Below are 57,671 nucleotides of genomic sequence, written 5' to 3'. Positions count from 1 at the left end.
GGCCGCGCTGCCCTGGTAGCGCTCGAACGCCTGCACGCTGGAGACCAGCATGCCCGAGGCGCCGTCGGGGCGCAGGGCGATGTCGATGTCGAACAGGATGCCAGCCGACGTGTGCGAAGTCATCCAGGTAATGAAGCGCTGCGCCAGCTTGGCGTACAGGCCGGGCGCTTCCTGGTCGTCATCGTCGAACAGGAAAATGACGTCGAGGTCGGAGACATAACCGAGTTCCTTGCCGCCCAGCTTGCCGTACGCGATGACGGCGAATTTCGGCACCTCGCGGTGGCGCGTCGGTAACGTTTGCCAGACGGCTTGCACGGTGGCGGCGACGATGATGTCGGCCAGCTGCGACAGGTAGTCGGCCAGCTTTTCCACGCTGAGGTCGCCCGCCAGGTCTTGCGCCAGGCACTGGAACAGCTGCGCGTGGTGCATTTCGCGCAGGATATCCATCTGCCGCTCCGTGTCGCCGGGCGCGTCGTCGAGCTGGCGCTGCAGGTCGAGCGCCAGCGCGGCCGGGTCCGGCACCGTGTTGCGGATGCGCTCGTCCAGCAGTTCGTCGAGCAGGATCGGGTGCTGCGTGAGGAAGGTGGCGGCCCAGCCGCTGGCGCACACCATGCGCACGACGCGCTCGAGCGTATGCGGGTATTCCGTCAGCAGCGACAGATAAGCCGAGCGGCGCGCGATGGCTTCGAGGAAATCGAGCAGCCGGCCCAGGGTGGCCAGCTGGCTGGCGTTACCATTGGAAACGGAGCAATCGGTGATCAGGGGCAGGGCGGAATTGACGAGGGCGACGAGGCGCGTGCGGCTCGCCTCGGGCAACGATTGCAAACGGGGTGCCTGCCACGTGGCCAGCAGGCGGCGCGCGCAGGCGGCCGGCTCATGGAAGCCGAGGGCGGCGAAGCGCGCTTCGATGGCTTCCTGCTGGTCCGAGGCGGCGCAGTCGTTCGACGTTTGCGGGTCGATGCCCGTGTCGGCCGGCGGCGTGCCGCTGCTCTTGTCGCTGAACATCTCGTCGAACTGGCCGGCAACAAACACGCGGTGCGCTTCCAGCTGGGCCAGCAGGGTGAGCGTGTCGGGTAAACCCATCATCTGCGCCACGGTGAGGCGGTCGGCGTCGTTGGCGGGCAGGGTGTGGGTTTGCGCATCGTCAAGATACTGCAGCCGGTGTTCGAGATTGCGCAGGAAGGTGTAGGAACCGAGCAGCTGTTCCACGATAGCCGGCTCCAATAAGCCCTTGTCCGCGACCGTGCGCAGGGTGGCGCGCGTGGAACGCTCGCGCAGCTCGGCGTCGCGCCCGCCCCGTATCAATTGGAAGACCTGGGCCAGGAATTCGATTTCGCGGATGCCGCCCCGGCCCAGCTTGACGTTGTTGCTGCGGTCCGGATGCAGCCGCTCCTGGCGGTTGACCTCGGCGCGGATCTGGCCGTGCATGGTGCGGATGGCATCGATGACGCCGAAATCGAGGTAGCGGCGGAAGACGAACGGGCGCACGATGGCGTCAAGTGACGCGATATCTTCCGGCTTGCCCGTCACGGCGCGCGCCTTGACCCAGGCATAGCGCTCCCATTCGCGGCCCTGCACGATCAGGTATTGCTCCACCATGCCCAGGCTGGCGGCCAGCGGCCCCGAGTTCCCGTTCGGACGCAGTGCCATATCTACGCGGAAAGTAAAACCGTCTTGCGTGATCTCGGCCAGGGCGGCGATCAGCTTCTTGCCCATGCGAATAAAAAACTCGTGGTTGGACAGGCTGCGCTGGCCCGGTACGGTGACTTGCGTGTCGCCATCTTCCGGATAGACAAAGATCAGGTCGATATCGGACGAGACATTGAGCTCGCCGCCGCCCTGCTTGCCCATCGCCAACACCATCAAGGCCTGTTCCTCGCCCGATTCCTCGCCGACAGGCATGCCGTGCAGGGCCACCATCTCGGCCATGATGGCGTCCACGTGCGTGCGGATGGCGAAATCGGCAAAGCCCGTCATGGCCGTGACGACTTCGTTCAAGTCGGCCTGGCCTTCCAGATCGCGTGCGATCAGGCCGCAAACGAGCAGGTTGCGCAGGCGGCGCATGGCCCGCTCGGGCGGCAGCGGCGGGGTGGCGGCGCTCGCCTGGGCGGCCAGCTCGGCGGCAAAATCGAGCCCGTCCAGCGGCGCGCGCACCAGTTGGGCTACCTGCGCGGCGCGCTCGGGGGCGGCGTCCAGCCAGCGCTGGTAGAAACGGGAGGCGGAAATCAAAGGCTGTGTGCTCATGGTATCGGTAAGTGTCTCGTGGATGCGGCGTGCATGTTCTTGTTTAACTTGGCTGCGAACGGCGGGGGATGCGGTAAAATTATGCCGCTGGCCTCACGGTCGGCATTGCGTGCTCTTCCGGACGATGGTAAGGGAGGCTTTGCTCAGACGCAAGCGCAAGGATGCAGGCGCGCACCACGAATGCAGACGATTTTTGCCATTATTTGACGCCGGGCCAGTTTATTAGCTTATTGATGCAAAAACCGCCAGAAGCAAGCGTGACAGAACATGTGCCATTGGCTCTGCGCTGGCAGCGGCTGCGTGCCGCCTATCGCATGGCCAACCTGGCCACCCACCATGTGTTGGGTTTTACCATCAAATTGGTGCTGCTCGCGTATTTCGCCTTCGCCGTACTGTTTTTATTCCTGCGCTATGCGATTCTGCCGAATATCGACTATTACAAAGGCGATATCGAGCGGGCGGCCAGCCGTGCGCTGGGCAACCCCGTCAGCATTGCGCGTATTTATGCCTCCTGGCATGGCGTTCGCCCCAATCTCTTCCTCGGTGACGTGACCCTGCGTGACCAGGCGGGCCGCCAGGCGCTGAGCTTGCCGAGCATATCGGCCACCGTGTCGTGGTGGAGCGTGCTGGGTTCAGTGCGCTTTACTACCCTGGAAATCACGCGGCCGGACCTGGACGTGCGGCGCAGCAAGGATGGCAAGCTGTACGTGGCCGGGGTGTTGATCGACAGTACGCAAGGCAGCGATGGCAAGGGCGCCGACTGGCTGCTGTCGCAACATGACATCATCATTCGCGATGGCAAGGTGCGCTGGACGGACGAGGCGCGTGGGACACCCGAGCTGGCCTTATCCCAGGTCAATCTGTTGCTGCGCAACCGCTGGCGCAGTCACCGGCTGGGCTTGCAGGCCACGCCACCCGCCAGTCTGGCCGCGCCCATCGATGTGCGCGCTCACTTCACGCATCCGCCTTTCAGCACGCGCATCTCCGATGTGTCGATGTGGAAAGGCGAGCTGTACGCCGACCTGAAAAACGCCGACCTGGCCGCCTGGCGCCGCTACCTCGATTATCCGTTCGAACTGAGCCAGGGCAAGGGCGCCCTGCGCGCCTGGCTGAGCCTGGATCACGCGCGCCTGGCCGGTTTCACGGCGGACGTGGGGTTGACGGATGTGACGGCGCAGCTGGGCGAGCATATCGCGCCGCTCGACCTGCTGTCGGTCAGCGGACGCATTTCGGCAAAAGAAGAGCTCTCGCAGACACCCGACGGCAAACCGACGTTTGGCGCGAATGGGCACCAGGTGGAGTTGACGAATTTCGCGGTGGAAACCCGAGACGGCCTCAGCCTGCCGCCCACGACTTTGTCCGAGCGTTTCATTGCTGCCACCAAGCGCAAGCCGGCGCGCACGGAAATCACGGCCAAATCGCTCGATTTGCAAACCCTGGCCGCATTGGCCGACAAGCTGCCACTGGGCGAACAGCAGCGCCAGCGTCTCGACGCCCTGGCGCCGCGCGGGCGTTTGCAGGATTTTGCCGCGCAATGGGAAGGCGAAATGGCGACACCGGCCAGCTACCGTTTGCGCGGCAAATTCATCGATCTGGGTCTGAATGCGCAGCCGGTGCGCCTGGCCGTGGCGAAGACGGCGACCGGCCCCGCGCAGGCCGCCGCACCGGCTATCCCCGGTTTCGAACATTTGACTGGCAGTATCGATGCCAGCGAAAAGGGCGGCAAGGTCGATATCGATACACGGGGATTGGTATTGCAACTGGCCTCCTATTTGAGTGAGCCGGCCTTGCCGTTCGAACAGTTCGAAATGGAGGCGCGCTGGGCTTTCCAAGCAGACAATATGCTACAAGTCGACCTGGACAGGCTTGATCTTAATCAAGAAGGCATGCGAGTCGCCCTGCATGGTTCGCAGCGTTTGCCTCTCGACGGCAAGAACCTGGGCCAGGTCGACTTGACGGGCACGATCGATAATTTCCAGATCAACACCATCGGCCGCTATCTGCCGCTGCAAACGCCCGAGCACCTGCGCCACTGGCTGACGGGCGCGCTGGAAGGCGGCATGGCGCGCGATGTCAGCCTGCGCCTGCGCGGCGAACTCGAGCATTTCCCGTTCAAGGCCGACACGCCTGCCCAGCGCAACCGCGGCGACTTCCGTATCGCCGGAAAGATCGAGAACGGCACCTTGAATTATGCGCCCGGCGAATTTGCGGAAAGCGGTCCGCTGGCGGGCAAGGCGCCCCTGTGGCCGCAGGCGGAAAAGATCAAGGGCAGTTTTTTGTTCGAGCGCGCGCGCATGGAAATTCGCGGCGACACGGCCACCACGGGCGGCGTGGCATTGACGAATGTCAAAGCCGTGATCCCCGACCTGACGGTGTTCGACACCTTGCTCGATATCGACGGCAACGCGGCCGGCCCGATGCAGGAATTTCTCAAGTACGTGACGGCCAGCCCCGTGCTGGGCTGGATCGAGCATTTCACGGATGAAACGACGGCGACGGGCAACGCTAAGCTGGCCCTCAAATTGCACTTGCCGATCGAACGCATGCTCGAATCGACCGTGCAAGGCAGCTTGCAGCTGGCGGGCAACGACGTGGTGCTGTTCCACGACATGCCGCCCGTGCTGGGCACGCAGGGCAAGATCGAATTCAACGAAAAAGGCGTCAACCTGAATGGTTTGAATGGCAGCCTGCTGGGCGGGCCGCTGGCCATCTCGGGCGGCACGCAGCCGGACAGCTCCATCCAGGTGAAAATAGCCGGCAACATGACCATCGACGGCTTGCGCAAGACCTATCCGGCGCCCGTGCTGCAGCGTCTGGCGAAACATTTGAATGGCGGCGCCCGTTACAGCGGCTTGATCACGGCCCGCGACCACCAGGTGGTGGTCAATGTCGAGTCGCCGCTGACGGGCCTGGGCCTGGATTTCCCCGCTCCCCTGAAAAAACCGGCCGGCGACAGCCTGCCCGTGAAATTCACCCTGACGGGCAATGCTGCCAATGGCGCCGGCTTGCGCACGGACGATATCCGCATCGCGCTGGGCTCCGGCATCGCTGCGCGCTACCAGCGCCAGAAGCAGGGCAAGGATGCCTGGCGCCTGGTGCGCGGCGGCATCGGCGTGAACGTGCCGGCGCCGGAACCGGAGAGCGGCATGATGCTCAACGTCAACATGAAAACCCTGGACGTGGACAGCTGGATTGCCGCCGGCAGCGAGATCGCCGGCAGCGCGACGGCGTCCGCCGACAGCGGCGGCGCCGACGATGCGCCCGATATCGCGCAATACGTCGTGCCGGACATGATGGCGGCCCGCGCCAGTGAACTGATGCTGGGCGAGCGCAAGCTGGAAAACGTGGTGGTGGGCGCCACGCATCAAAAGGATGTGTGGCAAGCCAATATCGATGCGAAACAGGTGTCGGGCTATGTGACGTGGCTGGAAACGCCATCCGGCCTGGGCAAGATGACGGCGCGCCTGTCCTCGCTGATCATTCCGGAGTCGGCCGCCAACGATGTGAAAAATTTACTGGAAGGAAAAAGTGGCGCCCAGTCGATTCCTTCGCTCGATATCGTCGCCGAGCAATTCGAGCTGTTCAACAAGAAGATCGGCCGGCTGGAGTTGCAGGCCTATAACACCATGGCGGCGGGCGGACGCGAGTGGCGCGTGGGCAAGCTGCAACTGTCAAACCCCGATGGCGCCCTGAGCGGCAGTGGCAAATGGGTCATTAAGGATGGGCAGAGCACGACCAGCCTGCGTTTCGGCCTCGATATCGTCGATGCGGGCAAGCTGCTCGACCGCTTCGGCTTTGCCGACACGGTGCGCCGCGGCAAAGGCCGTCTGAGCGGCGACATCGCCTGGAACGGCTTGCCGTATTCGTTCGACATTCCCACCTTGTCGGGGCAGATCGAGATGAACGTGGAGTCGGGCCAGTTCCTCAAGCAGGACCCGGGCGCGGCCAAGCTGTTGGGCGTGCTCAGCTTGCAAGCCTTGCCCCGCTTGCTGAAACTCGATTTCCACGACGTGTTTTCCGAAGGCTTGGCCTTCGACGGCATCACGGCCAACGCCAGCATCAAGCGCGGCGTCGTGACGACGAACAACCTCAAGATGCATGGCGTGGCGGCCACCGTGCTGATGGATGGCACGGCCGATATCGCCAATGAAACGACGAATCTGCACGTGGTGGTGATCCCTGAATTTAACCTGGGAACGGGGCCGCTCGTGTATGCGCTGGCCGTCAATCCCGTCATCGGCCTGGGCAGTTTCCTGGCGCAGCTGTTCCTGCGTGCGCCCGTGATGAAGGCGCTCACTTACCATATGCAGATCGCCGGTCCGTGGAAATCGCCCGTCGTGACCAAACTCGATGGTGGTAAATTGGAACCTGTCGCCGTGCCTGCCGCTGCGGCGGTGGAGGCCGTGGCGAAATAGGCGAGGCGTTCGAATGGATAAGAGGTGGCAATGATGCATACAGTCGCAGCAGTACAAATGATTTCCTCGCCTTCCGTGGAAGACAACCTGGCCACGGCGCGGCGCCTGGTGGCGCAGGCCGCCGCCGGTGGCGCGCAACTGGTGGTGCTGCCTGAATACTGGGCCATCATGGGCAAGCAGGAAACGGACAAGCTGGCCCATGCGGAACAGCCCGGCAGTGGCCCCATCCAGGATGGCATGGCGCAGATGGCGCGCCAGCACGGCATCTGGCTGATCGGCGGCACCTTGCCCCTGATCTCGGGCCAGGAGGGCAAGGTCTTGAATACGACGCTCGTGTACGATCCGCAAGGCGAACCGGCCGGCCGCTATGACAAGATCCACCTGTTCGGTTTTACGCGCGGCATCGAGTCGTACAATGAATCGCGCACCATCGTGCCCGGTGCGCAGGTGCGCGCTATCGAGACGCCGTTCGGCCGCGTCGGCCTGTCAATCTGCTACGACCTGCGCTTCCCCGAACTGTACCGCGCCATGGGCGATTGCGCGCTGATCGTCGTGCCGGCCGCGTTTACCCATACGACGGGCAGCGCCCATTGGGAAGTGCTGCTGCGCGCGCGCGCCATCGAAAACCAGTGCTATGTGCTGGCCTCGGCGCAGGGCGGCCTGCATCCGAACGGCCGGCGCACCTGGGGCCACAGCATGCTGATCGACCCGTGGGGCGAAGTGATCGCCGTGCTGCCTGAGGGCGAGGGCGTGGTCAGCGGCGAGATCGACCTGGTGTTTTTGGCCGGCGTGCGCGAGTCGCTGCCGGCCCTCACGCACCGCACCATGTAAATTGAATTGTGAGAAAAAGCCATGATCCCATTTGAACCCAATCTGTCCAGCCTGGCCGTGGCACGCGATATCCTGCTCACGCCGTTTGGCCTGGACGAAGACAAGCTGCTCAAGGCCCTGGGCACGATGTTTACGCACAAGGTCGACTATGCCGACCTGTATTTCCAGTCGACCAAGAGCGAAGGCTGGAGCCTGGAAGAGGGCATCGTCAAGACGGGCAGCTTTTCCATCGACCAGGGCGTGGGCGTGCGCGCCGTGTCCGGCGACAAGACGGCGTTTGCGTATTCCGACGACATTTCCGAGCGGGCCCTGCTGGAAGCGGCGGCGGCCACGCGCACGATTGCGCGCGCGGGCGCCGGCAAAATCAAGATCGCGGGCCAGATGCAGCCGCAAGGCGGGCGTTCCTTGTACCTGCCCAACGATCCACTGGCCTCGCTCGATGCCACGGCCAAGGTGCAACTGCTCGAGCGCGTGGAAAAGATGGCGCGCGCGAAAGATCCCCGCGTGGTGCAAGTGATGGCGGGCCTGGCTGGCGAATACGACGTGGTGCTGGTGCTGCGCAGCGACGGTGTGCTGGCGGCCGACATCCGCCCGCTGGTGCGCGTGTCGCTGACCGTGATCGCGGAACAGAATGGCCGCCGCGAAACGGGCTCGGCCGGCGGCGGCGGGCGCTTCAGCTATGACTATTTCAGCGATGCCGTGCTGGAACAATACGCGACGGACGCCGTCAATTCGGCGCTGGTGAACCTGGAAGCGCGCCCCGCGCCAGCCGGTCCCATGACCATCGTGCTGGGGCCGGGCTGGCCCGGCATCCTGCTGCACGAAGCGATCGGCCATGGTCTGGAAGGCGATTTCAACCGCAAGGGCTCGTCCGCGTTTTCGGACCGCATCGGCGAGCGCGTGGCCGCCAAGGGCGTCACCGTGGTCGATGACGGCACCCTGGCTGGCCGGCGCGGTTCCCTGAACATCGACGACGAGGGCAACCCGACGCAGTGCACGACCCTGATCGAGGACGGCATCCTCAAGGGTTACATCCAGGACGCGATGAACGCGCGCCTGATGAAGATGCCCGTGACGGGCAATGCGCGCCGCGAATCGTTCGCCCACCTGCCCATGCCGCGCATGACAAATACGTACATGCTGGGCGGCGACAAGGACCCGGGCGAGATCCTCGCATCCGTGAAAAACGGCTTGTATGCCGTCAACTTCGGCGGCGGCCAGGTCGACATCACGAACGGCAAGTTCGTCTTCTCGGCCAGCGAAGCGTACATGATCGAAAACGGCAAGCTCAGCTACCCGGTGAAGGGTGCGACCCTGATCGGCAATGGCCCGGACGTGCTCAACCGTGTCTCCATGATCGGCAACGACATGCGCCTCGATTCGGGCGTGGGCGTGTGCGGCAAGGAAGGGCAGAGCGTGCCCGTGGGCGTGGGGCAGCCGACCTTGCGCCTCGATGGCATCACGGTTGGCGGGACTGCCTGATCTTTTCGGGCACTGCGCGGCCAACAACGGTGTCGGATTACGCGCGGCTGCGCCGCGCAATCCGACCTACATTTCTGGCAAGCTGATCGTGTAGGTCGGGTTAGCCCGAAGGGCGCAACCCGACACCACCGCTATTTCTCAGAATTTATACTTCACCCCCGCACTGACAAAGCGTCCTGCCGCGCCCGCGTAGTCGAGCGGGTTGTAGCCCGTGGCGCCATACGTCAGCGGGTCGAGCGGGGCGATCTTGTCGAACAGGTTTTGTATCGTCGCAAACACTTCCAGCTTGGGCGTGGCCAGCCAGCGGGCCGTCAGGTCCACCGTGGTGAACGAGGCGATGCGGCAGCCGCGCGGCGCGTCGGTGCCGTCGGCGAAATGCGTGGCGCAGCCGTCCGGGTCATTCTTGAACAGTATGTTGTCGAGCGGCGCACGGTAGTTGACGTTGGCCGTGACCCGCCAGTTCTGGCGTTCCCAGGTGGCGCCCAGGTTGATGCGGTCGTCCGGCGTACCCATGCAGTTGGACACGTCGCAATTGCCATGCGTGCCGGCAAAATCGCGCTGCGTGCCATCGCGTTCCGTGCGCAGCCATTTGTACAGATGCGTCCACTTCAGGTCGAAGGTCAGGTTGCCATAGTCGCCGCCCAGGTTGAAGCGCTGGCGGGCGTCGATATCGATGCCGCGCACCGTCGTTTGCGCCGAATTCACATAGTTGGCCAGCACGGCCGTGATGGCGCCCGGATCGCCGGCAATGCCGGTGGCCGTCGATGGGTCGCGCGCTACGTTGCCGGCGGCAATGGCCGCATCCGTTTGCTCCTGGTTGATTTCATTCTTGCGGCGGATTTGCCACAGGTCCACGGAAATGCTGCTGCGCGGCAGCGGGTCCCACACGGCGCCGACGGAAAAGCTGCGCGAACGCTCCGGCGACAGGTTCGGATTGGGCGAGGTGATGACGGCGATCGGCGCGGGATCGCACGCCACTTCCACGCCCAGCGCGCAGCGCAGCGGATCGCTGGCGGTGGAAAACGCGGCCAGGCCGCCGACGCCGTTTTCCGCCGCGCTGGGGGCGCGGAAGCCCTTGGCGAAGGTGCCGCGCAGGGCCAGTTCGCGCATGGGCGTCCATTTCACGCCCACTTTCGGCGTGTAGGAATTGCCCACGTCGGTGAAATGGTCGGCGCGCAGGGCGCCTGACAGCTCGACGGTTTTCAGCACGGGCGCCAGCACTTCGGCGTAGATGGCCGAGGCGTTGCGGCTGCCCTTGTAGGCGGAATAGCCGAGGCCGATGATATTGCCCCGTTCCGTGCCCGTGGTGGGCTTGAGTTCCGTCGATTCATGGCGGAATTCCGCACCCACGGCCACGCCCAGGCCGCCGCCGTCCAGCTTTGCCACCTCGCGGCTGGCCTTGAAGTCGATCTGCGCGATATGCGTCTTGGCATCGTTCGAGATGCGCGGCGACAGGGCCGCGTACAGCTCGGGCGAATTGAGGCCCGCGTTTTCCGCGATACGCCACAGGCTGCCGGCCGGCAGGGCCGCATAGGCGGGGTTCAGGCTGGCCGCCGCCACGTTCGTGGCGGTCGGGTTGAGCAGGGCGAAGGCGACGTCGCGCTGCAGGTAGCCGTTCAAGTCGTTCGACACCTTGTTCTGCGAGTACAGCAAGGCGCTGTCGATATCCCAGCCCGCCACCGTGCCCTTGATGCCGGCCACAAAGCGCGTGAAGGTCGAATTGACTTCCGACAGGCGCGGTCCCACGTCGGCCGCCAGGTAGCGCAGCCGCGCCGCCGTGCCGAAATATGGATTGTCCGGGTGGGCTGCGCCGAGCGACACGCCCGCATTGCTGACGGGCCCGCCCGGGTAGCCGACCGAGCCGCTGACCGTCGATGGCGTGGTGGCCGAGTTTGATTCGCTGTGATACACGTTCAGTTCCGCATACGTCTGCAGTGCTGGCGTCAGTTGCCAGGCGGCGCGGCCGAAGAAATTGATGTTCTTTTGCTTGGGCTGGATCTGCCCGTACTGCTGCGCGGCATCGGTCAGGCAGCCGCCGCCCGGGTCGCCTTGCGGATGCGTGGTGAAGTTGCCGCAGGCGGCGCCGGGGAAGGTGCGTGTAAAACCCGCGCCGGACAGGTTGCCGCGGTTGTAGTAGTCGAGCGTGTCGGGATTGCGCACATTGCCGTTGACGGCACTGCCGGCCGCGTTGTTGGTGGTGATGGCGCCCGCACCGCTGAGCGACTCCTGCGCGCTGAAACCCAGGTCGCGCAAGTCGCTGCGGCCGACGGCGCCCCGTCCGGCCCGGTCGCGGTTCCAGATGGCGGCCTTTTCGCTGTACTCGAGGTTCAGCAGCACGTTGTAGCGGTCGCTGTCGATGTCGCCGAAGCCGTGCGTGATGGCGGCGCGCGCATCGCGCCCGTCCCACTCCTTCGTCTTGCCGTAATTGCCCTTGATGGCCGTGCCCTGGTAGTCGCGCCGCAGGATCACGTTGACAACGCCGGCAATCGCGTCCGAACCGTAGATGGCCGAGGCGCCATCCTTGAGGATTTCCACCCGTTCCACCGCTTCCAGGGGAATAATGTTCAGGTCGGCGAATACCTTCTGGCCATCGTCGGCCAAGCCATACGGCGCGACGCGGCGCCCGTTCAGCAGCACCAGGGTCGAGGCCGTACCCAGGCCTCGCAGCGATACGCCGGAAGCGCCGGCGGCAAAGCCGTTGCCGAAGGTGGTGGGCACCGAGCCCTGGTTGTCGACGGCCAGGGTCTGCAGCAGTTCGGCCACGCTGGACTTGCCCGATTTTTCAATGTCGGCCGCGTTCAGCGTTTGCACGGCCGACGCCGTTTCCGCCTGCGCGCGGCGGATGTTCGAACCGGTGATTTCCACGCGGGCAATCGGGGCAGCATCCTGCGCCAGGACGGGGAGACTCAGCAACGCACTGGCCAGTGCCAGGCCCAGTCTGGGTGGTGAAAAGGCAGCGGATGGTAAGGATAGGGTAGGGATCATGCGGTTCTCCGGAAAGGTCAGGCAGTCAAAGGTCGTTGATGCGTCCTTGAGTTTTGTCCGTGAGCCGATGCCGGGATTAGATCTGGATCAAGGAGTGCCCCGCTTGTCGTCGATAGAATGGCTGGCGTGGCGTGGTTGCCACGACGGACACAGCGGTAGTGGCCTGCGGACGGGTATGGGCAGCGCGCAACTTTTTATGCTTTTTAACGTACTTTGCAGTGTAAAACGGCAGCGGCATGCGGCTTTGCCGACAAATATGCTTGCCAACCCTTGCAATTTAGGTTTATAGTCGTTCATCACTTACGGATGACTCGCATGTTCGCTCGCCACTTTTTTACCGCTTATTTTTACTTTAGCAATTCCAACCCAAAGGCGGTGGAGTAGCGGTCGGTTCACGTAGCAGCAAAACGAGATCCCAGCAAATTCTAAAAAACCGCCACTGATGGCGGTTTTTTTTTACCCAGATGTTTTACCCATCCTTAAATTTTGGAGAAAATGATGCCCCGCACCGATGATTTGCGAATTCGCGAAATGAAGGAATTGACCCCGCCGTCCCACCTGATCCGCGAATTCGCCTGCTCGGAGCAAGCCGAACAGACAGCCGCCAGCGCCCGCATTGCCCTGCACCGTATCCTGCACGGCCAGGACGACCGCCTGATGGTGGTGATCGGGCCTTGCTCCATCCACGACACCAAGGCGGCGATGGAATATGCGCGCCTGCTGGTGAAGGAGCGTGCGCGTTTTGCGGGCGAACTGGAAATCGTCATGCGCGTCTACTTCGAGAAGCCGCGCACCACGGTGGGCTGGAAGGGCCTGATCAACGATCCGTACATGGATAACAGCTTCCGCATCAACGACGGCTTGCGCATGGCGCGCGAACTGTTGCGCGATATCAATGAGCTGGGCTTGCCGGCCGGTACCGAGTTCCTCGACGTGATCAGCCCGCAATATATCGCCGACCTGATCAGCTGGGGCGCCATCGGCGCGCGCACGACGGAATCGCAGGTGCACCGCGAGCTGGCGTCGGGATTATCCTGTCCCGTCGGCTTCAAGAATGGCACGGACGGCAATGTGAAAATCGCCGTGGAAGCCATCAAGGCCGCCTCGCAGCCGCACCATTTCCTTTCCGTCACGAAGGGCGGCCACTCGGCCATCGTCTCGACCAACGGCAACGAGGATTGCCACATCATCCTGCGCGGCGGCAAAACGCCGAACTATGACGCGGCCAGCGTGGACGACGCTTGCAAGGCGATCGCGGCGCAAGGCCTGGCGGCGCGCCTGATGATCGACGCCTCGCATGCGAACAGCTCGAAAAAACCGGAAAACCAGATTCCCGTGTGCGCCGACATCGCCAGCCAGGTGGCGGGCGGCGACGACCGCATCGTCGGCGTGATGGTGGAGTCGCACCTGGTGGCGGGGCGCCAGGATTTGATCCCGGGCAAGGAATTGATCTACGGCCAGTCCGTCACGGACGGTTGCATCGACTGGAGCGCCAGCGTGGCCGTGCTGGAAAACCTGGCGGCAGCCGTCAAGCAGCGCCGCTTGAAGGGCGACGCGGAATAAAGTGACGTGGCGCGCAGCATGAAAAAAAGCCCGGAAAGCTAAGCTTTCCGGGCTTTTCAGTTTTCAGCCGAGAGCAGATGCCGTCAGCTTAGAACTTGTAGGAACCGCTCAGGTAGAACTGGCGGCCCAGGGCGCTCGAGTACGATGGGTTGTAGCCCACTTGATGCGAACCCGTGTTACGCAGGGTGAACGGCGGATTGCGGTCGAACAGGTTCAGGATGCCGCCCGTGATTTCCACGTTCTTCATCGGACGGTAGGCTGTCTGGAAGTCGAAGGTGGTGTAGCTTGGCACTTCCAGCTGGATGCCATAGCATTCGCCAGGGCTGCCGGCCACGATCACGGCGCAGTCTTTCGCCGTCTGTTCCTTGTCCGTGTAGCCATTGCGGTAGCTGGCGCTCAGCGTATGCGTGAACTTGGCCGTCTCATACGTGGTGGTGGCACGGATGATGTTGCGGAAGCTGACCTTGTCGTTCGAACCGTAGCGATTCAGGCTGGTTTCCCATTGATCATCGGTGCCCGGCGTCGTGTAGCGCGAACGCAGCAGGTAGGTACCCATCAGGCGGCTCGTCAGGCGGCCGTCCAGCAGCTTCATCTTGTGGGTGAAGTCGTAGTCGATACCGCGGTTTTCCACCTTGCCGATGTTAATCGGCAGCAGCTTGATGGCCAGCACGTCCTTGCCCGTCGAGCTGATGTGCTTGGTGGTGAACAGATTGGCGTACTTGGCAGGATCGTTGAAGATCAGGCCTTCGGACACGGCGGTCACCTGGTCGCGGATTTCCACGTTCCACAGGTCGAACGACATCGACAGGCTGTCGATTGGTTCGAACACGGTACCGATGCTCCATTGCTTCGACGTTTCCGGCTTCAGGTCCGGGTTGCCGCCCTGGAAGGCTTCGAATTGCTGGCGTCCCACGCCGCTGCAGTAGCTGGCCAGCGGATGGCCGCCCATGCCGTTTGCTGCCGTCAATGGGCATTGATAGTTACCGCCCGTGACGCCCCAGTCTTCCAGTGGACCGGCGATTTCCTGCATGCTGGCGGCGCGGAAGCCGGTGCCGGCAGCGGCGCGGAACATCAGGCTCTTGGTGGCGGAATACTTGCCGCTGACTTTCCAGGTGGTGGCGTTTTCTTTCTTGCCTACCGTCTTGCCCGTCAGCTTGTCGTCGATGGATCCGATCTGGTCGTAACGCAGCGAGCCGGTCATTTCCAGTTTTTTCGAGATCGGCATCATCAGCTCGGCGTAGGCGCCGGCATTGTCGCGTGCGTATTCGCTGTCGACTTGTGCATTGTCAAACAGGATCTGCGCCTGTTTGGCAACATTCGCCTGCTGCACCTTGTACGAGGTGTTGCGGTAGTCGGCGCCCACGCCCAGCATGGCCGTGCCGCCTGGCAGCGAGAACACAGGACGCGAAGCGCGGCCGTCGATGCCCTTCATTTCCACGGTTTGCGTGTTGTAGGTGCCGCTGAAGCCCGTGCCCAGCAGTGCCTGGCGCATGGCGTCCGGCATGGAACCGACCGGGTAGGCGAACGGGTCGATATTGCCGGCGGCTACTTGCGCGTCGAATTTGTCGGCCAGCGGGAAACCGCTGACGTATTCTTGCGTCTGTTTGTTTTTCGAGTACGTTACGGCGGAGTTGATGTCCCAGCCGAATGCATTGCCATCGATGCCGGCGACGATGTGGGTGGCTTTGGTGCCATAATCGTAGACGCGGTTGCCCATTTCCGACAGGCGGTATTTGGCGACGGCGCCCGTGGCGTTGGCCAGTTGCGCTGGCGTCAGGTTCGGCGCCAGATATTTGTTGAACAGCGGCGAGCCGACATCGACGGAGAAATCGGCCGGGTACGGCGCAATGCTGGCGACGACGCGCGCTTCCGTGTAGGCGAGGTCATAGAAACCCTGGAAGCCGGTTTTGCCCAGTTTGACGGTACCCGAGCTGAAGATGGCGTCGCGCTTCGATTCGGGATTGATTTCGATGGTCGATGGCGAATCGAAATAGCAGTTGCCGTCACCATAGAAATCCATGTTGCTGGCAGCACATTTGCCGCCATGGGCCAGTGCGTACGGGTTCAGGTTGACGGACTTGCTGACTGTCTTGCCGGTGGCAGGATCGATGGCATCGTAATCGACAGTTGCGTTGCCTGGCGCCGAGCGCGAAGAACCGTTGATGAATTGCAGTGCCTTGCCGTTCTTCGGATCGTTGAAATTGATGATGCCGCTTTTCGCGAAGCTGCGCTGCGATGCTTTCAGCGATTTTTGTTCGTCATGGCTGGCCGACACGAAGATGCTGTAGCCGTCTTCGTCGATGTCGCCGAAGCCCTTGCTGATGGAAATCGAGTTGCTGGCGCCGCCTTTTTCTTCAGGACGCGAGTACTTGGCATTGATTTCCAGCGGCGATGCGCCTTTTTTCAGGATGAAGTTGACCACGCCGGCGATGGCGTCGGCGCCATACAGCGCCGAGGCGCCGTCCGTCAGCACTTCCACGCGCTCGATGGCCGACAGGGGGATCGAGTTCAGGTCGATGGTGGTGCCGGAATTGGATGGCGCAATACGGCGGCCGTTCAGCAGCACCAGCGTGTAGGCTGCGCCGATATCGTGGATCGAAGCCGTGGTGACGCCGCCGCCGCCGCCGCCCACCGAATCGGCGGCCACGGAGAAGCCCTGCATCGCAGGAATTTGCTGGATGAAATCGGTCACCGTGGTGACGCCGGTTTTCTTGATGTCTTTCTGGTTGAACGACTGCACCGGCAGCGACGCTTCGGAAGCGATGCGCTTGATGCTCGAACCGGTGACTTCCACGCGTTGCATGGTGCCATCTGTTGTTTCTTGCGCATACGCGGCGTGCATGCTCAGGGCCATGCCGCCTGCAAACATCAGGCGCAGCGACCGCGATATTACATTTTCTATCATCATCTGAAATTCCTTGTTATTGTGATAAAGGCGGCAATTATTTTGAAATAACTTGTTGCTTACTAACAATTTATTTGCCTTTTTACAAATCCACCAATGAAAATTCTGTAAATTTTCAGGGCCCTCATCAAAACATTCACGATTCAGATTGTCAATTTCGTGCGGACTTTTTGGACGAAATGCAACATTTCCCTGTTTTTTTTGTAATCCTTCAGCAATAAAGTATCGCGGACCCTTGTCAGTCCTGCTCAGATGCGTAAAATAAAACGGCGCACATCATCGCTGATGGCGCCGTCTTTGGCATGGCTGGCACACGCTGGCCAGCGCCGTCTGGTCTGTCTTTCGTCCGTCACTCCCTCAAAACGTATAGCTGCCGCGCAAGTAGTAGGCGCGCCCGATCGGGTCCGTATAGCGCGGGTCATAGCCTTTCTGGAACAGGGTGCCCTGGTTCGAGAATGGCGGTTCCCTGCCCAGCAGGTTTTTCACGCCGGCCGTCAGCAACAAGCCTTTCCACACGTAACTGCCCGACACGTTGAGCAGGCTGTATGACGGCACATCGTGGCGGTATGGCGGCTCGACCAGATTCTGGTCCGTGTAGCCGGACTTGAACGATTGCGACACGGTGGCGCCCCAGTTGCCCAGGCGCCAGTTCAGCGCCGCCGTATGTTTCCAGCGGAACACGGGATTGTTGTCCGCGTAGCGGCCCACGTTGGCAATGAATTCGCCGCCGCGCTCGTTCTGATAGTCATACTTGTGGGTCCACGTGCCATCGACCGACACGCTGACATCGCCATACGCGCCTCGGGCCAGGCGCGCATTCAGGCTGACGTCGATACCGTCGGTTTTTACTTCGCCGAGGTTGTCGTTCAAGTCCAGGATGGCGTAGGGCGAACCATCGGGATTGCGCAGGAACAAAGCCTTGTATTTTTCGTAGTTGCCGAAGATCGATTGCTCGGGCAAGGACGAAATCTTGTCCTTCAAATGGATGTTCCAGTAATCGATGGCGAGCGTGACTTCCTTGATCGGTTCGAGCACGAGGCCGACGGCGAAGGTGGTGGATTTTTCCGGTTTCAGGTTTTCATTGCCGCCCTGCAGCTTGAATTGCTGCAAGTCGCAATCGCGCAGGGGATTGGCGCCGGGCTGCGGCACGCCGCCCGGGCACAGGATGGGGTCGTCGTAGGTATCGTTGGTATCGTTCTTCGATGGCGGCGCATTCTTTTCAAACAAGGTGGGAGCGCGGAAACCCGTGCTGGCCGAGCCGCGCAGCACCAGCGCGCTGCTGGCCTGGTAGCGCAGGGCCAGCTTCGGATTGGTGGTGCTGCCCACGTCGCTGTAGTGGTCGAAGCGGGCGGCCAGCTGCACTTCCAGATCCTTGATCAAGGGCAGGTTGACTTCGCCGAAGACGGCCTGGATCGTGCGCGAGCCGCTCTTCGACAGCGAGCCGGACAAGCCGGAACTGGCGGCCTGGCCGGCGATATCGCGGTTGACATTGAAGTCGGCCTTTTCGTGCCGTACTTCGCCACCCAAAGCGATGGCCAGCGGGCCGCCGGCCAGCTGCATCAGTTCGCGGCTGCCCTTGATGTCGAAGCCCGTGGTGGCGACCTTGGCGTTCTGCACCTCGCCGCGCAGGGCGGTGCTGTCCAGGTAAGCCTTGCCGGCCGCGTCCTGCACGCCGAACGGGTTCAGGATGCCGTTCAACACACCAGCGGCAAAGCCCGCATCCTGCACATAGCCACCCGTGAACTTTTCCGACGACTTGCTGATCGCGTGGCTCAGGCCCGTCTTGTAGTCCCAGCCGGACAGCTCGCCTTCGAGCGCCAGCACCAGGCGGTCCGCCTTGCCATCCGAATCGATCTGCCGCTGGCCTGCTTCCACGGGGCGCCAGTTGACGCTCAGCGGCTGGCCCGACAGGCCCGGCTGGGCCGGCACTCCGCCCGCATTGCCCGGATAGTATGGACTGGTGCTGGGCAGGATCAAGCCCGTTTGCGGCGGCGGCGCCGTGCGTGCCTTCACCTTGTTTTCCGAATGCAGGTATTCCACCGTGGCCAAATGGCCGCCACCGAGCTTGAAGGCGCCCTTGCCGAAGAAGGCCAGCTGTTCCTGTGCGGGCAGGTTGTCGATCTGGCGCGTGTAATCCTGGCGGCAGGTGCCGTTGGCGGCTGCCACCGACAAGGGCGGCAGGCAACCGCTGGCCGCGTAGGGATTGCCGGCCAAGCCGTCGCCGCCAGTGGCCGCCGCATCGAAGTAGTTGCCGGGGAAAGTCGTGCCGCTGGTAATGGACAGCCCGCGCGAGGGGATGATGCCGGTCTTGGAAAAGTCACGGTCCTGCGACGTCAGCACTTTTTGCTTGTGGTAGTCGAGCACGCCGAAAATATTGTAGCCCTCCGTGTCGAGCTTGCCGAAACCCGTCGACAGGTTGACGCGGTGCTCGCCGCCGCCCTTGTGTTCGGGCGAGACGACCTCGGCGGTGATATTCGTGACGTTGACGGAGCGCTTCGTGATGAAGTTGATGACGCCGCCGATGGCGTCCGTGCCATAGATGGCCGAGGCGCCGTCGCGCAGCACTTCGACACGTTCCAGGGCGGCAATCGGGATGATGTTCAGGTCGACGCTGGCGCCGTCATACGGATGGTTGGCGATGCGCCGGCCGTTGAGCAGGACCAGGGTCTTGTCGCCGCCCAGGCCGCGCAAGTCGGCGCTGGCCTGACCGCCCGTGGGCAAGCCGCTGGTATTGCCACCGACTGCATTGCCGCTGCCCATGCTCGACGCGTTCGAGGGTATCTTGCTCAGCACTTCCTGGGCCGTCGTCAAGCCCTGCTTGGCGAAATCCTCGGCCTTGAAGATGGACAAGGGCGTCGCCGTTTCCGAGACGAGGCGCTTGATGGAGGAACCGGTGACTTCGACTCTCTGCATGGCGGCGGGCTCGCCGGCGGTGCCGGTGTCCTGCGCCATGGCCGCATGGCCATACGCGCCGAGCAAGGCTGCGCACAGCAGGCGCAAGGTGGGGGAGGGAATGCGGGTTTGCGTCATCTGACACTCCTGTGGCGTGGGTTTGGCCAAGTGGCCTGCAAGGGAGTTTTACAGGCGCGCAGCAGCTAAGGTTTGTGCTGGCACAAGAGCTGTGCGGATGAGCGACCTGGCGCCACAGTCCGGACGAAAAAAAAGCGGTGATTGCTCACCGCCTTGCGTCAGGATACGGATGTCGGCTTAGAAGAACTTGTAGCTGGCGCCCAGTTTGAAGTAGCGGCCGATGGCGCCGCTGGCATCCATCGGGTTGTAGCTCATGCCGCCGTAGGTCAGCGGGTCGAGCGGCGCGATCTTGTCGGTCACGTTGTTGATCGAGGCAAACAATTGCAACTGCTTGTTGACGTTCCAGCGGCTCGACAGGTCGAGCGTGGTGAACGAGGCGAGCTTGCAACCGTTCGGCGCCGCGGTGCCGTCGGCCAGCTTGGAAGCGCACGGCTTGCCTTCAAACAGAATGTTCTTCATGTCCGAACGGTAGTTCAGCACGCCGCTGACGTTCCAGTTGCCCAGGTCCCACGAGCCGGTCAGATTGATCTTGTCCTTCGGCGTGCCGGCGCAGTTGGACGTGTCGCAATTGCCATGCGTGCCGGCGAACTGGTAGCGCACGGTGGACGACTCGGCCCGTACCCACGAAGCGATATGGGTCCAGGTCAGGCCGAACGTGGCGCGGCCGTAGTCGCCCAGGCGCACGCGCTGCTTGACATCCAGGTCGATACCCTTGATCTCCGTGAAGCTGGAGTTGCGGTACGGCGCCTTGGTGATCAGCAAGGTGCCCGTGTTCGGCGTGACGACGCCATTGATGGTCAGGTTGTTGTCGGCGCGGATGGCTGTCGGCAGGGCGGCCGCTTCGTTGTACGGCAGCGGGTTGATCTCGTTTTCACGCTTGATCTTCCAGGCATCGAGCGACAGGCTGGTATCGTTGAACGGATCCCACACGAGGCCCAGGGTGTAGCCCTTGGATTTTTCCGGCTTGAGGCTGGGGTCGCCGACCTTGACGGCCGCCACTTGCAGTTCGCAGTCGCTGGCATTGGCGCCCGGCAGGCGGGTGCCGCCCGGGCAGCGCACGGGATCGCTCACGGTCGAGGTGCCCGTCGATTGCGAATCGGCGTTGCTTTCGGCCGGGCCCGGTGCGCGGAAACCTTCCGAATACGTGCCGCGCACGGCGAAGGTTTTCAGCGGCGTCCACTTGGCGCCCAGTTTCGGCGTGGTCGACGAGAAACGGTCGTATTTGTCGTAACGCAAGGCGCCCGACAGTTCCACCGTCTTGATGACGGGCGCCAGCACTTCGAGGAACACGGCCGAGACCTTGCTGTCGCCCTTGGCGGCCACGTAGCTGGCGTTGATGGAACCGTCTTCCGTGCCCGTCAGCGATGGATTGTCGAGCTTGTCGCGGCGGTGTTCCGCGCCGATCGCCAGGCCCATGGCGCCACCGGGCAACTGCATCAGTTCGCGCGTGGCCTTGAAGTCGATGATGTCGAGCTTGGTCGTGGAATCGGAGGTGGCGTTCGTCACCATGGCCGCGTACAGCGATGCGGGATTCTTGCCCGCTTGCGCGCCGATGTAGTACGGGAAATATTGGCTGTTCGGATTGCCCAACGCATCCCTGACGACGGCCATGTTCAGCATGTTGCTGTAATCGAGGTGCAGTTTCGATTCCGAATGCGTGTAGCCGGCATCGTAGTCCCAGCCCATGGCATTGCCCTTGACGCCGAGCACGATGCGGTTGAACTCGTTGTTGGCCGTGCGCGTGCTGGCACCCACGTCGAACGCCTGGTAGCGCACGCGCACCGGCACGCCATACGGATTTTGCGGGTGGTTGGCGGCCAGCACGATGCTGGTGCCGGTGCCGGTGGCGTAGTTGATGACGCCCGCCTTGTTGCCGGCGTTCGGCGGGAAGGCGACGGTGGGCGTGACCGACGGCGGTATCATGGCGAACGCCGTATCGCGCTTCGAGTAGCCCGCTTCCGCATACACCTGGGTGTCGGCATTGACTTGCCAGGTGCCGCGCGTGTACAGGTTGATCGATTCGATCTTCGGCTGCATCGCGCGGAACTGGTCGTGGTGCCACAAACAGCCGCCCTTCGGATCTTGCGGTGAAGACACGGACAAGCTCGAGCAGCCGGGCAGCGCCACATAGTTGTTGGTGACGGGGTCGCGGATCAGGCCTGTCGGTGCCGCATTCGCATCGTTGTTGCCATTGATGTAGCCGCCGGCGAACTGGGTGTTGATCGCATAGCCATACGGGCGCAGGTCGGCCTTGCCTATCCATTTGCGGCCGGCGCGGTCGCTGTTCATCAGCATGTCCGATTTGCTGTATTCGGCATTGACGACGAAGTTGAATTTATCCGTATCGAGGTTGCCCTTGCCGAAGGTCAGCGAGGCGCGGTGCTGCTTGGCGTCGCTGTCGCCCGAGATGCCCGTGTCGCCTTTCAGGGTCAGGCCCTCGAAGTCCTTGCGCAGGATGATGTTGACGACGCCGGCGATGGCGTCCGCGCCATAGGTCGACGAGGCGCCGTCTTTCAGGATCTCGATGCGCTCGACGATCTGCATCGGCACTGTGGACAGGTCGGTAAAGCTCTTCTGGCCGTCATCGGCGCGCGCGAACGGCGCCATGCGGCGGCCGTTGAGCAAGACCAGGGTCGAGGTGGCGCCCAGGCCGCGCAGCGAGATGGCCGTGGAACCGGCGGCAAAGCCGTTGCCGAAGCCCGTCGGCAGGGAGCCGGCGCCATCGGCGGTCAGGGTTTGCAGGTATTCGGCGACGGTGGCCTTGCCCGATTTCATCAAGTCGTCGCGGCTGATGACCTGGACCGGCGATGCGGTCTCGGCCGTGGCCCGTTTGATGCTCGAGCCTGTAATTTCCACACGTTGTACATTGGCGTCTTGCGCCATTGCCGGCGCCGCCATCATGCCCAGGCTGAGCGCTGCTACGCTACCCGAAAAAATCAGGCGTACGGAGCGGGACATCACTGTTTCCATCATCATTCTCAGAACTCCGAAAGTGTGCTCGGCCGGCCCTTGTGCGGCACAGCTTTGCCAGGGTGATAAAGATTGCTGCGTCGGCAATCGCCATGGATCAAACGGCATATCTTGTGAGCCGTCGTGATTGATAAGACCACTTGGCGAGAAACCTTGTCAACGCGCACACATCTGCTTTCAGCATGGAAACAACAGTGTTTTTTATCATGTTGATGCGTTTCAATAATTGCAATTATTTTAATGTTGCAGTGCGATGCGTATTTTCCGTACTGCCATAAAAACAGCTGTCATTGACAACCATAAGGGGTACTGGCAGGCCGATTTTTCGTGGGCGCCGCTTGCCTATGCTGCGCTGCGGAAGATTCTCCCCGCGAGGCTGGCGGCCGTGGCTGCGCGGCACGCCAGTGCTGCGGCTTTTCGCCCGGCGAACAGAATATGCGTTATCGTTACGCCTTTTTCCGGCTTGCCTGCATGTGGTCGGGGCTGGCGATGAGCAAGGCATAGATCTTGCGAGGATGGACTGGTTTTGGCGGTGGAATCCTGTATCCCAGGGGGAAGCCAGTACAAGCGCACCAATACGGTGCGACAGATAATCGAGATGAAGGGTATTACATGAAGTCACCATGGATGCGGCGCGTGGCGCTGCTCGCCTGCCTGGCCACCCTGCCGCTGGCGGCCATTGCCGCCGATGCCGTGCCTGCTGCTGCGGCCGCGCCGGTGAAAACCTTGCGCTATATCCTGCCGGCCGCCGAGACGGGCTTCGATCCCGCTACCGCGCGCGACCTGTATTCGAACCACATCACGCAGGCCGTCTTCGACACCCTGTACACCTATGACTACCTGGCGCGCCCCGTCAAGGTGGTGCCCGGTGCCGCGGCTGCCATGCCGGAAGTGTCCGCCGACGGCAAGACCTACACCATCCGCCTGAAAAAAGGCATGTATTACACGCCGGACCCGGCGTTCGGCGGCAAGCGCCGCGAACTGACGATGGCCGACTACGTGTATTCGTGGAAGCGCCTGTTCGACCCGCGCCTGGCCTCGCCGCACAGCTGGCTGTTCGAAGGCAAGGTAGTGGGACTGGACGACCTGGCCAAGGATGCGGCCAAGTCGAACAAGCTCGACTACAGCAAGAAGGTGGCCGGCCTGGAAATCCTCGACCCGTACACCCTGCGCGTGACCCTCACCAAGACCGATTTCAATTTCCCCATGATCCTCGCCTACGTGCCCACGTCCGCCGTGGCGCGCGAAGTGGTGGAAAAGTATGGCGACGTGAAGGGCGAAGTGGGTTCGAATCCCGTCGGTACCGGCTACTACACCTTGGGCGAATGGACGCGCGGCAACCGCATCGTGTTGAACCGCAACCCGCAGCACTTGCCGGAAACGTGGAATTTCCTGGCTGGCGACGACCCGGACGACCAGCGCATCGTGCGCCAGATGCAGGGCAAGCGCATTCCCGCCATCGACCGCATTGAAATTTCCGTCATGATCGAAGACCAGTCGCGCTGGCTGTCGTTCCAGAGCGGCGGCACGGACGTGTTCTGGCTCGATGGCCCGCTGGCGCCGAAAGCGCTGCTCAACGGCAAGCTGCGTCCCGAACTGGCGGAGAAGGGCGTGCAACTGTCGCGCCTGCTTGATCCCGAGATCAGCTATTACTACTGGAATATGGAAGATCCGACCTTGGGCGGTTTCAGCAAGGAAAAGATCGCCCTGCGCCGTGCCATTGCCATGGCACACAATATTGACGAAGAAATCCGCATCATCTGGAATGGCCAGGCCAAGCGCCTCGACTATCCGATCCCGCCCGGCGTCGTCGGCTACGATCCTCACTACAAATCCCTGCTGCAATACGATCCCGTGCTGGCAAACAAATTGCTCGACAAATTCGGCTACAAGAAGGGCGCCGATGGCTGGCGTACTTTGCCGGACGGTAAGCCGCTGCTGATCCGCTACGCTTCGCGCAATGAAGCGAACGGCGTGCTGCAGGCGGAAATGTGGCGCAAGACCTACAACTCGCTGGGCATCCGCATGGAAAACGACCGCATGATCTTTTCCGACATTTTAAAGACGGAAAAGCAGTGCAAGATGCAGACGCGCACGGCGCCGTGGCTGGCCGACTATCCGGACGGCGACAACTTCATGCAGCTGTTCTACGGCCCGAACACGCACCAGAACAACAATGGCTGCTACCAAGATCCCGAATACGACAAGTGGTACGCGGCCAGCCAGGCCATGCCGGCCAGCCCCGAGCGCGACGAGCTGTTCCACAAGATGGCGCGCCGCCTGGAAGTAAACGCGGGCGCCCTGATCGGCTATGCGCGCTACCGCAACATGCTGGCGCAAAAGTCGGTGCTCGGCTACAAGAAGCACCCGATCCTGTTCCAGGAGTGGGCGTACATGGATATCGACAGCAACGGTGCGCCGGTGGCGCCAACTGCCGACTCGGCTAAAAAATAAGCGCAGCTTATAACAACAAGGAATCATTATGTTTGCTTATATCCTGCGCCGCCTGTGGCAGATGCTGCCCACCATGCTGGGCGTCGTCCTGCTGGTGTTTATCCTGTTCAACTGGGTGGGTGGCGACCCCGCCTATATCCTGGCCGGCAAGATGTCGAGTGCGGAAAGCATCGCCAACATCCGCCGCCAGCTCGGCGTCGACCAGCCGTATTACGTGCAGCTATGGATCTTCATCAAGCAGATCGTCACGTTCGATTTCGGCCAGAGCTGGGCCACGGGCGAATCCGTGTCGCACATCATCACCTCGCGCCTGGGCCCGTCGATGATGGTCCTGATCCCGCTGACCGTGCTGGAAACGTTTTTTGGCGTGGCGCTGGCGCTGGCCATCGCTTTCGTGCGCGGCTCGCTGACGGACCGCGCCGTCATGATCGCCTGCACGGTGGGCATGTCGATTTCCATTCTCGTCTACATCATCGTCTTCCAGTATGGCTTTGCTTATAAACTGGGCCTGTTCCCCGTGCAGGGCTGGGGCGACAGCTTCTGGGAAAACCTGCTGCGCTATTCGACCTTGCCGATCTTGATCGGCTTGGCCGTCTCGATCGCGCCGACCCTGCGCCTGTTCCGCACCTTCGTGCTGGACGAGGCCAACCAGGATTACGTGCGCACGGCGCGCGCCAAGGGCCTCAAGGAAGGCCGCATCATGTGGGTGCACGTGCTGCGCAACGCCGCCATTCCCATCATTACCTATGTGATGTCGAACTTGCCGGCCCTGCTGATCGGCGCTTTCCTGCTCGAGCGCTTCTTCGGCATCCCCGGTATCGGGCGTGAAGTGATCCTGGCCGTCGAGCGCAGCGACTTTCCGGTGATCAAGGCGATCACCGTCTATGTTGCCGCCGCCACCATGCTCTTCAACCTGCTCACCGACCTGCTGTACCAGGCGGTCGATCCTCGCGTACAACTGAAGTAGAAAGAGACGATGTCGAAACCTCATACATCGCCCGGCCTGTGGGCCCTGGCGTGGCGCCGTTTGCGCGGCGACAAGATTGCAATGGTATCGCTGGCCGTGGTCGGCGCCTTTTTCCTGCTGGTACTGGCCTCCGCCAGCGGCCTGGTCGCCTCGAACTGGGAAGACGAAGTGGCCGTCAGCTATGCGCCGCCCACGTTTGTCGGCGCCGACAAGGACGTGGCCGCCGATGGCGCCATTCCCCTGGCCGATGAGCGCAGCGCGCCCACCCCCGTCAACGTGCTCGATCCGCTGGCCGACGACATTGCCGAACTGCGCGCCCAGATGGGCAGCAATCCTTCGGCTGGCGTGGAGATGTACGGCGTTACCGACCCGCTGGCCGACGACTTGACGGCCTTGCGCGCCGGCATGGGCAAGGCCAAGAAACTCGTCACGCACAAGGCGGCGACACTGCCGTTCGGCGCCGACAAGTGGGGCCATGACATTATTCAGAAAACCATCAAGGGCGGTGAAACGTCGATCGTCGTGGGCCTGGTGGCAGCCTTGCTGGCCGTCGTGCTGGGCACCTTGTTTGGCGCCGTGTCGGGCTATTTCGGCGGCGTCGTCGATGATTTCTTCAACTGGTTCTACAGCATCTTTACGTCGATTCCATCCATCCTGATGATCTTGACGGTGGCGGCCGTGCTGCAGCAAAAGGGCGTGCTGACCATCGTGCTGATCCTCGGCTTGACGGGCTGGACGGGGCCGTACCGTTTGATCCGCGCCGAATACATCAAGCACAAGGCGCGCGAATACGTGATGGCGGCCGACGCCATCGGCGCCTCGCACTGGCGCAAGATGTTCTCGCACATCTTCCCCAACGTGAGCCACGTGGCTTTGGTGCAGATGTCCATCCTCGTGGTGGGCTTCATCAAGGCCGAAGTGATTCTGAGCTTCCTCGGCTTTGGCGTGCCGGTGGGTACCGTCTCGTGGGGCAGCATGCTTAACGAGGCACAAAATGAACTGATCCTGGGCAAATGGTGGCAGCTGACAGCCGCTGCCACGGCGATGGCCGTGCTGGTGACGGCGTTCTCGCTGTTTACCGATGCCTTGCGCGATGCGCTCGACCCCAAAGTGAAATAGGAGTTGCTCATGGACCAGAATAACCTGTTGGAAGTGCGCGATCTGCGCGTCACCTTCCGCCTGGACAAGAAGACCACGTTCGAAGCCGTCAAGGGCATCTCGTTCAACGTGCCGCGCAACAGCACCGTCGCGCTGGTGGGCGAATCGGGCAGCGGCAAGTCCGTCAGCTCGCTGGCCGTGATGGGCTTGCTGCCGCCGGATAACACCATCATCGATCCCGCCTCGAGCATCCATTTTGGCGGGCGCAATTTGCTGGACCTGTCGATCGCCGAGCGGCGCACCATGTGCGGCAAGGATATCTCGATGATCTTCCAGGAGCCGATGTCGTCGCTGAACCCTGTGTTCACCGTCGGTTTCCAGATCGCGGAAGTATTGCGCCAGCACATGGGCATGAACCGCAAGCAGGCGCGGGCGCGTACGCTGGCGCTGCTCGAGGAAGTAGGCATTCCCGACCCGGCCACGAAGATCGACGCCTACCCGAGCCAGATGTCGGGTGGCCAGCAGCAGCGCGTGATGATCGCCATGGCGATCGCCTGCGAACCGAAACTCTTGATCGCGGACGAACCGACGACGGCGCTGGACGTGACGATCCAGAAGCAGATCATGGACTTGATCGCGGCGCTGCAAAAGAAACATCAGATGTCCGTGCTGTTCATTACCCACGACCTGGGCCTGGTGGGGGAGATCGCCGACCAGGTGATCGTCATGCGCCATGGCGAAGTGCGCGAAACGGGCGAGGTGCGCCAGGTATTCGAAGCGCCGCAAGACAGTTATACCAAGGCCCTGCTGCATTGCCGCCCCTCGCTCGATGAGCGCCCGTGGCGCCTGCCCGTGATTGCCGATTACATGGAAGGCAAGGCCGGTCCCGGTGTCGAGGTGAAGCAGCGCACGCGCGGCTACACGCCCGGTGACGAACCGGTGCTGGTGGTAAATAACCTGAGCAAAAGTTTTTATACGCGCGAAGGCCTGTTCGGCAAACGCGAGTTCCAGGCCGTCAAGGATGTGTCGTTCACTTTGCCGCGCGGCAAGACCCTGGGCGTGGTGGGCGAATCCGGCTCCGGCAAGACGACGGTGGGCCTGACCTTGTTGCGCCTGCACCAGGCGACGGGCGGCACGGCCATGTTCCACGGCAAGGACCTGATTGCCATGCCGAACAAGGAGTATTTGCCGTATAAACGCCGCATCCAGATCATCTTCCAGAATCCGTATGCGTCCTTGAATCCCAGGTTTACCGTCGGACAGATATTGCTCGAGCCGATGCGCATCCACAGCATCGGCGCCGATGACAAGGAACGCATCGCCAAGGCCTACTGGCTGCTCGATAAGGTCGGCTTGCCGGAACAGGCCTTCCACCGCTATCCACACGAGTTCTCGGGTGGCCAACGCCAGCGCATCGCCATTGCCCGCTGCCTGACCATGCAGCCGGAAATCCTCGTCTGCGACGAATCCGTGTCGGCGCTGGACGTGTCGGTGCAGGCGCAGGTGCTCAATCTGTTGCAGGACTTGCAGGATGAATTCGGCCTGTCCTACATCTTCATTTCGCACGACTTATCGGTGGTGAAATACATCGCCGACCAGGTGATGGTGATGCACAAGGGGCAAGTGGTGGAGCTGGCCGATTCGGATGAACTGTACCGCAATCCCGTGCATCCGTACACGCGTACCTTATTGAGCGCCATACCGAAGGGCGTGCAAATCTAAACACGCTTTTACGGTAAGATAGCGACCATGCCCAACCTCATTTACCTGCTCGAACATTACGGTGTCCTGATAGTCTTTGGCATCGTGCTGGTGGAGCAGCTCGGCCTGCCGATTCCCGCTTTTCCCATCCTCGTGGTGGCGGGGGCGCTGGCTGTCGATGGCGACATGAATGGGGCGCTGGTGCTGGCCGCCGCGTTGAGTGCCTGCCTGATCAGTGACTTCACGTGGTTCCGCGCGGGCCGCCATTTTGGCAAGCGCATCCTGCGGCTGCTGTGCCGTATCTCGCTGTCGCCCGATTACTGCGTCAGCCAGACGGAAGACAAATTCAAGCGCTGGGGCCCGAAAGCGCTGATCGTCTCCAAGTTCGTGCCGGGCTTCAATACCGTCGCCGCGCCCATGTCGGGCGCGCTGGGCACGCCGCCTGGCCTGTTCTTCCTGTACGCGGGCCTGGGCGCCTTGCTGTGGAGCGGTACGGGCATCGTCGTCGGCGTGATTTTCCATTCCAGCGTGCAGCAGGTGCTCGACTTGCTCAGCACCATGGGCAGCACGGCCTTGCTGATGCTGGCCACCTTGCTGGGCTTGTTCCTGCTGTACAAATTCCTCGAACGCCGGCGTTTCCGCCAGGCCTTGCAGATCGAGCGCATCGGCATCGATGAATTGCTCGAACTCATAGAGCAGGGCGAGGAGCCGCTGATGGTCGATGCGCGCAGTGCCACGGCCCAGGCGCTGGAACCGGCCGTACCGGGCGCCTTGTTCTTCAATGGCAAGGAGCCGGTGCCCGCCATGATCGCCATGGACAAGGACCGCCACATCATCGTGTATTGCAGCTGTCCCAACGACGTGACGGCCGCGCAAGTGGCCAAACTGCTGCACCAGCACGGCTTTCACCGCGCCAAGCCTCTGCATGGCGGCCTGGACGCCTGGAATGCCGCCTACCGCTCGGACCAGCCGGCGCCCGCCAGCCTGCTGGGCGAAGGCTTGCCCTCCTGATTGCGCTGCTTCCTGCTCGCCAGGCGGGCAGTCAAAAACCGGTAGTAATAATACGAAAACCGCTTTGCGGCAGCGTCAGGACGGCGGCGCCGCACCCGCGCCGCCGCGTACAAAGCGGCTTTGCGCAAACTCCGGCATACTGTGTTTTCAAGGCGGCTCCTGCTGCTGTGCAGCATGCTTTTCGTGCGCCTGATGAGTGCAAGCACTTACTATAAATCATTGTTTCTAAGCAATTTTGGCGTTGCCTGTTGCATTTGGAGTGGAACTACCAATAAAGGCTTGTTTTGATGTACTTAAACTACAAACTTCGCTTGCCTCCGGGCGCATTCATCCTTTAAGCTTGGCGTCCCATGCGTCCCACTTCATCATTTAAAATCATGAGCGCTTCGTCTTCTCCCGTACTGCCGACTTCCGCCTTCGCCGATGGACCGCGCCTGCTGGCCGACGTGGGCGGCACCAATGCCCGTTTCGCCCTGGAAGTGGCCGCTGGCCACATCACCCTGGTGGAAGTATTGCCCTGTGCCGATTACCCTAGCCTGTCCGCCGCCCTGCAAGCCTACCTGGCCTTGCCGCACATCGCTGCCGCTGGCGGGCAAGCCGTGCGCCATGCCGTGATCGCCATCGCCAACCCGGTCGACGGCGATTTCCTCAGCATGACGAACCACCACTGGTCGTTCTCGATCCGCGCCATGCGCGAAGAGTGCGGTTTCACGACCCTGGACGTGGTCAACGATTTCACGGCGCTGGCGCGCTCCTTGCCGCAACTGTCGAGCGAGCAAAAGCACCAGGTGGGCGCGGGCACGGCCCGTCCGAACACGGCCATCGGCCTGATCGGCGCCGGCACGGGCCTGGGCGTGTCTGGCCTGATTCCGTCGCACGGCGGCTGGATCGCCCTGCAAAGCGAAGGCGGCCACGTCAGCTTTGCGCCGTTCAACGAAGTGGAAGTGAGCATCCTGCAATTCGCCTGGCGCGAATACGAGCACGTCTCGGCCGAACGCTTGATTTCCGGCGATGGCCTGGAACTGATCTACCGTGCCCTGGCCGACCGCGCGGGCGTGCCGGCCGAAGACTTGACGGCGGCGGAAATCACGCGCCGCGCGCTGGCCGGTGAATCGCAGCTGTGCGACGACGTCATCGAAGCGTTCTGCTGCATGCTCGGCACCGTGGCGGGCAACGTCGCCGTCACCCTGGGCGCGCTGGGCGGTATCTATATCGGCGGCGGCATCGTGCCACGCCTGGGCGCGCGTTTCGACCGCTCCGGTTTCCGCGCCCGCTTCGAGCGCAAGGGCCGCTTCGCCAATTACGTCTCGCAAGTGCCGACCTTCGTCATCACGGCGCAGTACCCAGCTTTCCTGGGCGCATCGGCCATTCTCTCGGAGAAACTCGCCTCCCTGTGACGCGGGCAAGCGGGCGATGTGTCGCGCCAGGGCCGGGTAAAACGCGTGTTTTGCCCGGTTTTGCGCTTTTCCGCTTTTTATCAGGTACAATTGGCATCGTTGGATGAAACGACGACTGTCGCTCTCCTGTCTGGCTGGTTCGCCGCCACGGGAAAAGCAGCTGCTCCGGAGTTCGTTTCATTGCTGGTTATTTAAGGCCAGCACCATGGATGGCAGGACTTTCACTGCATCCGCTTTAGTCCCGCTTTGCGCGCATCGGCCAAGGCGTCGGAAAAACAGCCTCAACTAGTAACCCAGCACGGCGTCATCATCGATGTCTGCCATCTGTTACGTTGAAATGAACGTTTTTGATTTCTTTCTCTGCATACGAATTGCAACACACATCCGCACAGAATTGCTATGAATACAATTGAGGCTAAAAAAGTCCTCGAAACCGCGTTGCTGTGCGCTCGTGAATCGCTGACGATCCACAGCTTGAAGAAGCTGTTCGTCGATGCGGACGAGAATGGTCGCGTGCGCGGTGTCGGCGTTGGCGCCGATACGATCAAGCAGTTGCTGGAAGAGTTGCGCGATGAATGGGAAGGGCGCGGCATCGAGATCGTCAGTCTCGCATCGGGCTGGCGCTTTCAAAGCCGCCCGGAAATGAAGATGTATCTCGACCGTTTGACGCCCGAGCGGCCGCCCAAGTATTCACGGGCAACCTTGGAAACCCTCGCCATCATCGCCTACCGCCAGCCGGTGACGCGCGGCGATATCGAGGAAATTCGCGGCGTTGCCGTCAATTCGCAGACGATCAAGATGCTGGAAGACCGTGGCTGGGTCGATGCCATCGGCTACCGTGACGTGGTGGGACGGCCGGCCTTGCTGGCCACCACCAAGCAATTTTTGGATGACCTGGGTTTGCAATCGCTGTCCCAGCTGCCGCCTTTGCAGCAAATCAGCGAGATGCAGGGCAATGGGCTCGAAGCCCTGGAAGCGGCCCTGCAGGAAAATTTTGACAAGGCAAGCAATGAGCTTGTCCCCCAGCTTGGTGCAGGTAGCAATACGGCTGTGACAGATGTAGATGTGACAGCAAGCCTTGATGCCGGCCCCGATGCTTCGCCCACGGACGAAGCCTACACTCACGACCCTGCGCCAGAACTAACGGTTGACGCTGCGCCAGGTCAGCACAGCCAAGAAACGAAGAATGAATAATCCGAACACACCCGAGACAGTTACCGCCAGCGACGAAGCCATCGTTGCCAAGCCCAAGCGCCGCACCAAGGCCCAGATCGAAGCTGATACGGCCGCTGCCGTTGCTGCAGGCGACACCGCCGCTGCCAAGCCGAAGCGCCGCACGAAAGCCGACGTGGCCGCCGATGCGCCCGTCGCTGCTGAAGCAGAAGCTGCGCCAGCCGCCAAGAAAACCCGCGCGAAGCCAGCCTTGAAGGCCGTGGCCGATGCCGCCGAAGCGGCTGCCGAAGCCGTTGCCGCCCCTGCACCGCGTCCGCCGCGCGCCCGCGCTGCCGCCAAGGCTGCTGCCGCCGTCGCTGAAACGGCGCCCGAAGCCGTTGCTGACAAGCCGGCCGAAGCACGCCCGACCCGTGGTCCGCGCCAGATGCGTGGCGTGCAGGCGGAACGCGCACTGCGCCAGCCGCCACGCGCCGAAGCGCCGCAGGCAGCCGACGCCGCGCCTGTCGCAGAGCAGGCCGCCGCGCCTGTCGCCGATGTGTTCGATGCCGAAGGCAACCTCGTGTCCGGTCCGCGCCTGCCGCGCGGTCCGCGCAACGACGTGCCGGGCGCCGGCAAGAATGCCGGCAAGAGCCGTAAAAAGGGCAAGGGCCGCCAGGCTGCGCCAGGCAAGCTCAGCGACGCTGACGCTGTCTTCTCGTTCGTTACCTCCGACGCGTTCGACAGCGAAGAGGGCGGCACGGGCCGCGTACAGAAAGTGGCCGTGCGCCGCGACCTGACGTCCGACGACGACGCGCCGAAGCTGCACAAGGTGCTGGCCGAAGCCGGTCTCGGTTCGCGCCGCGACATGGAAGACCTGATCATTTCGGGCCGCGTGTCCGTCAATGGCGAGCCGGCCCACATCGGCCAGCGCATCCTGCCGAGCGACCACGTGCGTATCAACGGCAAGTTGATCCAGCGCCGCGTCAGCAAGAAGCCGCCGCGCGTGTTGGTCTACCACAAGCCGGCCGGCGAAATCGTCAGCCACAACGACCCGGACGGCCGTCCATCCGTGTTCGACCGCCTGCCGACCATGAAGGCGGGCAAGTGGCTGGCCGTTGGCCGCCTCGACTTCAACACGGAAGGCTTGCTGCTGTTTACCACCTCCGGTGACCTGGCCAACCGTCTGATGCACCCGCGCTACGGCATCGACCGCGAGTACGCCGTGCGTACCCTGGGCGAGCTGGAAGAGGGCATGCGCCAGAAGCTGCTGGCCGGCGTCGAGCTGGAAGACGGCCTGGCGCAGTTCTCGAAGATCGCCGATGGCGGCGGCGAAGGCATCAACAAGTGGTACCGCGTGGTGATCGGCGAAGGCCGTAACCGCGAAGTGCGCCGCATGTTCGAAGCGATCGGCCTGACCGTGTCGCGCCTGATCCGTACCCGCTACGGCGCCATGACCCTGCCGAGCGGCCTGAAACGCGGCCGCTGGGAAGAGATGGATGAAAACACCGTGCGCGATCTGTTGACCGCCTACGGCATCGAAAAGAAAATGCCGGCATCGGGCGACCCCCGTGCCGCTGGCGCCGCCAAGGGCCGCGAAGCGCGCAAGGCGAGCCGCGATGACGAGCCGAATGGCAACCGCATCGATGTGAGCAACCGCAACGCCGATCCGTTCCCGGTCGCGCCGCGCCGTGGCCAGCCGCAAGGCCAGTTCGCCCGTCCGCAAGGCCAGGGTCGTCCAGGCGGCGCCGGTCGTCCAGGCGAAGCCCGTGGTCCTGGCCGTGGCCAGCCGCAAGGCCCGTTCCAGGGCGGCCAGCCCCGTTCGTCGGCCTCGTTCGAAGGCGCGCCGCAAGGCCAGGGCCGTCCGCCGCGTGCGGCAGGCCAGGGTCAAGGCCGTCCGGCCGGTGGCGGCGAAGGCCGCGCGCCGCAGCGCGGTCCGCGCCAGCCCGATCCGCTGCAAACGGCATTCGGCTTCGCCAACACGGGTCCGCGCCGCAATACGGGTGGTGGCGCCGGCGGGCAAGCGCGTTCCGGTGGCCAGCCGCGTGGCGGCATGGATGGCATGCCGCGCCGCCGCAGCAAAGGTTAATCGGGAAGAGTTTCTTCTTGCGCGCCCGCCGATCTGCCGCGGGTGCGCGCTCTTGTAACTGTTGTAAGCCGGGCCGCTCCTCGTGTGCGGCATTGCGGCGAAGTTAATAAGAGGTTATAATCTGCAGCCTAATAAAAGTTCTCCGCAGGGTTGTTTGGTGGGGAGTGCTTTCATCTGGTTGGGGAAATACAAGAAGATGGGCAGATGCCCATTTTTTTTTTGTTGAACCGTTTGTAATGGCTCCGCAAGGGGCCATATATGACTTGAATGCGTGTTTTTGCATGGTGTCGGCGCTCATTGCGGCGCTGTCATGCCGAAAACGGGCCTTATTTCTGGAGAATTTTTTGCAGCAGTTGGGATTAATTGAAAAGACAGTTACAGGTCTGGGCTATGAGCTCGTTGATGTCGAACGTGCCGAGCGCGGGCTGCTGCGCGTCTTTATTGATTTCAGCGCCGCCGATGCCGCTGAAAAAGGTCCGATCACGGTCGAAGACTGTGCCACGGTGAGTCACCAGTTATCGCATGTGTTGACGGTAGAGAACGTTCCTTACGAGCGTCTCGAGATTTCTTCCCCGGGTCTCGATCGTCCGGTGCGCAAGCTGGAAGACTTCGTCCGTTTCGCAGGCCAGGAAATCATCGTCAAGCTGACTGTGGCGATGCCGGGTACGAACAACCGGAAATCGTTCCAGGGGATTCTGCAAGAACCCGTGGGCGATAAATTGTCGTTGGAATTTGAAGGTAAGGATGGTCCGGCGATGTTGGAGTTTACGCTCGCCGATGTGGATAAGGCACGCTTGGTGCCGCAGGTGGTTTTTAAGGGACGCAAAGCATGAGCCGCGAAGTTTTATTATTGGTTGACGCGCTGGCGCGCGAAAAAAACGTCGATAAAGATGTCGTCTTCGGCGCCCTCGAATTCGCGTTGGCGCAAGCCACGAAGAAACGGTATGAGGGTGAGGTAGACATCCGCGTTTCGATCGACCGCGAAACGGGCGAATTCGAATCGTTCCGCCGCTGGCACGTCGTGCCCGATGAAGCGGGCCTGCAATTGCCGGATCAGGAGATCCTGCATTTCGAGGCAAAAGAACAGATCGCCGATATCGAAGTCGATGACCATATCGAAGAACCGATCGAATCCGTCGAATTCGGCCGCCGTTTCGCCCAGGATACCAAACAGGTCGTCCTGCAGCGCGTACGTGACGCCGAACGCGAACAGATCCTGGTCGACTTCCTGGAACGCGGCGATTCGCTCGTCACCGGCACCATCAAGCGCATGGAACGCGGCGACGCCATCGTCGAATCGGGCAAGATCGAAGCGCGTCTGCCACGCGACCAGATGATCCCGAAAGAGAATCTGCGTATCGGCGACCGTGTGCGTGCCTTCATCTTGCGTATCGACCGCAACATGCGCGGCCCGCAAGTGATTCTGTCGCGCACCGCGCCGGAATTCATCATGAAGCTGTTCGAACTGGAAGTGCCGGAAATCGAGCAAGGCATGCTGGAAATCAAATCCGCAGCCCGCGATGCCGGCGTCCGCGCCAAGATCGCCGTCTACACGGCCGACAAGCGCATCGACCCGATCGGTACTTGCGTCGGCATGCGCGGTTCGCGCGTGCAGGCCGTGACCGGCGAACTCGGTGGCGAACGTGTCGACATCGTGCTGTGGTCGGAAGATCCGGCGCAGTTCGTCATCGGCGCCCTGGCGCCGGCGAACGTGTCGTCGATCATGGTCGATGAAGAAAAACACGCGATGGATGTCGTTGTGGACGAAGAAAACCTGGCAATCGCGATCGGCCGTTCCGGCCAGAACGTGCGCCTGGCCTCGGACCTGACCGGCTGGAAGATCAACATCATGACGGCCGAAGAATCGGCTGACAAAGCTGCCCAGGAAACGGCTGCCGTGCGCATCCTGTTCATGGAAAAGCTCGATGTCGACCAGGAAGTGGCCGATATTCTGGTGGAAGAAGGTTTCGCCAGTCTGGAAGAAATCGCTTACGTGCCAATTTCCGAAATGCTGGAAATCGAATCGTTTGACGAAGATACCGTCAATGAACTCCGTACCCGTGCGCGTGATGCGCTCGTGACCGAAGCGATTGCTTCGGAAGAGGGTCTGGAAGGCATGGACGAGGCGTTGGTGGGTCTGGAAGGCATGGACCGCATTACCGCCGGCAAGCTGGGTCTGGCTGGTATCAAGACCGTTGAAGCATTTGCAGCACTGGCATACGACGAATTTGGCGCAATCCTGGCCTTGTCTGCGGACCGTGCGCGTGAACTGATTACAAGTGAATTTAAAGATGTGACCGACGATGAGATGAAGTTGGTTGACTCGAAATACGACGATCGTGCCAAGGCGTTGCAAGCCAAGGCATGGAGTCTGGCCGAATCCGCAAAGGCTTAATTTGAGTATCTTTATCATCTCCGCGACACATAGAAAAGAGGACTGAATGGCGAGTAACAACGTAGCCCAATTTGCCACCGAACTGAAGATGCCTGCAGATTTGCTGCTGACGCAGCTGCGTTCTGCCGGCGTCGAGAAAAGTTCGACGTCAGATCCATTGTCGAAAGATGATAAGGACAAGCTTTTGGATCATCTGCGCCGCACACACGGCGCAGCGGCTGACACAGAAAAGAAAAAAATCACCGTGACCCGCAAGGAAACGACTGAAATCAAGCAAGCTGACGCCACCGGCAAATCGCGCACCATCCAGGTGGAAGTGCGCAAGAAACGCACTTTCGTCCAGCGTGACGAAGCTGCGCCGGTCGCGGCAGAACCGGTCGCGCCTGCCGCACCGGTGATCGATCCCGCCGACGTGGCGCGCCGTGAAGAAGAAGCCCGTAAACAGGCTGAACTGATCGCCCGCCAGGAAGCCGATCTGCGCGAAAAGCAAGAACGTCTGGCCAAGCTCGACGCGGAAAAAGAAGCCCAGGCGAAAGCCACGCAACAGGCTGAATTGGCTGCGAAGAAAGAAGCTGAAGCAGAAGCGAAGAAAGCCGCTGCCAAGGCTGCCGCCGCGCCTGCCGCCAGCGCCGCTGCGCCTGTCGTTGACGACGCCGCCGCCGAAGCGAAAAAAGCTGCTGCCGCTGAAGAAGCGAAGAAGAAAGCGGCTGCCGCTGCTGTTGCCGCCAAGGAAGCCGCTGACAAAGCGGAAGCCACCGAGCGTGCACGCAAGGCCGTTGCCGACGAAGTTGCCCAGATCAAGGCCATGATGAACGCGCCACGCCGCGCCATCAAGGCACCGGAACCCGTACCGGTTCCCGTCAAGCCGAAGGCGCCGGAAGGCACCCTGCACAAGCCTGCTGACAAGAAACCTGGCGACAAGCCGGGCGACAAGAAGCCTGCTGTTGCAGACAAAAAATCGATCAAGTCGGCCAATGTGTCGTCCACCTGGTCCGATGACGCGAAAAAACGCGGCACCACCGGTGGTCCGAAACCACGCGGCAATAGCGGCCCAGGCGGCCGTGACAGCTGGCGCGGTGGCGCGAAGGGCCGTCGCCCGACGCACCATGACGACCGTGAATCGAACTTCCAGGCTCCTACGGAAGCCGTCGTCAAGGACGTGCACGTACCGGAAACGATCACCGTGGCCGAACTGGCACACAAGATGTCCGTCAAGGCATCCGAAGTCATCAAGCATTTGATGAAATTGGGCCAGATGTGCACGATCAACCAGGTGCTGGACCAGGAAACCGCCATGATTCTGGTGGAAGAAATGGGCCACAAGGCGTTCGCCGCCGAACTGGACGATCCGGAAGCGCTGCTGGCCGATGTGGGCGAACACGCGCACTTCGAAACCAAGCCACGCGCACCGGTGGTCACCGTCATGGGTCACGTCGACCATGGCAAGACCTCGCTGCTCGATTACATCCGTCGCGCCAAGGTTGCTTCCGGCGAAGCGGGCGGCATTACGCAGCATATCGGCGCCTACCACGTCGATACGCCACGCGGCATGATCACCTTCCTCGACACCCCGGGCCACGAAGCGTTTACCGCGATGCGTGCCCGTGGCGCCAAGGCAACCGACATCGTCATTCTGGTGGTTGCCGCCGACGATGGCGTGATGCCGCAAACGAAAGAAGCGATTGCCCATGCGAAAGCAGCCGGCGTACCGCTGGTGGTGGCGATCAACAAGGTCGACAAACCAGGCGGCAACGTTGACCGCGTGACGCAGGAACTGGTCGCAGAACAAGTCGTACCGGAAGAATACGGTGGCGAATCGCCATTCGTGCCGGTGTCGGCGAAAACGGGTCAAGGTATCGACGACCTGCTGGAACAAGTGCTGTTGCAAGCCGAAGTGCTGGAACTGACGGCACCGGTCGATGCGCCTGCGCGCGGCCTGGTAGTCGAGGCGCGTCTGGACAAGGGCCGTGGTCCTGTCGCGACGATCCTGGTGCAGTCCGGTACGTTGAAACGCGGCGACGTGATTCTGGCTGGCTCTTCGTATGGCCGTGTTCGCGCCATGCTGGACGAGAACGGCAAGTCGATCGCTGAAGCGGGTCCTTCGATTCCGGTCGAAATCCAGGGTCTGACGGAAGTGCCGGTTGCCGGTGAAGAAGTCGTCGTCATGGCTGACGAGCGCAAAGCGCGTGAAATCGGTCTGTTCCGTCAAGGCAAGTTCCGCGACGTGAAACTGGCGAAACAGCAAGCTGCGAAACTGGAAAACATGTTCGACCAGATGGCCGAAGGCGAAGTGAAAAACTTGCCATTGATCATCAAAACCGACGTGCAAGGTTCGCAAGAAGCGCTGGTTGGCTCGTTGCAGAAACTGTCGACCTCCGAAGTGCGCGTACAAGTGGTGCACGCGGCCGTCGGCGGCATCACGGAATCGGACGTCAACCTGGCAGTCGCCTCGAAAGCGGTCATCATCGGCTTTAACGCCCGTGCTGATGCCCAGGCACGCAAGCTGGCCGAGTCGAATGGCGTGGACATTCGCTACTACAACATCATTTACGATGCGATCGACGAGATCAAATCGGCGTTGTCGGGCATGTTGGCACCAGAGAAACGCGAAACCGTTATCGGCCAAGTCGAGATCCGCCAGGTTATCCTGGTCTCGAAAGTCGGCGCGATTGCCGGTTGCCTGGTCACCGATGGCGTGGTCAAGCGTGCTTCTTCCGTCCGCCTGTTGCGCAACAACATCGTGGTGTGGAGCGGCGAGATCGACTCCCTGAAACGCTTCAAGGACGATGCGAAAGAAGTTCGCGCCGGTCTGGAGTGCGGCCTGTCGCTGAAGAACTACAACGACATTCAGGTTGGCGACACGCTGGAAGTGTTCGAAGTCCAGGAAATCGCTCGTACCCTGTAATCACAGAAGTAATGGCGCGGACATAGTGATGTCCGCGCAAACACGTGGGGCGCATTGGTCAACGGGCAACCGTTTGACCCATGCGCCCTGCGGCACTTAGGACAGCATAAAATCATGGCTAAACATAGCAAAACCATGCCAGCGCGCGGCTTGCGCGTGGCCGACCAGATCCAGCGCGATCTGGCTGAAATCGTCGCCTACGAATTGAAGGATCCGCGCGTCGGCACGATGATCACCATCACCGAAGTGCAGATCACGCCCGATTACGCGCACGCCAAGGTGTTTTTCACGATGTTGAAAGACAGCAAGGAAGCCATCAAGAACACCACCGAAGGCCTGATGGCCGCGTCCGGCTTCATCCGTGGCTTGCTGGGCAAGCGCCTGCACATCCACACCCTGCCGATGCTGCATTTCGTGCACGACAGCTCGACCTCGCGCGGCATGGAAATGTCGCTGCTGATCGACAAGGCCAACGCCACGCGCGCGGCCGACGCCGAGCCGGATGCCAAACCAGAAGCGGACGAGCAATAACAGTGGCGGGTCCGAAGAAACCGCCCGGCATCAAGCGGGTGCGCGACCTGGTCGATGGCGTCTTGCTGCTGGATAAGCCTGTCGGCTGGTCCAGCAATGACGCCCTGATCAAGGCCAAGCGCGTCTTGAACGCAAAGAAGGCGGGCCATACGGGCACGCTGGATCCGTTCGCCACGGGCTTGCTGCCGCTGTGCTTTGGCGAGGCGACCAAGTTCTCGCAGGACTTGCTGGAAGCCGACAAAACCTACGAAACCCTGGTGCACCTGGGGCAGACGACGGATACGGGCGATACGGAAGGCGACGTGCTGGAAACGCGCGACGTCAACGTCACCGAAGAGCAGATCGAAGCCGTGCTGGCGCAGTTCCGCGGACCCATCCTGCAGACGCCGCCCATGTACTCGGCCTTGAAACGGGACGGCAAGCCCTTATATGAGTATGCAAGGGCAGGCATCACCCTGGAGCGCGAAGCGCGCCCGGTGATCATCCACAAGCTCGAGTTCCTCGGCTATGAAGCCCCGTTCCTGAAATTGTCCGTGATGTGCAGCAAGGGCACGTATATCCGCGTGCTGGGTGAAGACATCGGCCATGCCCTCGGTTGCGGCGGCCATCTGAACGCCTTGCGCCGCACGCAGGTGGGCAATCTGACGCTTGACGGCGTCGTTACCCTGGATGAGTTGACGGCGCATGCCGCGCCGTTGAGCCTGCTGGCTCCCGTCGATGCCTTGCTGTCGAGTTTCCCGGCCGTCCAGCTGACGGAAGAATTGGCCAAGCGCTTCCTGCATGGCCAGCGCATCGCGCTGGGCAAGGAAGACGTTGCCGTGCCAGCCGAGCCGGGCAGGGTGCGCGTGTATCACGACAGCAAGCTGCTGGGCACGGGCCAGTTGCAGGAATACAGCATCCTGGCGCCGGAACGTCTCATTGCCACGGCGCACCAATAAGTCACAGCAACGTCACATTACCCAGCGACACTCTTCAACCAGTGTCGCTTTTTTAAACAAATCGTCCCCGACTGCAAGAGCCGCCAGCATTTTTAGATAGCGTTGCAACGCAACATGCTATACTACGCGGTTCCGGAAATAGATTAGCATTCGGGTATCTCGTACACCTTGTACGCACTCCGCAGTTTTTCAGTAACTACTACGACCATGTCAAATACAAAACGCGCAATTCGTAATATCGCCATTATCGCCCACGTTGACCACGGCAAAACCACGCTGGTGGATCAGCTGCTGCGCCAGTCCGGCACCTTCCGTGAAAACCAAGCGGTCGACACCCGAGTCATGGACTCGAACGACCTGGAAAAGGAGCGCGGCATTACGATTCTGTCGAAGAACTGCGCCGTTGAGTACGAAGGCACCCACATCAACATCGTCGACACCCCAGGCCACGCCGACTTCGGCGGCGAAGTGGAACGTGTTCTGTCGATGGTGGACTCGGTTCTGCTGCTGATCGATGCACAGGAAGGCCCGATGCCGCAAACCCGTTTCGTCACGCGCAAAGCGCTGGCACTGGGTCTGAAGCCTATCGTTATCGTCAACAAGATCGACCGTCCAGGCGCACGTCCGGACTGGGCGATCAACCAGACGTTCGAACTGTTCGACAAGCTGGGCGCTACCGACGAACAACTGGATTTCCCTATCATTTACGCATCGGGCTTGAACGGCTATGCCGGTCTGACCGAAGACGTGCGCGGCGGCGACATGAAGCCGATGTTCGATGCCATCCTGGAACACGTTCCAGTACGCGACGACAATCCTGAAGGCCCGCTGCAAATGCAGATCACCTCGCTGGACTACTCGTCGTACGTCGGCAAGATCGGCATTGGCCGCGTCAACCGCGGTACCGTCAAAGTCGGCCAGGACGTGCTGGTCATCAATGGCCCAGGCGCGACCCCGATCAAAGGCCGCATCAACCAGGTGTTGAACTTCAAGGGCCTGGAGCGCGTGCTGGTTGATGAAGCCGTCGCCGGCGACATCTGCCTGATCAACGGTATCGACGAAATCGGCATCGGTTCGACCCTGTGCGCACTGGACACGCCTGAAGCGCTGCCGATGCTGACCGTCGACGAGCCGACCCTGACCATGAACTTCATGGTCAACAACTCGCCACTGGCTGGCCGCGAAGGCAAGTTCGTTACCTCGCGTCAACTGCGTGACCGTCTGGAAAAAGAATTGAAAGCCAACGTTGCTCTGCGCGTGGCACCAACCGATGACGACACGATCTTCGAAGTATCGGGCCGCGGCGAGCTGCACCTGACGATTCTGATCGAAAACATGCGCCGCGAAGGCTTCGAGCTGGCCGTATCGCGTCCACGCGTGGTCTTCAAAATGGTCGATGGCGTGCGCCACGAGCCGTTTGAAAACCTGTCCGTTGACGTTGAAGAAGTCAACCAGGGCGGCGTCATGGAAGAACTGGGCCGTCGTCGCGGCGACCTGCAAAACATGGAATCGGATGGCAAGGGCCGCGTGCGTCTCGAGTACCTGATCCCGGCGCGTGGCCTGATCGGCTTCCAGGGCGAATTCATGACCCTGACCCGCGGCACCGGCCTGATGAGCCACGTATTCCATGAATACGCGCCAGTCGACAACACCCGTGGCGAAATGGCCGGCCGTCGTAACGGCGTGCTGATCTCGCAAGATGACGGTGCTGCTGTTGCCTACGCTATCTGGAAACTGCAAGACCGCGGCCGCATGTTCGTGTCGCACAATGACCCAGTCTACGAAGGCATGGTCATCGGTATCCACTCGCGCGACAACGACCTGGTCGTCAACCCGATCAAGGGCAAGCAGCTGACCAACGTGCGTTCGTCGGGTACCGACGAAGCGGTGCGCCTGGTACCGCCAATCCAGATGTCGCTGGAATACGCAGTCGAATTCATCGAGGACGACGAACTGGTGGAAATCACGCCTAAATCGATCCGTCTGCGCAAGCGCTTCCTGAAAGAGCACGAGCGTAAAAAAGCGTCGCGTGATTCGTAATCTGTTGTAGAGCATGGCCTGCGGGCCATGCCGCGCTCAAGCCCGTTGCTCCGCCTTTCCTTCACCGGTGAGGCGCGCAGCGGGTTTGTCATTTGCAGCTCCTGTTTTTTGTAGACACCATGACTTCCACTTCTTTGCCTTCCCGCCGCCTGTCCGTCGCCCCGATGATGGACTGGACCGACCGCCATTGCCGCAAGTTCCACCGCGAAATCACGCGCCATACCTGGCTCTACACCGAGATGGTGACGACGGGTGCGCTTGTGTACGGCGACGTGGAGCGCCATTTGCGCTTCAACGAGGAAGAGCATCCGGTCGCACTGCAGCTGGGCGGCAGCGATCCGAAGGACCTGGCCACCAGTGCCAAGCTAGGCCAGCAGTGGGGTTACGACGAGGTCAACCTGAACTGCGGTTGCCCGTCCGAGCGCGTGCAAAAGGGCGCGTTTGGCGCCTGCCTGATGGCCGAACCGCAACTGGTGGCCGACTGCGTGAAAGCCATGCGCGACGTGGTCGACATCGACGTCACGGTGAAGCACCGCATCGGCATCGATGACAGCGAGTCGTACGACTTCGTGCGCGACTTCGTCGGCACCGTGGCCGACGCCGGCTGCAAGACGTTTATCGTGCATGCGCGCAATGCCATCCTGAAAGGCCTGAGCCCGAAGGAAAACCGCGAAGTGCCACCACTCAAGTATGACTATGCCTACCGCTTGAAGCGCGACTTTCCCCAGTTCGAGTTCATCATCAATGGCGGCATCAAGACGCTCGACGAGATCGACCTGCATTTGCAGCACCTGGACGGCGTCATGCTGGGCCGCGAGGCGTATCACAATCCGTACGTGATGGCGCAGTTCGACCAGCGCTATTACGGCGACGAGTCGCCTGTCAAAACGCGCGAACAGGTGCTCGAAGCGATGATTCCGTATATCAGCGCACAGCTCGAAAAAGAAGCGGGGAGATTAAAACTGAACAGCGTCACGCGCCACATGCTGGGCCTGATGCAAAACCTGCCCGGCGCACGCGGCTTCCGCCAAACTCTGTCCGATTCGAAGAAGCTGGCCTCGGGCGACCCGCGTCTGCTGCTGGAAGCGGCCGCGCGCTTGTCCTTGCCTGCGTAATGGACGATTTCCACGGCCATGCGCGCCACATCGACGGCTACCTGCAAGCCGTCAGCGCGCTCAAGGATGACGGCAGCGACTTGCTCTGCACGTATCTGGGGCCCGCCGCGCCGCAGGCATCGTTCGATGCCCTGTGCCGCGCGCTGGATGTGACGCCCGACGGCTTGCGCCTGCAGCCGCTCGAAACGGTCGTGTGCAGCGGCGCCTTGTGCACGCCGCGCCAGTGGCTGCTCGAGCGCTTGCATCCGGCGAGCGAGGCGGACCGCCAGCCGCTCGACGCCCGTTTATATGACGGTTTCGAGCGCGAACTGGCCGAACTGCTGGACGCCGAGCCCCGCTGGTATCAACTGGTATCGTCTGGCCAGCGCAGCCTGGCCGGTCAATTGGGCGCCATCTGGAGCGTCTTTGTCTTCGGCACAGAGTGCCACGCCTATGTGATGCATTGCAGCTGGGACAGCTGAGTCAACTTGTCTATACCGGTGCCACTGCGCGCTGGTATTGTCCGCACTTCCCCTTCCTCTGAGTACCTCTTCCAAAACGATGCAATATGGCTACGCCATGTGTTGTAAATGCGCTGTTTCGGCGCATGCCCGCACTGTCGTGGGGCATTTCTAAGAGGCAAGAAACGGCGTTGTTGCCATTTCCCCGAAGAAAGTTAATCAGCCATTTATTCGGGTACATATTGCTTGCTTTGAGGCAAAATTTACACCTATAATTGATTATAGACAAATATTTCTCATATGAATGTTTGATGTTGATCTCACATCAACGGTGTCAAAAATTCAGCGTGCGGAGCAAGTTTGCATTCGCAGTCACTGGCGTTTCCAGGGCTGCTGAAAGACCAGGAAGTACCCCGGGCTGCGTGCGGCCGGATACCGCCAGCATACCAATGGGTAAGGGTGGACACCGGTGTTGCGCAGCCTTCGTCTTGTCGTGCCGGGCAAAAATCCTTATCAATAGTTTCATTTACGAAGAGCCGAAATGAATTTAGCAAAAATGAAGGTTGGTACCCGCCTGGGCCTGGGTTTCGCCCTGGTACTGGTTCTGCTGGTGGCCGTGACCGTCCTCGGCATCGCGCGCATGGCGCAAATCCAGGAGCGTCTCGATCACGTGATCAATGTCAACAACGTCGTCACCCGCCTCGTGATCGACATGCGTGGCAACGTCAGCGACCGCATCACCTCGCTGCGCATCCTGACCCTGATGACCGACGCGGGCGATATGGAGCCGGAGATGGCGCGTATCAAGACGCAGACGAGCACCTATCAGGAAACGCAGAAGAAGCTCGAAGAGAAATTCGCCGTCGAGTCCACTCCTGAAGAAAAAGCGCTGCTGACCTCGATCAAGGAATACGAAGCGGCCGCCATGCCGGCCATCGCCAAGGCCTCCGCGCTGTGGATGGCCAACGATGCGGAAGGCGCCACGCGCGTGATGATCAAGGAAATCCGCCCGGTACAGAAAAAATGGATGGAAGCGCTGGAGCAGCTGGCCGTGCTGGAAGATAAGCTCAACGAGCAGATGCAATCGGATGCCCGCAAGGCCTTCGACAGCGCGCGCCTGTTCATGATCATCCTCGGCGTACTGGCCGTGGCGATGGGCGTGGCGGCGGCACTGGTGATTACCCGCGGCCTGCTGAAACAGCTGGGCGGCGAGCCGGACTACACGGCATCGATCGCCGGCAGCATCGCCAATGGCGACCTGTCGATAGGCATCCACACGCAGCCTTCCGATACGTCCAGCCTGCTGGCGGAAATGAAGGAAATGCGTAACAGCCTGGTGGGCATCGTTGGCCAGGTGCGCGTCGGTACGGAAACCATCGGCACGGCCTCGCGCGAAATTGCCGACGGCAATATCGACCTGTCGTCGCGCACGGAAATGCAGGCCAGCGCGCTGGAAAAAACGGCCTCGGCCATGGAAGAGCTGACCTCGACCGTGAAACAGAATGCGGACAATGCGCGCGAAGCCAACAAGCTGGCCGCCACCGCTTCGGATGTCGCGATCAAGGGCGGCTCCGTGGTGTCGCAAGTGGTTGACACCATGAGCTCGATCAATGAGTCGGCGAAGAAGATTGTCGACATCATTGGCGTGATCGATGGCATCGCCTTCCAGACCAATATCCTGGCGCTGAACGCTGCCGTGGAAGCGGCACGTGCCGGCGAGCAAGGCCGCGGCTTTGCCGTGGTGGCGTCGGAAGTGCGCAACCTGGCCCAGCGCTCCGCAGGCGCCGCGAAAGAAATCAAGATCCTCATCGACGATTCGGCCGAGAAGACGGAACGCGGCACGCGTCTGGTCGGCCAGGCCGGCGTGACGATGGGTGAAGTGGTCGACAGCGTACGCCGCGTGACCGACATCATGAGCGAGATCGCCAGTGCCAGCCAGGAACAAAGCGCTGGCATCGAACAGGTCAACCTGTCGATCATCGAGATGGATGGCATGACGCAGCAAAATGCGGCCCTGGTGGAGCAGGCAGCCGCCGCGGCGCAAAGCTTGCAGGACCAGGCGGCCGAACTGGCCCACGTGGTCAGCATCTTCAAACTGGTCGAAGGCGAAGAGAAACCGGCGGCATATGTGCCGGCCCCCGTGGCCGCCGCACCGGTGGCCGTGCGCAAGCCGGCGCCGGCATTGCGCCCGGTGAAGTCGCTGACGCGCAAGACCGAAGCGGCCGCTCCCGTGGCTGCTGCGGCGCCACGCAAGGCGGCAGGCGCGGGCAGCAATGACGAGTGGGAAGAGTTTTAAGCGCGGCCAACAGCGCACAGGAAATGGTAACTACCGTATTTGATAATAATCATGGGGAAGCACATGTTTGAGAATAAGCGTTTGATGAGTGTTGCAGCAGCCTTGCTGGTGTCCGTTTCTTCCGCCGCCTTCGCGGCCGAGGTGCCGGCGTCGTTCGATGCCAAGAACTGCAAGGCCGACTATCCGAAAGCCTCGCTGATGAACGAAGAGCAGGGCACCGTGTCGATGTCCTTCCTGGTCAACGCCGATGGTAGCGTTGCCGATTCGAAAGTCGAGAAGAGCAGCGGCTTCAAGAACCTGGACAAGGCCGCCATCAAGGCCCTGTCCGCATGCAAGTTCAAGCCGGGCACCAAGGATGGCGCCGCAGCGCAAACCTGGACCAAGGTCGATTACGCCTGGAAGCTGGACTGATCCACGTATCGCCGGGAGCGATGCTCCCGGCATGGCCGTATCCGCTACGGGCGGCGCCTGCAAAGGTGTCGCCCGTACTGTTATGTGCGTCAGCCAACGGCACTGTTGCCGCCGATTCTGTTACCCTCGAAACATATCTTCGGGATCTCCCACCACAAGAGGCCTATCATGCAGCGCATCCTGACACTTTCCTCCCTGGCCGCCACCGGTTTGCTGCTTTCCGCCTGCGCCTCGCTGGGCACGCCCGTGGGCTTGCAGCCGGGGCAGACCGTGGCCGTCGTCAATAGCCTGAGCTGGGACAATCCCCTGACGGGCAAGCGTGACGGCGTGCGCACGAGCTGGCCCATCAAGAATGGCAAGATTGCCCCTGAGTATTTCCCGCTGGCGCAGCTGAAGCAATGCGAAGTTGGCGGCAAGCCTTGCGCCTGGGGCGTGATGCGGGCGCAGCGCGGCGCGCCCACGCTCAGCTATGCGGATGGCGGCGTCGACCTGGCCGTAAGCGTATCGATCGACGTGGCGCGGCGCCAGGATGCGCGCCAAGGCGAGACGCAAACGGCGATGGCGATTCCCCAGGACGTGGCCGCGCTGGAAGGCCGGCAACAGATGCAACCCAGCTGGAAATTGAAGTATGGCAAGGTCGAGCAGGTCGAGCTCGACTATGGCGTGCGCTACCAGGTGTGCGTGCAGCGCTACGATGCGGCCGGCAAGGCCATCGACACGTGCGCGATTCCATTTATTTGAGGAAACATGCGGTGTAGGCCGCTTGTGGCGCGATTGCCACATTTCATGTTGCGGCGTGCGTCGGGGTGTAACAATCGGTAAAAGCGCAGCAAAGCTCCGCGTAATTTCTTATAGTGCTTAATTAAGTAGTACACATTAGGAGAGTTGCGATGAAAACCCTGTTGGCAGTAATTTCGCTGGCCGCCTTGGGTGGCTGCGCCGTGGCGCCCCCCGGTCCTGCGTATTACGGTTCGCGCGCGCCGCAGGGGGCCTACAATCCCTATGAATGGCATACGGTCTCGTCCGAGCCGGTGCAGTCGGGCCGCGTGATGAGCGCGCCGCGCGTGGAATATACGAATGAGCCCGTGTATGTGCAACAGCAGCCTGTCTACGTTCAGCAGCCCGTGTATGTGCCGGCGCCCGTGTACGCACCGCAACCGTATTATTACAATCCGCCCGTGACAATCGGGCTGGACTTCATGTTTGGCTTTGGGCGCTACGGTGGACACCGCGGCGGCTGGGGCGGGCATGGCCGCTACCACGGCCGCCGCTAGTCTATTGCGGTCGTAGGCAGGACAAAGCCGGACAAGCATTGCTTGCCCGGCTTTTTCATTTTATTAGTGGAAATACACGGCCGTCTGGTGCAGCACGTCCGCCGAGCACAGGATGTACATCGCCGCCGCTGCCAGACTTATTTGCAAGGCGCCAAAGCTGATCGGGATGAGGCGGGACATGTCGTACTCCTGAGTAGAATGAGGTGTTGTCAGGCTTTCATCATAGGATGAGTTGATGCCTTTGGGCATCGGATGAATGTCCGCCACGATGTAGGACAACACCTCGCGCCTGGCGCCCCGCCTCGCTTTCCGGGCGTCTAGCGGTTTTTCCAGCGCAGGACCGGCTCTTCCGGCGCCGTGTCCGGCACGTTCGAAATCGTCAGCCAGTGCGTCAGGCGTTCCGGGTGCTTGAGATTGATGCCCATGCCATCGATGATGCCCACCTGTTCCAGCATGCGCGCATCGATTTTCGCCTTCGACACCGTGGGCGCGCCCATCACCATGCGGTCATATGCCTTGCGCGCCTTGTGTTCCCACTTGTGCAGATTGCTTTCGTCGAAGCGGTTCGCTTCGAAATACACGGTCAGGGTGCCATCGAGGTTGCCGAAGCCGACAATGCCCGCGCCCTTGCGGATGGTGGTGTTGTTGCTGATGTCGAATTCTGCCGTGGGCACGAAAATACCGGCGCGGCCATCGATGTCGGGACGTCCCACGGGCGTTTCCTTGCCGTAGGAACTTGTTTCGGTAATGGTTTTTTCTGCGGACATGGTGCGTGTGTGGTGGCCGTGCCGGGAGCGCTATCGGGCCCGGCGGTGCCAGCCTTCCTGTTCAATAAATGCGTGCTGATGATCAGGGCGGGGTAGGGGCCCTGGCGGAGCGATGCTTGGCATTGCTTGATACCCCGCTATTGTAGCGCTAGTTTAATTCTTTTGGGCAACATTCCTTGATGTAATGCACCCATTTTTTTCATGAAAAATGCCGCCGGGCCATGTGGCCGGGCGGCATTTGAACGTCCGCTACGCTTCGACGGGCTCAGCTGCGCACGGGCATCAGAAGGCCAGGCGGCCTTGCAAGTAAACCATGCGCGGTGCACCCACCAGCTTGCCCAGGTTGCCGTCCGAGGTGCGCGTGAAGTAGCGCTTGTCGGCGAGGTTGTTGACACCGGCAACCAGTTCCAGGCCATTCTGCCCCGGTACTTTCCATTTCACTTGCGTGTTCCAGGTACGGAAGCCGGGAATCACGCCCAGGCTGCCTGCCGCATTTTCCGCCACGGTGTTGGCTTCGTCGGCGAACTGGCGGCTTTGGTGGCTGCTCGACAGGTCGAAGCCCCAGGCGCCCAGCTGGTAGTGGGCGCCGACGGTATCCGTGGTGCGCGAATAGAAGGGCACGTCGTTGCCCGCGTTCACGCCATCCTGCAGGGTCGCCTTGGTGTAGGTGTAGGTGGCGTAGGCGTTCAAGCCGGCCAGCGGGCCGGACTTGTCGAAGTGGTAGTCGATGGCCGATTCCAGGCCCCGGTGATGCGTGGCGCCGACGTTGTAGAAGACGACGTTCTCGCCGCTGCCGATGGACTGGATCTGGTTGTCGAACTTGATGTTGAACAAGGTTGCTTCGGCCGACAGCTGGCCGCTCTTCCAGCGCGCGCCCAGCTCGGCCGTTTTCGCCAGTTCCGGCTGCAGCGGGTTCTTGCTTGACTGCGCATTGAGCTGCGTATTTTGCACGGCGCCAAACGAGCTGTTGTAGTTGCCGAACAGGGTCACGTTGTTGTTGAGCAAGTAGGCCACGTTCAGCGAGGGCAGGGCCTTGTTGTTAAGCAGATCGATCTTCTGGTCGGTGGGCAAGTGGTTGAAGCGTTCCGTCTTGATATGTTCGTAGCGCACGCCCGGCGTGATGCGCCACGCGTCGATGGCGATCTTGTCGTCGATATACACGGCTTGCGCATCGGTCGAGTTGTCGGCGAAGCGCGTCGGCTTTTGTTGCACGCCGGTGGCGATGACGACGTTGTAGATGGTCTCGTCAGCCCGCTCGGCCAGGTAGCGGTAGCCGACGGTGACGTCCTGCGATACCTTGCCGGTCGTAAAGCGCTGCGTGTAGCGCGGCTCGATGGCCGTCGTTTCATAGTTGCGCGGCTGGCGGCCCAGGCCGGTGCGGTTCGCATTGATCAGGGTGCTTTCGCGCGAGCTCTTGTTGTAATAGGCGCGCACTTCGAATTCTTGCGTGTTGGACATGGCATTCAGGTAGCCGATGTCGAAGGCCTTGCGCTCGCCGCTCCAGAAGTCGGTCGGGCGTGTGTTCTGGAATGGGTCGGCCTTGTATTGCGCGGCGGTCAGGCCGCCCGGCGTGCGCGACGTCACGTCGTAGTAGGACAGCTTGGCGTACACCTCGGCGGTCGGGCTCAGGTCGTAGCGGAATTTCAGGGCGAAGTCGTTGACCTTTTCATCGCTGCCCACGCGCCAGTCGCTGCCGCGGATGCCCGAATACAGCACCGCCAGTCCCAGGCCGCTGTCGAGCTGGGTGCCGGCAAAGACGCTGGCCTGCGTGTTGTGGCCCACTTCGCTGTACGAGTTATAGCGCACGGTGGCGTCGCCCGTGATGCCTGGCGTGGTGGGCACGCGGCGCGTCTTGAAGTTGATGATGCCGCCCACGTTTTGCGGGCCGAAGCGCACGGCGCCGCCGCCGCGCACCACGTCGACCGTCTCGACATTGGCCAGGCTGACGGGCGCGAACGACAGTTGCGGCTGGCCATATGGCGCCACCGACATCGGGATGCCGTCCAGCAAGACCGTGCTGCGTGGCGAATAGCGTCCGGCCAGGCCGCGCACGCCGATATTCAGGGAGATGGCGCTGCCGGCGCTGCCCGAGTTGTCACTGATCTGCACCCCGGGAATGCGGCGCATCACGTCGCTGAGGCTGGTTGCGCCCGAGTTCTCGATGTCGTCTTTTTGCACCACGGTGCGGGCGCCCGCGAAATTCTTCGTGCTGGCGGCCATGCTGGTGCCCAGCAGGTTGCTGCTGACCTGGATCGATTCCAGGATAGGGCCGGCGTTATCGGCGGTATTGGCTTGCTGTGCCTGCGCGGCGATGGGCGCGTTCAGGCAAGCGAGGGCGATGGCCAGCGCGCACGGGCGCAGCGAAAAGGGCAGTGTGGAAAATGTGGCGGCCATGCATGGATCTCCGTAGTGACAATGTTTGCGCGGGCAATCGGGCGGCGCGACAACATCGTGGCGTGGACATCCGGCGCAAGGGGATAGGAATGATAATGATTCTCATTTTATCCGTCAATTGCGAATGTTGCGTAGTGGCTATATGCCTGCCTGTGTGATGGGGAAGTGTTGTTGGCGCGGTACGGTGGGCGGTTTGGATTGCCGCTTGGCACCATTGCTCGGGTGCGGAGGCATTGCGGGCGCTTCTTGTATACTCCCGCTTTTGCAGCCGTCAGACGTGAACGTACAATGAGCCAGACAACTGAAACGACACCAGGCATTTCCTCCGTGGAGCGCCGCCAGGGCGACCAGCCGGCAAGTGCTGCGCGCAAATTGAATCTGCTGGTGGTCGACGATAACCAGGAAGTGGGCGAATCGCTGGCCATGCTGCTCGAAGCGCTGGGCCACCACGCCGTGGTGGTGCGCAACTGGCAGATGGCCGTCGAGCAAGTCAAGCTGTGCGTGCCCGACGCCGTCTACCTCGACATCGAAATGCCCGGCATCAGCGGCATCGAAATCGGCCGCCGCCTGCACCACAATCCCGAAACGGCCAACGCCGTGCTGATCGCCGTCACCGGCCACAGCCTGCCCATGTACATGGACGACGCGCTGGCCGTCGGCTTCCGCCACTTCCTCGTCAAACCCGTGCGCCTGGAAGACCTGGCGACGACGGTGCAGTCGGTGCTGGCGGGGTAGTCACCTGTCCTACGGCCGGCTCAGCGACCACTGCTGGTTGTTCGCATTGGTCAAGTTCCACTGGATGATCTGCGCGTTTTCCGCCGTGCTCAGATTCAATACGTCCAAGGTCAGGTTGCTGTAGCGGTTGCTGATCGTCTGGTAGCCGGCAGCGGGGCTGGCGAAGCGCCATTGCTGGCCCAGTCCGCCCCAGTAGCTCCATTGCGCGATATTCGTGCCGGCCGTGGTCGAGTTGTTGTAGTCGTCCAGACCCAGCAGGCTGTTCGCATTGATCAGGCTATAGTAGCCATCGCCGTGTCCCACCACATACCATTGCTGGTGTTTTGCCCCCGTATACGTTTGCTGCTGCACCAGTGCGCCATTCGCCGTACCGGCGCCCGCCACGGCCAGCGCCTTGCCGCTCAGGCGCGAGCGCAGCACCGTGGGCCCATCCGAGATGCCGCCGCAGCTGGCGATGGAGAAATTGCGCGTCAGGCTGGGCCAGCCGCCCTCATACGTCATCTTTAGAATATCGAGCTTGGCCGCGCCATTGTCATTGACGTCGTAGTAGTGGATCGAGGTGTAGTTGCAGCCATCCTGCTTGAGTACGCCAATATGGCCCGGGCCCTTGTACTTGCCGTCGAGGTTAGGCAGCACCGTGCGCGTGCCGCTGTACGGCCCTGTCACGCTGCTGGCGCGCTGCACTTCCACGTAATACGTACTGGCGGCGCCCTGGCAGCATTTGCCGCGGTTGACGAACAGATAGTAATACTCGCCGTCGCGCGTGATGTAAGGCGCTTCGATATCCTTGCCGCCGCCACCGAGGACGGTCGTCACGTTGCCGCTCGTCTTGCCCGTGGCCTGGTTGATTTCCGTCACGCCGATGCCGCCGAAAAACGAGCCATACGACATGTAGACCTTGCCGTCATAATCGCGGAACAGGGCCGGGTCGATGGCATTGATTTCCGCGCCGCCTCCATACGATTGCACGACGATGCCCAGGTCCGTCCAGCTCGGGTTTTTCAGCGAGGCGGAACGGGCCACGCCGATGGCCGACACGGACGTGCCGAAGGTGGAGACCGAGTAATACAGATAATAGTAGCCGTTCATGTGGATCACGTCGGGCGCCCAGTATGAGCCGCTGAAATTGGGGATTTTGTTGGCGATCCAGGCAGGCGGCGTGCTGAACACGGGCGCGGGGCCGGCTGACCATTTCAGCAGGTCCGTCGAGGTGGAATACCAGATGCCGTCGCCCGTCGTGAAATTGAAATACGTGTCGCCGTCGCGCGTGAGGGTGCCGGGGTCGTGCGCGTTGGGCACGCCCGTCAGGTTGACCGCTTGCACCGCATGGGCGCAGAACATCAGGCACAGTGCTGCCAGGATTTGCTTCATCGTTGTCTCCGTACTGTTTTTATGGGGCGGTCCAGGCCGCACCCCAGAGTAGGGCGATGGTCAAATTTGCACTAATGAATTTTTTACAGGAAGCGATACCGGGGCCGGTATCTGAGGAGAGATAAAACGGGCGCCGGAATAGAAAAAGCCCGATTCGAAAACCGGGCTCTTCTTTATTCTGTGGGGTGGCTGATGGGGCTCGAACCCACGACAACAGGAATCACAATCCTGGACTCTACCAACTGAGCTACAGCCACCACTGTCTTACTTACCTGTTTAGCTGTTTTGCTGAACAGGTGCCGAATTATACAAAGAACTCGGCAAAGTGGCAAATCTAAATGCAGTCTTTTTTAAAGAATCGAAAGATTGCATGAAAACGCCTGTTTTCCCTCATACGGACAGGTGTTCGACGGGCGGGTGCAAGTCCAGCAAACCGGCGAAGGCTTGCGCCAGGGCTTCGACCTTGGCCGTCGTGTAGCCCTGCAGTTGCGGTGCGTCGTTGCCGCTGCGGCGCAGGCTGGCAGCGTCGAGCAAGCGGGCCAGCTGGCGCGCCACGGCTTCTCCGGTATCGACGAGGGTGATCTTTTCCTGCGTATGCGCGCGTACCGTGCGTTCGATGGCGTCCTGCACGAAAGGGTAGTGGGTGCAGCCGAGCACGAGGGTATCGACGCCTTGCGCCAGCAGGGGCGCGATATAGCGGTCGAGCATGGCGCTGGTGGCGTCGAGCGGGTCGCTGCCCATCGCGGACTGTTCGATGCGTTCGACCAGGCCGACGCAGGGCTGCAAGATGAACGTGGCGCCCGTCGCGTTGCTCACCTGTTCGCGCAAGGCCAGCAGCTTGTCGCCGCGCAAGGTGCGCTCGGTGGCCAGCACGCCGATCTTGCCGTTGCGGCTGATGGCGGCCGCCGGTTTCAGGCCAGGTTCGACGCCGACGATGGGCAGGTCCGGGTAGCGCGCGCGCAGCGCCTTGATGGCGGCGATCGTGGCCGTGTTGCACGCCACCACCAGTGCCTTGGCGCCTTGCTGCAGCAGATAACCGGCCACTGCCAGTGAACGGTCGATCACTTGCTGTTCCGTCTTGTCGCCATACGGCGCATGGCCGGAATCGGCAAAGTAAATCAGGTCTTCCTGCGGCAGCTGCGCGCGGATATGGCGCAGCACCGACAGGCCGCCCACGCCGGAGTCAAAAATGCCGATAGGCAGCTTGACTGCTGGGGTCAGACCTGCCGGGTCTGACCCCAGATTTGCGCTATTACTTAAGGTAAAAGTCATATTAAGCCGAGGCCGATGAAAATAAAAAAACGCCGCGCTGATTGCCGCGCGGCGTTAATGGTAGAGCTTGTTTAAACAACCGTCACGGGAATCTTGCTCACGCTATTGAGTTGCTCGATCTTCGCCTGCCATTCCTTCGGACCCGTGTTGTGCACCGACGTGCCCTTCGAGTCCACGGCCACCGTGACCGGCATGTCGACGACGTCGAATTCGTAGATCGCTTCCATGCCCATGTCGGCAAAGCCCAGCACCTTGGCGTGCTTGATGGCTTTCGACACCAGATAGGCGGCGCCGCCCACGGCCATCAAATAGGCCGACTGGTGCTTCTGGATCGATTCGATGGCGACCGGGCCACGTTCGGCCTTGCCGATCATGGCGATCAGCCCCGTTTTTTCCAGCATCATGTCGGTGAATTTGTCCATGCGCGTGGCGGTCGTCGGACCGGCCGGGCCGACGGCTTCGTCGCGCACCGGGTCGACCGGGCCGACGTAGTAGATCACGCGGTTCTTGAAGTCGACCGGCAATTCTTCGCCCTTGGCCAGCATGTCCTGGATGCGCTTGTGCGCGGCGTCGCGGCCCGTCAGCATCTTGCCGTTCAGCAGCAAGGTCTGGCCCGGCGTCCACGAAGCGACTTCTTCTTTCGTCAGGGTGTTCAGGTCGACGCGCTTGGACTTTTCCGTGTCCGGCGTCCAGTGCACTTCCGGCCACGACGACAGCGATGGCGGTTCCATGTAGGCGGGGCCCGAGCCGTCCAGCACGAAGTGGCCGTGGCGCGTGGCGGCGCAGTTCGGGATCATGGCGACGGGCTTCGACGCGGCGTGCGTCGGGTGCATCATGATTTTCACGTCAAGCACGGTCGTCAGGCCGCCCAGGCCTTGCGCGCCGATGCCCAGCGAGTTGATCTTGTCGCACAGCTCGATACGCAGTTCTTCCAGCTTGTTCTGTGGGCCGCGTTGTTTCAGCTCAAACATGTCGATGTCTTCCATCAACACTTCTTTTGCCATCAGCATGGCTTTTTCGGCCGTGCCGCCGATGCCGATGCCCAGCATGCCTGGCGGGCACCAGCCGGCGCCCATGGTGGGCACGGTCTTCATGACCCAGTCGACTAGCGAGTCGGACGGGTTCATCATGATCATCTTCGATTTGTTTTCCGAACCGCCGCCCTTGGCAGCCACTTTCACGTCGACGGTATTGCCTTCGACCAATTCCATGTGCACGACGGCTGGCGTGTTGTCCTTGGTGTTCTTGCGGTCGAAATGCGGGTCGGCCACGATGGAGGCGCGCAGCTTGTTGTCGTCGAAGTTGTACGCGCGGCGCACGCCTTCGTTGACGGCGTCGGTGACGGTGCCGGAGAAGCCTTCGAAGCGCACGCCCATGCCGATTTTCAGGAAGACGTTGACGATACCCGTGTCCTGGCAGATAGGACGCTTGCCTTCCGCGCACATGCGCGAGTTGGTCAGGATTTGCGCGATCGCATCTTTTGCCGCCGGGCTTTGCTCGGCCGCGTAGGCGCGCGCCAGGTGCTCGATGTAATCAGCAGGGTGGTAGTAGCTAATGTACTGCAACGCTGCGGCGACGGATTCGATCAGGTCTTCTTGCTTTATGACAGTCATGGTGTTCTCGCGGTGGATAAGAAGGGTAGGACTCTTTGCTGAAAGCCCATGGCCGCCGCTGGCAGCCATGGGCTTCGGGTTTAGTGCGGTCGTGCCTGGTTCTGCGTCACCGTCATGATGCGGTCGGTGTACGCGATCGCCATGGCGGACAAAATGAAGACCATGTGGATCACCGTTTGCGCGATGACCACATTCGGTTCCTTGGCGTACGCGGTGGCGTTGATGAAGGTCTTCAGCAGGTGGATGGACGAGATGCCGATGATGGCCATCGCCAATTTCGTCTTTAGCACGGAAGCATTTACGTGCGACAACCATTCCGGCTGGTCTGGGTGGTCATCGAGGTGCATGCGCGAAACGAAGGTTTCGTAGCCGCCGATAATGACCATGATCAGCAGGTTCGAAATCATCACCACGTCGATCAGGCCTAATACCACCAGCATGATGGTCGCTTCGTTCAGCTTCACGGGAGGCGGCACGCCAGGCACGGTCACGGCGCTGATGACGTGCTGCAGGGCCGCATCATTGCCGAACACGGCGCCGATCAGGTCGGACAATTCCACCCAGAAATGAAATACATACACGCATTGTGCGAGGATCAGGCCCAGGTACAGTGGCAACTGCAGCCAGCGCGACATGAAGATGAAGGCGGACAGCGGATGCAGCTTGGTATGCTTGGTAGTCGGTGGTAGGTGGTCGATCATGTGGGGTTTCCTGGGGGAGTAAATACCAATTTTTGGCATGCCCGACATTTTACACTTGCTGTTGATTACTGCGCATGGCCTTGCTTCTGATTATTAGGTTTGATGAAACACAAAGTGGTATTGAACCTTCGGTGCACCGCGCATTTTCCCAGCGAAAATACTGTACGGCGTCCCCTTGACTC

36 protein-coding genes and 1 tRNA gene (1 of these 37 only partly in view) are annotated in these 57,671 nt (G+C 61.5%); 25 read left to right on the top strand and 12 right to left on the bottom strand.

Annotated elements, in window-relative coordinates; translation table 11 throughout:
- Positions 1 to 2,244, bottom strand: the 5' portion of a protein-coding gene (gene glnE / locus V3C40_RS12185) for a bifunctional [glutamate--ammonia ligase]-adenylyl-L-tyrosine phosphorylase/[glutamate--ammonia-ligase] adenylyltransferase (protein ID WP_442907247.1). Its footprint begins 510 nt before the window's first position; 2,244 of the gene's 2,754 nt are visible here — the first part of the coding sequence; the start codon lies at positions 2,242 to 2,244; its stop codon lies off the left edge, out of view.
- A gap of 257 nt (positions 2,245 to 2,501) precedes the next feature.
- Between glnE and V3C40_RS12180 the strand changes: the two genes are divergently transcribed.
- Genes V3C40_RS12180 through tldD form a run of 3 tightly spaced genes read left to right on the top strand, consistent with a single transcriptional unit; the run spans position 2,502 to position 8,972 of the window.
- Complete coding sequence (locus V3C40_RS12180; protein ID WP_331777557.1) at positions 2,502 to 6,659, top strand: YhdP family protein; 4,158 nt, start codon at positions 2,502 to 2,504, stop codon at positions 6,657 to 6,659.
- Between the two features lie 30 nt (positions 6,660 to 6,689).
- Positions 6,690 to 7,490 carry a carbon-nitrogen hydrolase family protein gene (locus V3C40_RS12175; RefSeq protein ID WP_034760185.1) on the top strand — a complete coding sequence of 267 codons (801 nt, stop codon included), beginning with the start codon at positions 6,690 to 6,692 and terminating at the stop codon, positions 7,488 to 7,490.
- Between the two features lie 21 nt (positions 7,491 to 7,511).
- A complete protein-coding gene (tldD, locus tag V3C40_RS12170; RefSeq protein WP_331777556.1) occupies positions 7,512 to 8,972 on the top strand; it encodes a metalloprotease TldD in 1,461 nt (486 codons plus the stop codon).
- A 138-nt stretch (positions 8,973 to 9,110) separates the two neighbouring features.
- Here the strand turns inward: tldD and V3C40_RS12165 are convergent, their stop codons facing one another.
- Positions 9,111 to 11,957: a TonB-dependent receptor gene (locus V3C40_RS12165; protein WP_331777555.1), complete on the bottom strand. Its 2,847-nt coding sequence runs from the start codon at positions 11,955 to 11,957 to the stop codon at positions 9,111 to 9,113.
- Positions 11,958 to 12,455: 498 nt separating this feature from the next.
- Between V3C40_RS12165 and aroG the strand changes: the two genes are divergently transcribed.
- Complete coding sequence (gene aroG / locus V3C40_RS12160) at positions 12,456 to 13,520, top strand: 3-deoxy-7-phosphoheptulonate synthase AroG (protein ID WP_034760477.1); 1,065 nt, start codon at positions 12,456 to 12,458, stop codon at positions 13,518 to 13,520.
- Positions 13,521 to 13,608: 88 nt separating this feature from the next.
- On the opposite strand, the gene V3C40_RS12155 is transcribed toward aroG, so the two are convergent.
- The 3 genes from V3C40_RS12155 to V3C40_RS12145 all read right to left on the bottom strand — a co-directional run bounded on the left by V3C40_RS12155 (position 13,609) and on the right by V3C40_RS12145 (position 22,413).
- On the bottom strand, positions 13,609 to 16,428 hold the full coding sequence (locus tag V3C40_RS12155) for a TonB-dependent receptor (RefSeq protein WP_331777554.1): 2,820 nt from the start codon (positions 16,426 to 16,428) through the stop codon (positions 13,609 to 13,611).
- Positions 16,429 to 16,782: 354 nt separating this feature from the next.
- Positions 16,783 to 19,455 (bottom strand): TonB-dependent receptor, encoded by a 2,673-nt coding sequence (locus V3C40_RS12150; RefSeq protein ID WP_331777553.1) that lies wholly within the window; start codon positions 19,453 to 19,455, stop codon positions 16,783 to 16,785.
- A gap of 177 nt (positions 19,456 to 19,632) precedes the next feature.
- The gene (locus V3C40_RS12145) at positions 19,633 to 22,413 is read right to left on the bottom strand and encodes a TonB-dependent receptor (RefSeq protein ID WP_331777552.1); all 2,781 of its coding nucleotides are present in this window, start codon (positions 22,411 to 22,413) and stop codon (positions 19,633 to 19,635) included.
- Positions 22,414 to 23,037: 624 nt separating this feature from the next.
- Between V3C40_RS12145 and V3C40_RS12140 the strand changes: the two genes are divergently transcribed.
- From V3C40_RS12140 to V3C40_RS12045, 20 genes are all read left to right on the top strand, one after another.
- Complete coding sequence (locus V3C40_RS12140; RefSeq protein ID WP_331777551.1) at positions 23,038 to 24,879, top strand: ABC transporter substrate-binding protein; 1,842 nt, start codon at positions 23,038 to 23,040, stop codon at positions 24,877 to 24,879.
- Positions 24,880 to 24,907: 28 nt separating this feature from the next.
- Positions 24,908 to 25,846, top strand: coding sequence for an ABC transporter permease (locus V3C40_RS12135; protein ID WP_034760169.1), 939 nt, complete (start codon positions 24,908 to 24,910; stop codon positions 25,844 to 25,846).
- A 9-nt stretch (positions 25,847 to 25,855) separates the two neighbouring features.
- Entirely contained in the window at positions 25,856 to 26,965 is a 1,110-nt protein-coding gene (locus tag V3C40_RS12130; protein ID WP_128140440.1) for an ABC transporter permease, read from the top strand.
- 9 nt (positions 26,966 to 26,974) lie between these two features.
- A complete protein-coding gene (locus tag V3C40_RS12125) occupies positions 26,975 to 28,666 on the top strand; it encodes an ABC transporter ATP-binding protein (protein WP_331777550.1) in 1,692 nt (563 codons plus the stop codon).
- A gap of 27 nt (positions 28,667 to 28,693) precedes the next feature.
- Positions 28,694 to 29,656, top strand: coding sequence for a VTT domain-containing protein (locus tag V3C40_RS12120; RefSeq protein ID WP_319992367.1), 963 nt, complete (start codon positions 28,694 to 28,696; stop codon positions 29,654 to 29,656).
- Positions 29,657 to 30,033: 377 nt separating this feature from the next.
- On the top strand, positions 30,034 to 31,053 hold the full coding sequence (locus tag V3C40_RS12115) for a glucokinase (RefSeq protein ID WP_219329499.1): 1,020 nt from the start codon (positions 30,034 to 30,036) through the stop codon (positions 31,051 to 31,053).
- A 399-nt stretch (positions 31,054 to 31,452) separates the two neighbouring features.
- A complete protein-coding gene (gene scpB, locus V3C40_RS12110) occupies positions 31,453 to 32,247 on the top strand; it encodes an SMC-Scp complex subunit ScpB (RefSeq protein ID WP_034760153.1) in 795 nt (264 codons plus the stop codon).
- Entirely contained in the window at positions 32,240 to 34,291 is a 2,052-nt protein-coding gene (rluB, locus tag V3C40_RS12105) for a 23S rRNA pseudouridine(2605) synthase RluB (RefSeq protein ID WP_070303332.1), read from the top strand. Before scpB ends, rluB begins: the two co-directional genes overlap by 8 nt.
- 344 nt (positions 34,292 to 34,635) lie before the next feature.
- Positions 34,636 to 35,124 carry a ribosome maturation factor RimP gene (gene rimP / locus V3C40_RS12100; protein ID WP_034760462.1) on the top strand — a complete coding sequence of 163 codons (489 nt, stop codon included), beginning with the start codon at positions 34,636 to 34,638 and terminating at the stop codon, positions 35,122 to 35,124.
- Positions 35,121 to 36,686, top strand: a complete 1,566-nt coding sequence (gene nusA / locus V3C40_RS12095; RefSeq protein WP_034760148.1) for a transcription termination factor NusA — start codon at positions 35,121 to 35,123, stop codon at positions 36,684 to 36,686. Before rimP ends, nusA begins: the two co-directional genes overlap by 4 nt.
- A gap of 46 nt (positions 36,687 to 36,732) precedes the next feature.
- Positions 36,733 to 39,591 carry a translation initiation factor IF-2 gene (infB, locus tag V3C40_RS12090; protein ID WP_034760145.1) on the top strand — a complete coding sequence of 953 codons (2,859 nt, stop codon included), beginning with the start codon at positions 36,733 to 36,735 and terminating at the stop codon, positions 39,589 to 39,591.
- Between the two features lie 114 nt (positions 39,592 to 39,705).
- Positions 39,706 to 40,122 (top strand): 30S ribosome-binding factor RbfA, encoded by a 417-nt coding sequence (gene rbfA, locus V3C40_RS12085; RefSeq protein ID WP_034760142.1) that lies wholly within the window; start codon positions 39,706 to 39,708, stop codon positions 40,120 to 40,122.
- A 2-nt stretch (positions 40,123 to 40,124) separates the two neighbouring features.
- Complete coding sequence (truB, locus tag V3C40_RS12080) at positions 40,125 to 41,060, top strand: tRNA pseudouridine(55) synthase TruB (protein ID WP_331777549.1); 936 nt, start codon at positions 40,125 to 40,127, stop codon at positions 41,058 to 41,060.
- Positions 41,061 to 41,267: 207 nt separating this feature from the next.
- On the top strand, positions 41,268 to 43,100 hold the full coding sequence (gene typA / locus V3C40_RS12075; protein ID WP_034760139.1) for a translational GTPase TypA: 1,833 nt from the start codon (positions 41,268 to 41,270) through the stop codon (positions 43,098 to 43,100).
- Between the two features lie 119 nt (positions 43,101 to 43,219).
- Positions 43,220 to 44,215 carry a tRNA dihydrouridine(20/20a) synthase DusA gene (gene dusA, locus V3C40_RS12070; protein WP_331777548.1) on the top strand — a complete coding sequence of 332 codons (996 nt, stop codon included), beginning with the start codon at positions 43,220 to 43,222 and terminating at the stop codon, positions 44,213 to 44,215.
- On the top strand, positions 44,215 to 44,676 hold the full coding sequence (locus V3C40_RS12065) for a hypothetical protein (protein WP_331777547.1): 462 nt from the start codon (positions 44,215 to 44,217) through the stop codon (positions 44,674 to 44,676). The genes dusA and V3C40_RS12065 overlap by 1 nt, the downstream gene beginning before the upstream one ends.
- 535 nt (positions 44,677 to 45,211) lie before the next feature.
- Complete coding sequence (locus V3C40_RS12060; protein ID WP_442907255.1) at positions 45,212 to 46,951, top strand: methyl-accepting chemotaxis protein; 1,740 nt, start codon at positions 45,212 to 45,214, stop codon at positions 46,949 to 46,951.
- 63 nt (positions 46,952 to 47,014) lie between these two features.
- Positions 47,015 to 47,362, top strand: a complete 348-nt coding sequence (locus V3C40_RS12055) for an energy transducer TonB (protein ID WP_034760455.1) — start codon at positions 47,015 to 47,017, stop codon at positions 47,360 to 47,362.
- A 168-nt stretch (positions 47,363 to 47,530) separates the two neighbouring features.
- A complete protein-coding gene (locus V3C40_RS12050; protein ID WP_331777545.1) occupies positions 47,531 to 48,103 on the top strand; it encodes a hypothetical protein in 573 nt (190 codons plus the stop codon).
- 149 nt (positions 48,104 to 48,252) lie between these two features.
- Positions 48,253 to 48,636 carry a hypothetical protein gene (locus V3C40_RS12045; protein WP_034782540.1) on the top strand — a complete coding sequence of 128 codons (384 nt, stop codon included), beginning with the start codon at positions 48,253 to 48,255 and terminating at the stop codon, positions 48,634 to 48,636.
- A 317-nt stretch (positions 48,637 to 48,953) separates the two neighbouring features.
- Here the strand turns inward: V3C40_RS12045 and V3C40_RS12040 are convergent, their stop codons facing one another.
- Together V3C40_RS12040 and V3C40_RS12035 are read right to left on the bottom strand one after the other, a co-directional pair.
- Positions 48,954 to 49,403: a hypothetical protein gene (locus V3C40_RS12040; RefSeq protein ID WP_128140430.1), complete on the bottom strand. Its 450-nt coding sequence runs from the start codon at positions 49,401 to 49,403 to the stop codon at positions 48,954 to 48,956.
- Positions 49,404 to 49,685: 282 nt separating this feature from the next.
- Complete coding sequence (locus tag V3C40_RS12035) at positions 49,686 to 51,797, bottom strand: TonB-dependent receptor family protein (protein ID WP_331777544.1); 2,112 nt, start codon at positions 51,795 to 51,797, stop codon at positions 49,686 to 49,688.
- A 288-nt stretch (positions 51,798 to 52,085) separates the two neighbouring features.
- Here V3C40_RS12035 and V3C40_RS12030 point away from each other — a divergent pair, with 288 nt between their 5' ends.
- On the top strand, positions 52,086 to 52,532 hold the full coding sequence (locus tag V3C40_RS12030) for a response regulator (protein ID WP_081368151.1): 447 nt from the start codon (positions 52,086 to 52,088) through the stop codon (positions 52,530 to 52,532).
- 9 nt (positions 52,533 to 52,541) lie between these two features.
- Here the strand turns inward: V3C40_RS12030 and V3C40_RS12025 are convergent, their stop codons facing one another.
- From V3C40_RS12025 to V3C40_RS12005, 5 genes are all read right to left on the bottom strand, one after another.
- Positions 52,542 to 53,903 carry a family 43 glycosylhydrolase gene (locus V3C40_RS12025; RefSeq protein WP_331777543.1) on the bottom strand — a complete coding sequence of 454 codons (1,362 nt, stop codon included), beginning with the start codon at positions 53,901 to 53,903 and terminating at the stop codon, positions 52,542 to 52,544.
- A 181-nt stretch (positions 53,904 to 54,084) separates the two neighbouring features.
- Positions 54,085 to 54,160 (bottom strand) — tRNA-His (locus tag V3C40_RS12020).
- A 133-nt stretch (positions 54,161 to 54,293) separates the two neighbouring features.
- Complete coding sequence (gene murI, locus V3C40_RS12015) at positions 54,294 to 55,175, bottom strand: glutamate racemase (RefSeq protein WP_331777542.1); 882 nt, start codon at positions 55,173 to 55,175, stop codon at positions 54,294 to 54,296.
- Positions 55,176 to 55,246: 71 nt separating this feature from the next.
- Positions 55,247 to 56,788, bottom strand: a complete 1,542-nt coding sequence (locus V3C40_RS12010) for a fumarate hydratase (RefSeq protein WP_331777541.1) — start codon at positions 56,786 to 56,788, stop codon at positions 55,247 to 55,249.
- Between the two features lie 80 nt (positions 56,789 to 56,868).
- Positions 56,869 to 57,489: a YqhA family protein gene (locus V3C40_RS12005; RefSeq protein ID WP_034760097.1), complete on the bottom strand. Its 621-nt coding sequence runs from the start codon at positions 57,487 to 57,489 to the stop codon at positions 56,869 to 56,871.
- Between the last annotated feature and the right edge of the window lie 182 nt (positions 57,490 to 57,671).

This window comes from Janthinobacterium sp. LS2A (assembly GCF_036543145.1).
In the GTDB taxonomy this organism is placed as follows: domain Bacteria; phylum Pseudomonadota; class Gammaproteobacteria; order Burkholderiales; family Burkholderiaceae_D; genus Janthinobacterium; species Janthinobacterium aestuarii.
This window is presented reverse-complemented; position numbering and strand designations above follow the sequence as displayed.

Excerpts from the sequence above, each read along its gene's own strand:
- rbfA (WP_034760142.1), top strand. The coding sequence starts at position 39,706 with ATGGCTAAACATAGCAAAACCATGCCAGCGCGCGGCTTGCGCGTGGCC.
- V3C40_RS12115 (WP_219329499.1), top strand. The coding sequence starts at position 30,034 with ATGAGCGCTTCGTCTTCTCCCGTACTGCCGACTTCCGCCTTCGCCGAT.
- V3C40_RS12135 (WP_034760169.1), top strand. The coding sequence starts at position 24,908 with ATGTTTGCTTATATCCTGCGCCGCCTGTGGCAGATGCTGCCCACCATG.
- V3C40_RS12055 (WP_034760455.1), top strand. The coding sequence starts at position 47,015 with ATGTTTGAGAATAAGCGTTTGATGAGTGTTGCAGCAGCCTTGCTGGTG.
- tldD (WP_331777556.1), top strand. The coding sequence starts at position 7,512 with ATGATCCCATTTGAACCCAATCTGTCCAGCCTGGCCGTGGCACGCGAT.
- V3C40_RS12155 (WP_331777554.1), bottom strand. The coding sequence starts at position 16,428 with ATGATGATAGAAAATGTAATATCGCGGTCGCTGCGCCTGATGTTTGCA.
- rluB (WP_070303332.1), top strand. The coding sequence starts at position 32,240 with ATGAATAATCCGAACACACCCGAGACAGTTACCGCCAGCGACGAAGCC.
- nusA (WP_034760148.1), top strand. The coding sequence starts at position 35,121 with ATGAGCCGCGAAGTTTTATTATTGGTTGACGCGCTGGCGCGCGAAAAA.
- aroG (WP_034760477.1), top strand. The coding sequence starts at position 12,456 with ATGCCCCGCACCGATGATTTGCGAATTCGCGAAATGAAGGAATTGACC.
- V3C40_RS12005 (WP_034760097.1), bottom strand. The coding sequence starts at position 57,489 with ATGATCGACCACCTACCACCGACTACCAAGCATACCAAGCTGCATCCG.
- V3C40_RS12025 (WP_331777543.1), bottom strand. The coding sequence starts at position 53,903 with ATGAAGCAAATCCTGGCAGCACTGTGCCTGATGTTCTGCGCCCATGCG.
- V3C40_RS12130 (WP_128140440.1), top strand. The coding sequence starts at position 25,856 with ATGTCGAAACCTCATACATCGCCCGGCCTGTGGGCCCTGGCGTGGCGC.
- V3C40_RS12145 (WP_331777552.1), bottom strand. The coding sequence starts at position 22,413 with ATGTCCCGCTCCGTACGCCTGATTTTTTCGGGTAGCGTAGCAGCGCTC.
- V3C40_RS12050 (WP_331777545.1), top strand. The coding sequence starts at position 47,531 with ATGCAGCGCATCCTGACACTTTCCTCCCTGGCCGCCACCGGTTTGCTG.
- typA (WP_034760139.1), top strand. The coding sequence starts at position 41,268 with ATGTCAAATACAAAACGCGCAATTCGTAATATCGCCATTATCGCCCAC.
- infB (WP_034760145.1), top strand. The coding sequence starts at position 36,733 with ATGGCGAGTAACAACGTAGCCCAATTTGCCACCGAACTGAAGATGCCT.
- V3C40_RS12060 (WP_442907255.1), top strand. The coding sequence starts at position 45,212 with ATGAAGGTTGGTACCCGCCTGGGCCTGGGTTTCGCCCTGGTACTGGTT.
- V3C40_RS12030 (WP_081368151.1), top strand. The coding sequence starts at position 52,086 with ATGAGCCAGACAACTGAAACGACACCAGGCATTTCCTCCGTGGAGCGC.
- V3C40_RS12175 (WP_034760185.1), top strand. The coding sequence starts at position 6,690 with ATGATGCATACAGTCGCAGCAGTACAAATGATTTCCTCGCCTTCCGTG.
- dusA (WP_331777548.1), top strand. The coding sequence starts at position 43,220 with ATGACTTCCACTTCTTTGCCTTCCCGCCGCCTGTCCGTCGCCCCGATG.
- V3C40_RS12150 (WP_331777553.1), bottom strand. The coding sequence starts at position 19,455 with ATGACGCAAACCCGCATTCCCTCCCCCACCTTGCGCCTGCTGTGCGCA.
- V3C40_RS12065 (WP_331777547.1), top strand. The coding sequence starts at position 44,215 with ATGGACGATTTCCACGGCCATGCGCGCCACATCGACGGCTACCTGCAA.
- V3C40_RS12165 (WP_331777555.1), bottom strand. The coding sequence starts at position 11,957 with ATGATCCCTACCCTATCCTTACCATCCGCTGCCTTTTCACCACCCAGA.
- V3C40_RS12140 (WP_331777551.1), top strand. The coding sequence starts at position 23,038 with ATGAAGTCACCATGGATGCGGCGCGTGGCGCTGCTCGCCTGCCTGGCC.
- V3C40_RS12125 (WP_331777550.1), top strand. The coding sequence starts at position 26,975 with ATGGACCAGAATAACCTGTTGGAAGTGCGCGATCTGCGCGTCACCTTC.
- V3C40_RS12120 (WP_319992367.1), top strand. The coding sequence starts at position 28,694 with ATGCCCAACCTCATTTACCTGCTCGAACATTACGGTGTCCTGATAGTC.
- murI (WP_331777542.1), bottom strand. The coding sequence starts at position 55,175 with ATGACTTTTACCTTAAGTAATAGCGCAAATCTGGGGTCAGACCCGGCA.
- scpB (WP_034760153.1), top strand. The coding sequence starts at position 31,453 with ATGAATACAATTGAGGCTAAAAAAGTCCTCGAAACCGCGTTGCTGTGC.
- V3C40_RS12010 (WP_331777541.1), bottom strand. The coding sequence starts at position 56,788 with ATGACTGTCATAAAGCAAGAAGACCTGATCGAATCCGTCGCCGCAGCG.
- V3C40_RS12035 (WP_331777544.1), bottom strand. The coding sequence starts at position 51,797 with ATGGCCGCCACATTTTCCACACTGCCCTTTTCGCTGCGCCCGTGCGCG.
- V3C40_RS12045 (WP_034782540.1), top strand. The coding sequence starts at position 48,253 with ATGAAAACCCTGTTGGCAGTAATTTCGCTGGCCGCCTTGGGTGGCTGC.
- V3C40_RS12040 (WP_128140430.1), bottom strand. The coding sequence starts at position 49,403 with ATGTCCGCAGAAAAAACCATTACCGAAACAAGTTCCTACGGCAAGGAA.